This is a genomic window from Paenibacillus sp. UASWS1643 (assembly GCF_008693195.1).
Classification (GTDB): Bacteria; Bacillota; Bacilli; order Paenibacillales; family Paenibacillaceae; genus Paenibacillus; species Paenibacillus amylolyticus_B.
Genome location: NZ_VXKZ01000109.1, coordinates 112917 through 169481, shown reverse-complemented (window position 1 = coordinate 169481; position 56565 = coordinate 112917). Strand labels below are relative to the sequence as shown.

The window sequence follows — 56565 nt, the reverse complement described above, 5'->3', positions numbered from 1 at the left end:
ACACCCAGATAAGGAAGCAGATCGACCAGACCAATCATCAGAGCGATGGTGAAGGCTGAATTGACTTGCAATATAAGCAGTCCAATCATGACGAATAGTGCTGTAATCGAGATCATGATCAATTGTGCTCTTGCGTATCCGAACAGTGCCTTCTTAAGGTCAGTCCATATGTCTGATATTGGCTTGCGAATGGAAGAGGGCACCCAGCCCGATACGGTAATGCTATGCCGGGTCCAGCTTTTGCTAATGAAGAATGTAGACAATAACACAACGATTAATACCGCGCCCATGTTAGGCAGTGATGTCAGCAGACTCAGAATCATGTTGAAAAATCCGGTGACCAGATCTGTCACGGCTGTACCTACCGTTTCGGTCGTTTTACTAATATTGCTGTTGATGGTTTCCTGATAGTTGGGATTTTCCTTGTAAAATTCATTGATCTGCGCAGTCAAATTTTGAATGGTGTCATTCTGGGTCCAACGTACAAACGTGTCCTTAATCTCATCAACATGAAGATCAAAGCTTGTCGTAAGTGAAATAACTTCTTTTACCATGCGGGTAATCGCCGCAGACAGCACCACCGCAATGGCTCCAAAATAAAGGATCAATGAAAGAGTCACAGCCAGCCAGCGCGGGAATCGTGCTCGATGCTGAAGCAGTTTCACTAATGGATTCATGGCATAGGCGATAATCCAGGCAATTGCAAAAGGGTACAAAAGCGGGAACAGCAAGTATATGGCAACGGCAATCAGTACTGCCGCAATGATAACCCATAAGCCTCGGAGCAGGCGTTTCATTATTATTCTATCCAAGCATCAACTCTCCTTATTTCAATTAAGCCGACCTATGTATGATCCATGAAGCAGTATTAGAAATAGATGGCTATCTTAATTAATATAGAGCATTTACAAGGTTTTGAAACGCGGGGATGTTACCAGATCTTGTTCAAAAGCGGACTTTTGCACAAGATCTACGAGGATTCTTTCTTTTGCCTAGAGTATGCCTTAGTATTACAGAATATAGCAATAGAAAGTTCCTCATACGACAGGATTGGTTAAAAAACATTAAATGTCAACCTTGTTTTTGTAAAGGCTTTCAAAAATGCTTTATCGGTCCGATAAAGAAGTTTGATGTGCGAATGAACTCTCATCATGTTCACATAAACGACAAAATCCAGTATGATGTTATAAGTAAATACCGATTGACAGATAGGAAAACCGCAGTTTGAAATATTTGTTAATTCTAAAATGAAAATGTTTACAAAAAGAGAATAGGTGCATTTTGGCACTTATATGACACTCTGGAATGGTTCCTGATTTCGCTTATTAAAGGAGAGATGTATATGACAGCTACCAAAGGTCTGGAAGGCATCGTTGCAACAACCTCTTCGATCAGTTCTATTGTAGACGGTGTGCTCACATACCGTGGTTACGATATCGACGATTTGGCTGAACATGCCAGCTTTGAAGAAGTTGCCTATTTGTTGTGGTTTGGTAAATTGCCAACAACGGATGAACTGAAATCCCTTCGTAAAAGCCTGAGCGATTACGCGCCGATTCCGAGCGAGTTGATTGCACAAATCCAATTGTATCCGAAAAACGTCAGTACCATGGCAGCACTTCGTTCCGCTGTCTCTGCACTTGCACTGTACGACGAGCAAGCGGATGAGATGACAACGGAAGCGAATGAGAACAAAGCGGTTAAGTTGCAAGCACAGTTGCCAACGATTGTGGCAGCCATCGCCCGTATCCGTCAGGGCAAAGAACCTGTGGCTCCAAAAGAAGGCGCTTCCATCGCAGAGAACTTTTTATATATGATGACTGGTGAAGAACCATCCGAGACCGCAGTGAAAGCATTGGATCAAGCCCTTGTCCTGCATGCGGATCACGAGTTAAACGCTTCGACATTTGCAGCCCGTGTAACGGTTGCGACACTGTCGGACATCTATTCCGGTGTAACTTCCGCCATTGGCGCACTGAAGGGACCACTGCATGGCGGTGCTAATGAAGCCGTTATGAAAATGTTGAATGAGATCGGTACGCCTGATCGTCTTGAAGCGGCAATTCAGGAAAAACTGAATAATCGTGAAAAGATCATGGGCTTTGGACATCGGGTGTACAAAAACGGTGATCCACGCGCCAAACATCTACAGAAGATGTCCAAGGAACTTGGCGAGATGAACAATGATACGCGCTTGTATGATATGTCTGTGAAGATCGAGGAACTGGTAACAGGACAAAAAGGACTGAAGCCTAACGTAGACTTCTATTCTGCTTCTGTATATACCCAACTGGAGATCGAACAGGAATTGTTCACTCCGATCTTTGCTATCAGCCGGGTTTCTGGATGGACTGCGCATATTTTGGAACAGCTTGCGGACAATCGCATTATTCGTCCACGTGCGGAGTACACTGGCCCTACAGAACAGAAATACGTTTCTATTGAACTTCGCTAATAGCCGCAAAAACAGTATAATAATATAGACGAGGTGAAGGGTTGGAAAGCAGAGCGTTACTGGCTTGAGCTCTCAGGACCCTTCTCTCAACAAGACTAGTGGTATGATGAATACTGCATATACGAAACCTAGGAGGAATTTTAACTATGAAATTAGAAAAATTTGCTCACCCAACTGAAGGCGAAAAAATCCAAATTGATAACGGTACACTTCAAGTACCTAGTAATCCAATCATTCCATTTATCGAAGGTGACGGTACAGGCCGTGATATCTGGAAAGCTTCCAAACGTGTATTGGATGCAGCTGTTGAAAAAGCTTATGATGGCAACAAAAAAATCGCATGGTATGAAGTGTTTGCTGGACAAAAAGCATTCGATACATACGGTGAGTGGTTGCCGAATGATACACTGGAAGCCATTCGTGAGTATATTGTAGCGATCAAAGGCCCGTTGACTACGCCAATCGGTGGCGGTATTCGTTCCCTGAACGTAGCCCTGCGTCAAGAGCTTGACCTGTACACTTGCTTGCGTCCTGTTCGTTATTTCGACGGTGTACCTTCTCCAGTTAAACGTCCTGAGTTGGTAGACATGGTCATTTTCCGTGAGAATACGGAAGATATCTATGCAGGAATCGAGTATGCTGAAGGTTCTGAAGAAGTGAAAAAAGTGATCCAATTCCTGCAACAGGAGATGGGTGCTAACAAAATCCGTTTCCCTGAGACTTCCGGTATTGGTATCAAACCAGTTTCTTCCGAAGGTTCGAAACGTTTGGTACGTGCAGCAATTCAATACGCAATTGATCATAACCGTAAGAGTGTTACATTGGTACACAAAGGTAATATCATGAAATTTACCGAAGGTGCCTTCAAAAACTGGGGATACGAAGTGGCTGAAGAAGAGTTCGCTGACAAAGTATTCACTTGGGCACAATATGACATCATCAAAGATAACGAAGGTACAGATGCAGCGAATGCAGCACAAAAAGCCGCTGAAGATGCTGGTAAAATCATCGTAAAAGATGCGATTGCCGATATCGCTCTGCAACAAGTATTGACTCGTCCAGGCGAATTTGATGTTATCGCAACATTGAATCTGAACGGTGACTATCTGTCCGATGCACTTGCAGCGCAAGTTGGCGGAATTGGTATCGCTCCTGGAGCGAACATCAACTACGTAACAGGACATGCTATCTTCGAAGCAACTCACGGTACTGCACCTAAATACGCGGATAAAGATGTCGTGAACCCTGGTTCCGTTATTCTGTCCGGAGTAATGTTGCTTGAGCACTTGGGATGGCAAGAAGCAGCTAACCTGATCTACAAAGGTATGGAAACATCCATTAACAATAAAACAGTAACGTATGACTTTGCACGTCTGATGGACGGCGCTACTGAAGTGAAATGTTCTGAATTCGCGGATCAAATCATTAAAAACCTGTAAGGGGAGATGTGAATCTTGACTATTCAGCGCAAAAAAATCACAGTAGTCGGTGCCGGTTTTACCGGTGCTACGACCGCATTAATGCTTGCCCAAAAAGAACTCGGAGATGTTGTGCTGGTTGATATTCCTCAACTGGAGAACCCGACGAAGGGGAAAGCACTCGATATGATGGAAGCAAGTCCTGTTCAAGGATTTGACAGTCATATCGTCGGCACTTCCAACTACGAAGATACTGCAGGTTCTGAGATTGTAATCATTACCGCTGGTATCGCCCGTAAACCGGGTATGAGCCGCGACGATCTGGTCAATACGAATGCGGGTATCGTGAAGTCCGTTTGTGAAAATGTGAAAAAATATTGCCCTGATTCCATCGTCATTATTCTAAGCAACCCGGTGGATGCGATGACTTATGCTGCTTATCAGACCCTTGGTTTTCCTAAAAACCGTGTTATCGGTCAGTCAGGTGTTCTGGATACAGCACGTTATTGTACCTTCATTGCGCAAGAGCTGAACGTATCTGTTGAAGATGTTCGTGGATTCGTTCTTGGCGGCCACGGAGACGATATGGTACCCCTCGTTCGTTATTCGAGCGTGGGAGGCATTCCGATCGATACGCTGATTCCGGCTGACCGGATCGAATCCATCGTGCAGCGCACCCGTGTTGGCGGTGGTGAGATTGTGAATCTGCTCGGTAACGGCAGTGCATATTACGCACCGGCGGCTTCACTTGTTCAGATGACCGAAGCGATTTTGAAGGACAAGAAACGTATCATTCCAGTCATCGCTTATCTTGAAGGTGAATATGGCTATCATGATCTGTTCCTCGGTGTACCAACCATTCTGGGTGGTAACGGCATTGAGAAAATATTCGAACTTGACCTGACAACGGAAGAAAAAGCAGGATTGGATAAATCTGCGGATTCGGTTCGCAATGTCATTTCGGTAGTAAACCTGTAAGTTTGAAAACTTTTTGAACAGAAGCTAAAAGAAAACCTCCGGTAAACCCGGAGGTTTTCTTTTCTTTGGATAAGATCCCCAGTATAATGGGATGTGATGTATAGCACACCGAAAATGTTGAGGAGGATGAAAATTTTGACAATGATTATGTATCTTCTCCATATTATTGGAGCACTGGCGATGGGATTCTATTTGATTCTGCCATTTGTGGTCGGTAAGATCCGTACCTTGAATGCTGCAGCACAGGAGGGAGCCTTTGCATCGCTTCGTTCTTTGAACAAAGTCGCGCAGTATGGACTTGTAATCCAACTTCTTACTGGTGGTTACCTGATGACCAAAGGTGAGTATTCTCATGTCTGGATGGCTGTCGTTGTTGTTCTGCTCTTGGCTATTGCGGCTATTGGAGGAATTATGGGTAAACCGCTCCGACTCGCTGCAGAAGGTGTGAAAAACAAGCGTGATGTGGGTCCTGAGCAAAGCAAGATCCGTATGTTCAGTACACTTCTGGCTGTATTCTTGCTAATCATGGTGTACCTGATGGTGAATAATCAGGTGATCTAAGTGCGTTGTGGACGGTTAATCCACCCTACAAAGATGTATTGTTAGTCGTTGGTTAAGCGTTTGCAGAAGTAATTAGGACAAGCCGGATGATATGTAAGATGGTGTTTCGTTGAAACAAATGAAAAATAGACAGCCTCATTGGCTGTCTATTTTTTGTTATTACCAAGATGATGAAATTAGCAGTCCTCGGTTTATTTGAACTGGAACTATAGAGGGATCACTACCATTCATAAGCATGCATATTCCATCAGACACGGTCTACATTGGTTAGGTTGTACTCGCAGTATACGCATGCACTGCATTTCGACCATTGCGCTTGGATTCGTACAAGGCAGTATCAGCGTCGCGTAACAAGGACTCCAGCGAATCTGACCCTCCATTGTACTGGGCAATACCAAAGCTTGAGGTCAGTGTAATAGGCACTCCCTTAACATCCAAGGGGTCATTCAACAAGGCAACTCTCAGTTGTTCGGCAAGTTTTTCGGCTTCTTGAAGTGAGGTATTCGGAAGAGCGATCACAAACTCTTCTCCTCCATAACGGGCAAATAACATCTCAGGGCTTAAATATCGATTACAAACAGAGACCACATGAATGATGGCCTGATCGCCAACATCATGCCCGTAGGTATCGTTGATGCGTTTAAAGTAATCAATATCAAATAAAATAAATGAAACAGGTTGCGGATTAAGCTGAGCTTCACTCAAAATCTCCCGTCCTCTATGCAAAAATTGAGTGCGATTATAGATTTTGGTCAGACCATCGAAATAAGCCAGTTGTTTCAGCTGTTCTTGCAAGAAGCGTTGTTCTGTTATATCGATTAACATAATTAGACTGCCGACAGTCTGTGCATCCTTGTTATACACGTAAGATGTCCTGACCTGATAACAGACGGTCTCTCCATTTAACTGCCAGTACAGATCGGTTTGCAGTCCTTCTCTTCCGTATTCAACTGGAAACGTCTTTCCAGCAAGATTAAGCCAGATATCATCCAAGGGTTGACCTATCATGGTTGTATTAAGCTCTGGCAACATGTCACGCAGAGATCTGTTGAAATCGACCAGTCGATTGAAACTATCCAGTACAATAACACCTTCACGCATGCTCTCGAAAATACTGTCTTTGGCGATGGGGACGATGGTCAGTAGACGTGAGGATAGAATCGCCCAGATATACATGGCAGATGTGATACACATGAGAACCGGTACGGGATCCATCCCGCCAGGTGTCAAGCCAAGCAAATACAGAAAAGCTGCGACCATAGGAATAATCTGTGAAGTAATCAGTGTAAGTAATTGACGACGGTACATCTTCTTGGTGTGTTTCCATTGTCCGATTAGAATGAGGCAGGCACACAACAGACAAGAGAACGTGAATGCGCCGTGTACAACATACCATTGACCCACTGCGATATCCATCAGAGGTACGGGACTATTTTCTCTCAGCCATACTTTTTTATAAAAAAGATGATGAAAGTCATTGGTTGCAACCATAACTAAAGTAATGGAAGGGATTACAAACAATGCGGCAGTTACCTTTTTGGATAACGTTTTTCCTGTGTACTTTATCATCAACATGAGACCAAGGGATGCGGAGAAAGGCATGCCTATATACTCCACGGTGGTCCAGAACTTCATTTGCTCCAGTGTGTTGCTGGCGAGCTCAATCGCATACCCAAAAGTGTATATGGAGAGTGCTGCTGTGTAGAGAATGAATATTTTGGAACTGGGGATCTCGGATCTTCTGAAATAGGTATATAAACACAAAAAGACATTCAGCACGGCTGAAGTAGCTACGAGTGTTATATATGTATTAATATGCGATTCCATTGTCAGGTCTCCATGTTAGGTTAGAATGATTAAACCAGTAAAAATGAAAGTTAAAGCACATCAGTATACTGTACATTGTACATCAGCCCAAGCAGCATAGGAATACACTTTGTATCATGAAACAGTCTAATTTCGAATAAATTTCGAATTTTTGGAAAACAGGTATTGAAGCAAATCGATTGTTTGATGTCCAAAGATCGTGGTAAATAACGAATAGAGACAGCACACTGAGACTTGAGTTGCTGTTGATCGCAGAAGAATAATCTGGACAGTTACTGCCATCCTACAGAATGAGACTTTTTCAGAGAACGAAAGACAAGGAAGTGTGCAGTTATGTCCATGTCTTCTGTAATCCAAATATGTTCACATTTTGAGAGGAGAATGTTAGATGTCAACTACACCACAAAATCAAAAAACAATGCCGGCACAGCACCAGGATCAACGCCCCGGAATCGAATCAGAGATGCATCCCAGACCGGAATTTGAGAAGCCTGAATACAAGGCAGCAGGTAAACTTACGGGTAAGGTGGCGCTTATTACAGGGGGTGACAGCGGAATTGGACGTGCTGTTGCTGTTACGTATGCCAAGGAAGGCGCGGATGTCGCCATTGTATACCTGAGCGAGCACGAAGATGCCAAAGAAACGAAGCGTCAGGTCGAACAGGAAGGACGCAAGTGCATCTTGATTGCAGGTGACATTGGTGATGATGCCTTTGCGAAGAAATCGGTTCAGCAGACAGTAGATGAACTGGGCAAACTGGACATTGTCGTGAATAACGCAGCAGAACAGCATCCACAGCAGAAACTGGAGGATATTACACCAGAACAACTGGAGCGAACATTCCGTACCAATATCTTCGGCATGTTCTATGTGACGCAGGCAGCCCTGCCACATCTGAAGAAAGGCAGTACGATTATTAATACAACCTCCATCACAGCTTATCGTGGCAGCCCAACACTGCTTGACTATTCATCTACCAAAGGAGCAATCACTTCGTTTACACGTTCGCTATCGATGAATGTGATTGAGAAGGGAATTCGTGTCAATGCTGTTGCACCAGGGCCGATCTGGACACCGCTCATTCCATCCACATTTGATGAGAAAAAAGTAAGTGAGTTTGGTGCAACCCAGCCGATGAAACGTCCGGGGCAACCGGATGAACTGGCTCCCGCATATGTGTATCTGGCTTCGGATGACTCATCGTATGTGAGTGGACAGGTGATACATGTGAACGGCGGCGAAGTGGTGAACGGGTAATTCTTTAAGAACGTTTAGACTCAGGATAGGATTAATTTGATTATATAGAGAGACGGATCGCATTCAGCATGGCTGAGCGGTGCGTCTTTTTCATATCAGGGGAATGTGCAAGTTTAAGATGCGGTTAGCAGCTGTTTACAAAAGTCTGCATCTGCGTTGATACATATATGATATTGTACGAATAGCCTGGCTGACTGGAATCTCCCTAATCTGTGATATGATAGATCGAGCAATTATACTCGGAGGGATAAGTCATATGAAAATGAGCAAACAGAATGCAGCGCATTATATATGGGGTGGACAGTGCGATGGCTGGCACCTTGTTCAAAACGATAAATTGAGCATCATTCATGAGCGAATGCCTGCAGGAACGGCTGAAACACGACATTACCATTCGGTAAGCCGGCAGTTTTTTTTCATCCTCAGCGGTGAAGCATGTATGGAACTTAATGGTGAAATGTTCGTGCTGGAAACCCATGAAGGAATAGAGATTGCCCCCGGAATACCGCATCAAATGATGAATCGCAGCAACGAAGAAGTGGAGTTTCTCGTTATTTCCAATCCAGGCACCCGTGGGGACCGAATTGAACTGGATTCAAGGTAGAGCAAGACATAAGATGTTAATCTGATTATAAAGGAAGAGATAGATGAGACCGTTTCGAATTCGCCTTGCCATCATTATGATGGTGCTGATCGGTGTATCCGTCATTGTGGCTGGATATACGATGGGCAGAGTGTTTAAGACTACGCATATAACCGCATTAGAGCAAACCATGGTGCGCGAGATTAATTTGCTCAAAGCCACTTTTCCATTCCATGATGCAAGTGATCCAACCTCGGAAGCCACACGAAAGTATTATTCAGATCGAGCGCTGGAACTGGATCGACTGACGGATTCCCGTGTAACCTTCATCAATAAAGACGGCATGGTCATTGGAGATTCCGAGAGTGATCCGGCATCCATGGATAATCACTTGAACCGTGAGGAGATTAAGGGTGCCGTCGGAGATGGATACGGGCAATCCATACGTTACAGTGAGACATTGGGACAAGACATGCTGTATGTAGCGCTACCTGTGAATTCGGATCAAAGTGACATGATTGAAATGCCCAGCGGCAAATTTGATGGCTACATCCGCCTTTCGATGAGTCTGCATGCGGTAGATCAGGGCCTCCAGCGTGGTTGGATGATTATGTTTGCTGCACTTGGACTATTGTTCTTAATTGTCGCGTTTGTCAGTTATCGGGTTGCACGCGGACTAACCTCCCCGATCGAGCATATTACAAAAGTAGCTCATCGTATCACCAAGCTGGAATACGATGCCAGAGTTGATGTAACGCGTAGAGATGAGATCGGACAGTTGGGGCTTGCGATCAACGGAATGGCAGACAGCTTGCAGTCCCAGCTGAAGACGATTCGTGACAATGAAGCGTTGCTACAGAGTGTCCTTGCTAACATGACTGGAGGCATTGTCATGATCGATGCAGGGCAGTCCATTGCATTGGTTAATCGGGAAGCGGAGCGTATGCTTGGTATTCAGGCAGGAAAGGTTACGAGTAAGCCTTATACTGAATTGAAGAGACACTACGAATTAACACGTACCATTGAAGAGAGTGTTGCATTGAAAGAACGGATGCATGAAGAAGTGAGTGTGTTCAACCCGGAGGAAAAACTGATTCGTATTGATGGAGTACCGATGTCCGAAGATGATGGTAGTTATCGAGGCATGTTGTTCCTGTTGCAGGACGTGACGGCGATTCGCCGATTGGAGTCAATGCGCAGTGAGTTTGTTGCAAATGTCTCTCATGAGCTTAAGACACCAGTCGCTGCGGTCAAAGGGTTTGCCGAAACGTTGCTCAGTGGGGGGGTACAGGATAAGGAAACAGAGCGATCATTCCTGAAAATCATCTATGATGAAGGAGATCGACTTAACCGATTGATTGGGGATATCCTGGAGTTATCCAAAATTGAATCGAAACGGGCACCGTTGCAATGCTCTCCTGTTCATGTACACTCTTTCTTTGAAATGGTGCTGGGCACCTTGTCCAAGGTGGCGGAGAAAAAACAGATTCGTCTGGAAATGCATGTTCCGGAGGAGTTGTACATTGAAGCAGATGAGGACAAGATGAAGCAAATCTTCATCAATCTGTTATCCAACGGAATCAACTATACCCCCGATGGTGGACGAGTGAAGTTACAGGTGACGATGGATAACGACGATGAAGTGGTCTTTGCGGTGTCGGATACAGGAATTGGCATACCGAAAAAAGATTTGCCGCGAATTTTCGAACGGTTCTATCGTGTTGATAAAGGCAGATCCCGTAATTCAGGGGGCACGGGCCTTGGGCTTTCCATCGTTAAACATCTGGTAGAATTGCATCATGGCAAATTGGCTGTAGAGAGTGAACTGGGCATGGGGACAACGTTCCGTGTGATCCTTCCATTCATTCAGGAAGAAGAGATGTAGGCGTCTGGTATCAAAATGTAAAAAGGTTGTATTGTTTTACACCGCGTTAACAAATTAGTGCTATGATAGAAAAAGTGTTGTGGCAACAGACAACCTATGAAGAGAGAAGGGGTATCATGGCACAGCGTTTACTAGTTATTGAAGATGAACCTACATTATCAAGATTACTCACGTATAACCTGACACAGGAAGGTTACGACGTTACGGCAGAGGATCACGGATCTGCAGGATATGATCGGGCCTTGTCCCAGGAATTTGATCTAATTTTGCTGGATCTGATGCTTCCGGGCATGAATGGTCTGGACATTCTGAACAAGTTAAGAATACAGGGTGTCAGTACACCTGTTATCATTCTGACGGCCAAGAACGGTGAAGCCGAGGTTGTACAGGGACTGAAATCGGGTGCCGATGATTATATTACCAAACCGTTTGGTGTATCTGAGTTATTAGCCCGAGTGGATGCGGTATTAAGACGTTATTCCAATGGCGAAGATTTACCACAGCTTGAGGACAAAGACGGCTCACGAATTATTCTGGGAGAGCTGGAGATTTACCCTTTGAAATATGAAGTGACACTGGGTGGACAATCCATCAGTCTGCGTCCGAAAGAGTTCGAAGTACTTCTATATTTGGCTAAAAAGCCGGGTGTGGTACTGACAAGGGATGATCTGATGAACGCTGTGTGGGGCTTTGATTATATTGGAGGTCAACGAACCGTGGATGTTCACGTCAGCTCATTACGTAAAAAGCTGGAGCTGGACCCGGAATCGGTTCATATTGATTCCATTCGTGGTGTAGGTTATAAATTGGTTGTCAAAAGAAAAACTCCCCATCATTCAAGTTAGCAATGATCGGGGAGTTTTATTTTACGTTCTTTTAACATAAAGGAAGATTTTTCTTTACGTAGAGGGAGTAGCATGGACTTATCTGAGTGATACTTTGTACCTACATAACCCACCTCAAGACGGAGGTATTACGTAAAGGAGATTGCGCATTTATGCCCATGTTGCTCGAAGTGAAACCTGACCAGCCTCATGTTGTTTTACATAATGAAGATATAGCGACACCCGAACAGCAGCATCATGAAGTAACGGTAGGTGCTGAAGAACCTGTAATCCATTTGCATGACTATTATCGGCAGGTACCTGTCGCCGGGGTCCATACGACCTGTGGAGAAGCTGCTACGATGATGAATCAGGATCAGGAGCACCCATGTATCGTATTGTGTGATGAGCAGATGAAACCTACTGGATTGTTAATGCGAGAGACGTTATATCGGATGTTAAACGGCCGTTTTGCCGCAGATCTATTCTACCGTAAGCCGGTCATACAAGTAGTGAATACATCTCCGGTTATAGCAGATATTCATATGGAAGCCTCAACAATTATTGATATCGCACTTGGACGGGATGAACAGCATTTCTACGATTGTCTGCTGGTTACGGAACAAGGCAGACTGCTTGGTGTGCTGACGATGCGTGACGTAATGTCGCTCTCCCGCAGATTGCAACAGGCTTCTTCGGCAGAACGGGTACGTACGGTGTCCGAGAGCAGGCAGGAGATATCCAGAATCAACGAGGCGGTCAACAAGCTGGTTCATGCTGCTAATGAGACCGTTCAAGAGGCCCGTGAGATCATGGCATTGTCCAAGCAGGGCGAAGAGAGTTTGAAACACGTTGATGCTTCCTATAACCGGGTACATCAGCATATGGAGAGTCAAGGTCAACATGCGGATCACATGCTGAATTCGATCAAAACAGGCTCAGGCATGGCACAATCCATTCGCTCCCTGGCAGATCAGAGTGGTCTCCTTGCCCTGAATGCTTCCATCGAAGCAGCTCATGCCGGTGAATATGGACGAGGTTTTCAGATTGTTGCAGGTGAGATTCGAGCGCTCGCAAAACAGACCCGTGAGGTTGCGGGGAACATGTCTTCATTGTTAGAGAATGTTGGTGGATTGACCCTTCAGACTGTTGAACTGGTTAAGGCAAGCGGAGCGGAGATTGACGACAGTTCGGTGCATGTCACCGCAGGGGGAGCAACGTTCCGACAATTGAACAGTGCAGTGAGAGAGTTGTCTCGTATAGCAGAAGAGATCGCCATGGAAGGCGGGAAAGCTGGAGAAGTGGCAGAGCACATTCGTACGAAGCTGGATGAGATGGTTTCGAATGGTGAGTAAACTATAAGGCAGTCAATAAGGCAGGCATCAGCAATCTGATTGATCCATCAAGCAGATCATGAAGGTTAAGGATGTCTTTTTTACATTCCGTTAACATGAAAGTGATACTGTTTTTACAATGAAAGGGTAGGATATTAAAGATGGCCGAGCAGCGATGAAAGATTATCAGTATCGGTCTCAACGTAAAGGGAGTTTTAGTGTCCCTGCAGCGAAGGAGAAGTGAACATCCATGAAGGACCTCATTCACATTGAAAATCTTAATTTATATTATGATACGCATCACGCGCTTAAAAATATATCGATGGATCTGCCGGAAAAAACCGTTACTGCGTTCATTGGGCCGTCAGGTTGTGGTAAATCGACATTGCTTCGCACGTTAAACCGGATGAATGACATGATTCCGGGTGTTCGTGTGGAAGGACAGGTTATGCTGAGTGGCTCCGATATCTACAGTAACGAGATTGAAGTGGAGACACTGCGCAAACGAGTTGGTATGGTGTTCCAACAACCGAATCCTTTTCCAAAATCCATATACGATAACGTGGCTTATGGACCGCGCTTGCACGGGGTAACCCAAAAGGCTGAACTGGATCAGTTGGTGGAACAAAGTCTTGTCCATGCTGCCCTATGGGATGAAGTGAAGGATGTATTGAAAAAGTCGGCACTTAGTTTGTCTGGCGGACAACAACAGCGTCTCTGTATTGCGCGGGCGCTGGCTGTACAGCCTGACGTTCTGCTGATGGATGAAGCAACGTCTGCACTCGACCCGATCTCCACATTGAAGATTGAGGAGCTGGTGAAGGAATTGCATCACAAGTATACGATCGTTATGGTTACCCACAATATGCACCAGGCGGCACGGGTATCTGGACGCACGGTATTTTTCCTGAATGGTGAAGTGGTGGAGGCAGCTGATACGGAGACGTTATTCTCCACACCGCAAGATTCCCGGACCGAGGATTATATATCTGGAAGGTTCGGTTAAGCGAGCTGAATTGGAATGATCCCGGCATACCCGGAGATGATGGATAAGGAGGACATGAAATCTATGATTCGCAGAAAAGAATTTGATCAGGAGCTTGAAGAGCTGCGTACCTTGCTCAAACAAATGGGTGAACATGTAGGAGCAGCATTGGATGGTGCTATTGAGAGTTTACAAACGATGAACGCGGAGAAAGCTCAGGTCATCATCAAGAATGATGCGAATCTGAATGCCCTTGAAGACAAAATTATGGAACTTGGCTCCAAACTGATCATCACACAACAGCCGGTGGCGAAGGATCTCAGACGTATTATCGTGGCATTCAAAATTTCCAGTGATCTGGAGCGTATGGGAGATCTTGCGCTCGATGTGGCGAAGGTGACACTCCGGATGGATGGACAGAAGCTGATTAAACCTCTGGTGGATATCCCGCAAATGGCAGAAATCGTGAAATCCATGATTGATGAATCCATCGAATCTTTCCTGAAAGAAAACACAGATCTGGCCTATAAAATGGCTCAAACGGACGATCAGGTCGATCAACTGTACAGCCACATGATCAGTGATCTCTACACGTTAATGACAGAGCACCCGAATCAGGCTTCACAGGCTATGCTGCTGATGATGGTTGGACGTTACATTGAACGGATTGGCGATCATGCAACCAACATTGGTGAGAGCACGGTGTACCTGGTGACAGGTAAACGTCCGGATCTGAATCAATAGAAGAGTATTGCTTTGGAATTGGGGAATCAGTGCTGATTAAGTAATGCAATCATATGAATGGAAAAGGACTTTCTCTCAGGTAGGCTGTGTACAGCTGTCTGTGGAGAAGGTTCTTTTTTGCGATTAAATGTGAAGTGAGAGGGGCTATTCTTTTTGATGTGACAGGTGGGTATGGTATCATGAGAGTAGATGTAATCTGAAGAGGTTGACCATATAATACGCGAGGTGCTGGAATGGACAAGTTTATTCTCATAGATGGAAATAGCATTATTTACAGGGCGTTTTTTGCAATGCCGCCTCTGACCAACTCGAAAGGTCTGCATACCAATGCGGTATATGGCTTCACTACGATGCTGCTGAGACTGCTTGAAGAGCATAAGCCTACACATGTCATGGTTGCATTTGATGCAGGCAAAATCACATTCCGCCACGAAGGGTATCAGGAATACAAGGGTGGTCGGGAGAAAACACCACCAGAGTTGTCAGAGCAATTCCCTTTGCTCAAAGAACTGCTGAAAGGACTTGGCATCGCTCAGTTTGAGCTGGCTGGATTCGAAGCGGATGATATCATCGGAACGTTAACCAAACGCGCAGATGAAGCGGGCAGACAGGTGCTCGTTGTATCGGGTGACAAAGATATGTTGCAGCTCGCCTCCGAAAATGTACATATCGGGCTGACGCGCAAAGGGGTAACCGATATTGAGTTGTATGATCCTGCTCAGATTAAAGAGCGTTATGGTCTGACGCCGCTGCAAATCATTGATCTCAAGGGCCTGATGGGCGATGCGTCCGATAATATTCCGGGTATTCCCGGGGTCGGAGAGAAAACAGCGTTGAAGCTGCTGCACCAGTTCGGATCGGTAGAAGATGTGCTGAATGGCACAAGTGAACTGAAAGGCAAAATGAAAGAAAAGATCGAGGCCCATGCCGAAGATGCCCGGATGAGCAAACAACTCGCGACGATTCACCGGGAAGTTCCGCTGGAGCAGACGTGGGAGGATATGCAATTTGCGGGATTAAAAGAAGAACATGCTGGCCCTGCATTGGCGAAGCTGGAATTCAAATCCTTGCTCGAACGCCTGTCGTTCAGTGGCAGCATTGGTTCTGAACAGGAAGCGGTCCCTGCTGCCGAGGTGGAGTCTTCCATAGCAACAGAGGACAACATCAGTGAGCTGTTCAGTTCACTGGATTCCATTGATGTCCTCCATGTGGAGACACATGGGGATAACCCGCACCAAGCGAAATTGATTGGACTAGCAGTGGGTTCTGCTGGAACATATACGTTCATATCTCCCGAATTGCTTCATTCTGAAGCTGCGGCTCCAGTGCGGGCATGGCTTGGTAATTCAGACCAGCCGAAGCGCGGATATGATCTTCATCGCGTAGACCTGGCCCTTCATGCACATGGCATTGAATTTGCTGGTGCGTCATTTGATGTACAACTGGCTGCATATTTGCTTGATCCAACGGAATCCAACCAGACGATTAGTGGACTTACGACCAAGTATGGTCTGCCGTCACTTGTGGAGGATGACACGGTTATGGGCAAAGGGGCCAAGTACAAGGTACCCGAAGCAGCTGTGCTGGGCGATTTCCTCTGCCGGAAAGCTGCTGCCGTGGCAGCGATTATTCCGCTTCAGGAACAGGCGCTGGAGGGCGATGAGATGAACTCACTTTTCCACGAGCTGGAGATGCCGTTGTCGCGTATTCTGGCAGATATGGAGAAGCAGGGGATTAAGGCTAACACAGCCGATCTGCAGGCGCTGGGAAGTGAATTTGAAGAGCATATCAGCAGACTCATGGCTGAAATCTACAAGTTGTCAGGGACAGAATTCAATCTGAATTCACCGAAGCAACTGGGTGAGATTTTATTCGATAGATTGGGCTTGCCAGTGGTGAAAAAAACAAAAACGGGTTATTCCACAGATGCGGAAGTATTGGAGAAACTGGCTCCTTATAATGATGTGGTCAAGCATATTTTGCAATATCGTCAGCTTGCCAAGCTGCAATCCACTTATGTGGAAGGATTACTCAAAGAGATATCCGATCGGGATGGCAAGGTGCATACGTATTATCGTCAGACCATTGCTGCAACGGGACGACTTAGCAGTCAATTCCCGAACTTGCAGAACATTCCGATTCGGATGGAAGAAGGTCGCAAAATCCGGAAGGTATTTGTTCCTTCCGAACCCGGATGGTCCATTTTGGCAGCAGACTATTCCCAGATTGAACTTCGTGTACTGGCCCACATTTCGGACGATGAGCGCCTGAAGGAAGCATTTGTCAATGATATGGATATTCATACAAAGACCGCTTCGGATGTATTCGGCGTGAAGCCTGAGGATGTGGATGGGGATATGCGTCGTTCCGCCAAGGCAGTTAACTTTGGTATCGTGTATGGAATAAGTGATTATGGTTTATCACAGAACCTGCATATTACACGTAAAGAGGCTGCGCAGTTTATTGATCAGTATTTTGAAGTATTCCAGGGTGTCCGCCGATATATGGATGACATTGTGAAGGAAGCTCGTCAGGATGGTTATGTCAAAACGTTGTTGGAACGACGTCGTTACCTGCCAGAGATTAATGCCAGTAACTTCAATCTGCGTTCCTTCGCAGAGCGTACGGCGATGAATACACCGATTCAGGGAACAGCGGCAGATATCATCAAGCTGGCCATGGTACAGATGGATGAAGCGCTGCGGGAACGCAAGTTGAAGAGCCGTATGTTGCTTCAGGTGCACGATGAACTTGTATTCGAAGTGCCTGCGGATGAATTGGAACTGATGAAAGAGTTAGTGCCTTCTGTTATGGAAAAAGCATTGGAACTGTCGGTTCCGCTGAAAGCCGAAGTCAGCTTTGGGGATAACTGGTACGAAGCGAAATAAATCAAGTGCCGCGCGGTTTTTCCGGTATTTTACAAAAGGCCTTTCCATGTTTGAGATATAAGAAAAGGGTCCCGCTGAGCGCCATCTTCCGTTATAATGTAGGGGAGGTGAGAACATCATGCCGGAATTACCGGAAGTCGAAACAGTCAGAAGAACATTGAATCAACTTATTGTGGGCAAAACGATTGATCATGTTACCGTTAGCTTGCCGCGGATTATTCAGCGGCCGGACGACATAGATGCATTTGCAATGGAACTCGCGGGACATACCGTCATTGGGGTGGAGCGCCGCGGCAAGTTTTTGCGTATTTTGCTGGACGGGCTGGTGCTTGTCTCCCATCTGCGGATGGAAGGAAGGTACGGTGTGTACGAGCAGCATGAAGATGTGGAGAAACATACACATGTGATCTTCCATTTTAATGATGGTACGGAATTGCGTTATAAGGATGTGCGTCAGTTCGGTACGATGCATCTGTTTAATGCAGGTGAGGAACTGGTGTCCAAACCTTTGCTGAAGCTGGGACTGGAGCCGCTTGATCCAGCCTTTACTGTAACTGCATTCCGCGAGGCGGTTGGCAAGCGTACAACCAAAATCAAGGCTGTACTTTTAAATCAGGCATATGTGGTCGGTATTGGGAATATTTATGTGGACGAGGCTCTATTTCGCGCAGGTATCCATCCCGAGACCATCGCCAAGACACTGACCGAAGCTCAGTTAACGGTGCTTCATGAAGCGATTGTGGCTACGTTGCAAGATGCAGTGAATGCAGGTGGATCTTCCATTAAATCCTATGTGAATGGACAGGGTGAGATGGGGATGTTCCAGCATCAACTGAAAATCTATGGACGCAAATCAGAACCTTGTACAACTTGTGGTACGTTAATTGAAAAAACGGTGGTTGGTGGCCGTGGCACGCATTTTTGTCCGAACTGTCAGCTGCTGTAACATGAACTGAATGAACGAAATGATGAAATCATAGCACCCTTGGATTCCTCCCTCCATATACTGATATGGCAGAAATAAGCGGGCGTATACCCATACTGGCATCTTCAGTTGGCACGAGTACCGCACAAAGGAGGAGTCCGGGGTGCTGCATCATTTTATTTCATTGCTGGCGCTTGCTTTGGCGCTTAGTTTAGATGGTTTTGGAGTCGGGATTACATATGGGTTACGGAGGACTAAGATTCCCCTGTTATCTATCGCTGTTATTTCGATCTGTTCGGGATTGGTTATTGCCTTGTCGATGCAAGTAGGTGTGTTGTTGTCCCATGTGGTGTCACCGGATATCGCTTCGATCGTGGGAGCTGTTATATTGATAGGTATTGGTGCATGGTCACTGTTGCAACTAATTCGAAAGCAAGGCAAAGAACATATGGAAACAGACGCCGGAACGGGTGAGGGAACAGAAGCAACGGTAACTGGGGTGGTAGAAGCACAAGAGAGAATGTCGGATTCAAAGGGCAGGAATCAGGTGCTTGCACTGGATCTGGAACAGTCGGCTTCAAGTGGATCACTGGAACGAATGGTATTTACACTGGAGTTGCGCAAGCTGGGCGTTGTCATTCAGATTCTTCGCAGTCCCTCCAAGGCGGATATGGATAACTCGGGGAGTATATCTGCCCAGGAAGCGATGTGGCTGGGTATTGCTCTGTCTCTGGATGCGTTTGGAGCAGGTTTGGGAGCGGCACTTTTGGGATTCCCTACACTATGGACAGCACTCATTATTGCACTGTTTAGTGGGGCGTTTCTATCACTCGGCATGAAGGTTGGCCTACGATTCTCAGCTCTGCGCTGGATGCGAAGACTGTCTGTATTGCCAGCGCTATTGTTAATGATTATGGGAATAATGAAGTTGTTATGAGGTGAAACGATGAATATAGGCTTAACCGGCGGGATCGCGACAGGCAAAAGCAGTGTTTCCGCCTATCTCGCCAGTAAGGGAGCGTTGCTCATCGATGCAGACGTTATTGCCCGGGAAGTTATGATGCCCGGGCATCCCGTGTTGGCCGCCGCTGTTAAGCGGTTTGGACAAGCCATACTGAACGAAGATGGAACACTGGATCGGAAAAAGCTTGGAAGTATTGTTTTTCAACAACCAGAGGAACGAAAGGCATTGGAGGCCATCACACACCCGGCGATCCGTAGAGAGATGCGTGAACGGGCTGCTGCATACGCGTTGCAATATCCGGATAAACTTGTGGTATCTGATATTCCTTTGTTGTACGAATCGGGTCTTGAAGATGGTTTCGAGGAAGTCATGGTTGTATATGTTCCAAGGTCGGTGCAACGAGATCGCTTGATGAGTCGGGATGGAATGACTGCAGCGCAGGCTGAGGCCCGGATGGATGTACAGATGGATATTGAAAGCAAAAAGCAGCTGGCTGACATTGTCATCGATAACAGCGGTTTATGGACTGAGACGGAGCAGCAAATTGACTCATATCTACAGCGTAAGGGTTTGTTATGAAAATATTGCGTAAGAAACGTGTACTGTTGTTGATGTTTGTGTCTTTTGTACTGGTGTTATTTCTGAATACTAACTGGATGGCATGGTTCTATCCCATACATTATAAGGAAGAGATTCGTGCCCAATCTCAGAGCTATGAGGTTGATCCGTTTCTGATTGCTTCGATAATTAAGGTGGAGACCAATTTCAAGACAAGCAAGGAATCCAAACGTGGTGCCATTGGGCTCATGCAGCTAATGCCGGACACGGCGAACTGGATACTGGAACAAGCCAAAATTCCCGACACTTCGTTGGAGGAATTGAAGCACGAGCCTGAACGTAATATTCAGTTAGGCACATGGTATCTGCGTAATCTGTCCAATCAATTTGAGGGCAATGAAGTGGTCATGATCGCTGCCTATAATGCAGGTCCAGGCAAGGTAAATAGTTGGCTTAGAGATGGTGTATGGGATGGCTCGATCGATACGGTGAAAGATATTCCGTTTGGTGAGACGCGTCACTATGTACAAAGAGTCATTTACTATTATAATCAGTATGTAAAGATCTATAATACGTTCTAAGTATATAAGTAGAAGCACAGAGCAGGCCGGTTAATCACCGGCCGCTCCATGCTCCTCTGTGTAACGTATTACGATGCAGATATTATTGGTATTGACCTGCCAATTGCTGTTCTGCAATTGTTACCAGACGCTTCGTGATGTATCCACCGATCGAACCGTTCTCGTAAGAAGTCATGTTACCTTGGTATCCGTCTTGTGGGATGCTGATTCCGAGTTCTTGAGCAACTTCATATTTCATTTGCTCGAGTGCTGCGGAAGCTTTAGTTACCACCAGGTTGTTGGAGTTACCGTTGCTTTGTGCCATTGCTGTTCACCTCCTCGTGAGTTGGTAAAAGTATTATGTCTCGGCAATGCATTTTTCATTACAAAATCAAGACAGGGAATATGTGGTAAAAAGTAAAACGTGGGAAGTGATCTGATTTGAAGTGTCCTTATTGCGGTTATATGGGTACCAAAGTGCTTGATTCGCGTCCGGCCAACGAAGCAAAATCCATTCGTCGTCGCCGTGAGTGTGAGCAGTGTGCCCGAAGATTTACAACGTTTGAGATGATTGAGGAGACTCCACTGATCGTCATTAAGAAAGATGGCAGTCGTGAAGAGTTCAGCCGGGACAAAATTCTCCGCGGGCTTATTCGTGCCTGTGAGAAACGTCCAGTCTCCGTTGAGACGCTGGAGATGATGGTATCTGAAGTGGAGAAATCTCTGCGTAATACAGCTGAAGCTGAAGTGGAGAGTCGCCAGATTGGCGAGCTATTGATGGAACAGTTGTTTCCAGTCGATGAAGTGGCATATGTTCGTTTCGCGTCGGTATATCGCCAGTTCAAAGATATCAATATGTTCATGAAAGAACTGAAGTCCCTGTTGTCCAAAGACGTTCTGGAGGATTAGTGAAGTGGGAAAGGGAGAAGAGCAGTCTGGAGTTCCAGTCCATGTGTGCCAGTGAAATCGGTTGTTCTTCTCCAATCACTCTGGATCTTAAAAATTTGATTGACAGCGAAAGCTGGATTTTATATGATATAGGAGTCGCCTGTGGAACGTTAGCAGCGCTGGACAAGTTATCTATTTCATATCCCGGGGCCTTAGCTCAGCTGGGAGAGCGCATCGCTGGCAGCTTACTCGCTAAAAACCCGCTTTTCCTCCGTAGAATGTGCGGTGACTGTAGCGTTGACTGTTACGGTGACATCAGCGGATATCCGCTTAGAATTAGCGTAGATATGCGTACATAAAATCGTTCCTTTCCGTAGAATATCGGAAGGGGTTTTTTAGTTTGAGCGAAGATAAACGGAAGGGCCGCGCGGTCAAAAAAGGGAGGACGTCGGAGCGTCTTCAATACTCGTTAGAATACTTGTTTGATTACTACTATCAGGCGAAGAAGTCGGAAGGCCGCGCAGAAAATACGCTGAAAACATACGTTCAGAATTTTACATACTTCTGCGAGTTCCTGGACGAACGGGGCATTATCCGCGACATACGGAATATTGATGTAGAGGTCGGACGGGAGTACGTAATATGGCTCCGTGATGAAAAAGTAAAGTTCAGCGATAATTGTAACGTTCCTGAATCGGTCCGAACGGTCGGCTTACTACCGAAGTCAATTAACACGCGGATTAAGAATATGAAAACGATGTTCAAGTTCCTAAAAGAAGAGGACGTAATCGATGCGGACCCATTCGTGTATCTCAAGAACGTACAGGATATTGGACGCGACATTGACGTACTGACCGCGGAGGAAATGAATCGCCTCATTAAAGCGCCTAATCAACGTAACTATAGCGACTTCCGTGATTTCGTTGTTATGAACCTGTTAATTGACGGAATGCTCCGCGTAGATGAGGCGTTGACATTACGTAAGGAAGACGTTGACCTGAGCGCTTGTTACGCTACCTTACGGAGAGAGATAACGAAGTCTCGTAAGCCGCGTGTTGTGCCGATCACCAAAAGAACCGCTAAGTTGATGCAGGAGTTGATACGCGAGACTACGGAGTTTGACAGCGAGTATATCTTTTTAAACAACTACGGTGAGCGCTTGCTTCCAAATCACTTCCGCCATCAATTGAAGAAATATGCGGACCGAGCCGGGATTGAGAAGCGTGTATATCCGCATTTACTTCGACACTCCGGGGCGACGTTGTTTCTTGAGGAAGGCGGATCACAACGCCACCTGCAGGTAATCCTCGGACATGCTGACGGCCGAATGACGGCTCACTATACGCACCTATCTGACAAGAACGTAAAGAAGAATCACGACGAGTTCTCTCCGTTAAACGCTGTTATTGGTAAGTTAGAAAAGCCGCGCAAAATAAAACGATAAACACTGACGCATGTCTCTTCGGAGATGTGCGTTATTTTTTTTTGCTCCAAATGTCCCAACTTCACAATTTGGTGTCCTTATATATTACGTAGAGAAAAATATTAGTAAGATGTCCCAGATCGGCAAAATAGTGTGCCTATATTAAGTATACGGAAAAGTTTTACTAAAAAGTGTGCGAAACAGAATCGACCGGCAACAAGGTAGTATATCGAAAATCACGGAAGGAGGACGCAGCATGAACGATCAGCAACGCCTTATCAGCGTAGAATCACAAACGGAATACTCCGTCACATCCGGCGCAACCGAAACGCGCATCTTCGTTAAAATGTACGTCGACGCCGCTAAGGCCGGACTCATTGCGAGCATGGGTGCGCAAAATTGGACGACGATATGCGTAATCGCCTCGTTTATGGACGCGGCGGGCAACTGTTACCCAACGCAGGAGCAAATCGCAAGGCATCTCGGAGTTAACCGGACGACAGCGAATCGCCACGTAAGGAACCTCGTCAACTATCGCTGGAACGGGCGACCGGTCATCCGCGCAGTACGGGATAGAACGGAAAAAGGGACGTGGCAGAATACGCGCTATACGGTGCTACCGATAAGTCAGCTCGCGATATTCGATGCGGAGCCGGTGGCGTTGGGGAGCGGTTAGTATCCATGTCTGCTAAATCCAACATGGACGTACCCAACATGGAGAGCGCGCACACTAACTATAACCACCTTTAACAAGAACCACTAAGAACTAGATAAAACATTACCGCTTAGTTGATTTTGCTAACGCAAACTAAACTGCGCGGGACGAATTAGGTAAGAACATATTAACCGCGCGGTAAGAGTGAGAGAAAAAGAAGATATGGGTGGGTGATCCGCCTCCCCATCGTGGTTCGAGAAATAAGGATGGGTGCACGATTCGTTCAGTCATCGCACGAATCCGCGCCGATCAGAAAGGAGCACCGAAATGACAACGAATGAATCCGTAAACGAAGCGGCCACACTCTCATCCGATCTCCCCATGCTAACCACCGAAATCAACGCATATAAACGCGTAGCTGGCGAGGCAATATTCGAAATAGGCCGCCGGCTAAAGCACGTAAAGGACCTTGATTTAGCACACGGTCAGTGGGAGCAGTGGTGCCGCGAAAAGGCAAGGATATCACCACCTATGGCGCGTAAGTATATCGAGGTTTACGAGGAGTGTGAGCGCGATTCGTCATTTCGTTCGACGTCGAACGATTTGGGGAATAGCCTCGATAAGTTATATACTCTTGCGACACTCCCGCCGGAGGAACGAAGCCAGCTACACACGCTCAGCTCTGGCGCAACTAAAACGGTCGACGAAATGACAGTCCGCGAGCTGCGCGAGGTTAAAGCTGCACTCAAAGCGGAGAAAGCCGCTCGCGAACAAGCGGAGTCCCGCGCACGTAAAGCGGAAGAGGACTATGACGTTGTACGCGATGCGCTAGACGCCGCCAGCACGACATATGCCGACGATGGGCTTTATCGCATAGATAACCAAACAGAGGTCAACGGAGCCGCACTCGCCTTCTCCGATAGAGTACGCGACTTTCTAAAAGAATACGCGTACCTAACGAATTATTCCACGGAGTTTTCAACGTCAAGCGACGCGTCAAGAGCGGAATACCGGAGCGCGATCGATGCGCTTGAGGATTTCGTAGTAGGTTTCCGCTGCAATCTCAATACCTTAACGTCGGATGACGCAATCATAATCGATATAACTAATCCAGAGGAGCGTGTTAAATATGTTTAATGTAAAAATGACGAAAAACGGTAGCCTGGCAGTAATCCTCCCGAACACAGACGAAAGCAAACGTGTGATTCTCACGTTGTTGAGCGGTGCGTTAATGTTACCGCAAGTTCCGGAGCCTACGGCGCTACCTGACGCAAAGCCAACACTCTCAGACGCGGAGAAATTCATGGCCGCGAAATCCGCGAAATTACCTAAGGTCTCTAAAAAGAGTTCTGTAGTTGATTACGTTTACGAGAATCTAACCGCGGAGCAGCGCATGTTGGAGGATCTCCGCTACTCAATAAATGCGGCTATCATCGAGTTTGCACAATTAACTAAACGAGTTGTTAATGAGGATACCCTCGGAGGCTACTATACGATATTCTACGCTAAGTTACGTGCTAAAACAGGATACGTGGCCTCCCGTAAAACAATACTCGCGTATTACAATCCTCACCGTGCTACGAAAATCAACACGGTACTTAAAGACGGAATGGGTCCGGAGATGTTGCGCGTGATCAATCAGGAAGTTCGCGCCCTAAGTACTCCACGTAAGCTACCACGGTTAGTTCTTAATCCAGCGAATTAAAAGAAACGGAGGAATCACGCATGTCTAACCCAAACCGCAAGCTCACGAAATTTCCCGTCATTGCCGAAGACGGCACGGAGTATCGCGTTATGATCGTAGAGGAGCGCGGAGATGCGGCGGTACTCATATACGCTACTTGGCGAGGTATTACGTGGCCCTGGTCGATATTCGCCGTGAAAGTAACACGCTATATGTACAGAAGCTACGAAGATATCGTGCGCGCGGTATTCAAAGAGCGCGATAGGAGACGCAAAGTTGCGGAAGAGGAGTCCGCCGCCATCGACGCATTCCAAGCGTGGGACGGGAGGTTGTGAGCCGCCTATGATACGCCCTAACCGATTACTCGTCGCAATCCTCATCGTCTACGCCCTTGCTATTGTCGCAATAATCACGTGGATTTACGTCGATTACGCGTCGCTAGTCACAAATATACCGGAGGTGTTTCCGCATGTTAAACAACGTTAAAATCACGCAAAATTACGCACTTAAAACGGACGACCGCAACTTCATCGTGCTGCAGCGCAAGATCGTCGACCCTACGAAGGCGCCCGGCTACAAAGCGGTTGAAGGCGCTGAACCACCTGCGCTAAAAGAACGGTGGGATGAGATCGCATATTATCCGCTGACGACCGCCGGCCTGACCGCGTTCATTGAACACGTAAGGATGCGTGAGGCAACGGAAAGGGATGTCGCGAACCTGGCGGAACTAGGCGCAGCATTTCGGGAAACGACGGCGGAGATTATCGCGGCTGTTAACGCGGCCTTATCACCTGAGTTTAGCGTTAGATTGGGCGCGTAGAAGTAAGCGGAGGGTATTCGGTAGGGTACGGATGAAAGACGCTAAAATCACGTAAAGGGGACGGTAAAATGAAACGAGAAGAAATCATCGCAAAGTGGGGCGTAATGTCAGCGCGTGAGAGGGACGCGTGGATTGCGGAGCTATTCTTCGGATGGAATCTAATCGCTATCGAACGCGCAAATGATGCGTATGAGTACGGTGTGACCGGCGTGAGACAGTATTCAGCGTACACATCGGATATGAATGCCGCGTGGAAAGTTATCGGCCTATTTCCCTCATCGCGGATAGACCGTTTTAATAACGACTACGGTCACGAATGTTCTCTATTCGATCAATACGGAACCTACATTGTAACGGTTGCCGGAGAATACAGCGCGCCAGAAGCGATCGGACTCGCGGCCATCATCGCAAAACTATCAACGGAGGATTAACGCAAATGAACAACGCACCAACATTCGAAACAATCGACGATATCATCGAATATTATCGCAAACAAAACGGAGAGGGTGACGCGAATGAGTAACGTAGATAAAGGGCTTGCGCCCAAAAGGCCGACTATTCCCGCAGAGGTTGCGGACGCGATTGAAAAGGCGCGCTTTAGTCATTGGGACAATGAACGTATCGCGTATTACGTTCTTAACCCGGACCATACAGCGACGGGCCTCGCACCACTGCGTTCCATTCCATTCGACACGTTGCTGTCCGCATTGATTAACGGGTATGAACGGGAGATGACAGAGGAGGAGCGAACACACGCCGCGATCAAACGTGAATGGATTAATCGAGACAGCCGCCGCCATCGTAACACATATTGCGACGGATTTGCGGATGGAATCGAGTTTGTGCTCGGCGAAGTCAGCATGCTAATCGAAGGAGTGAACGCGTGATGATGGCGCGGGAAATACCGGGAAATACCTAATAGTTCCTGGGTGAAAATTTATAACTATACAGTAAAAGGAACTTTAAACAAAACCCGAAAATAGTCCGAATATTTATAAAGAAACAACTCCGATCCTAGAAATATCTCTCGAATGCTCACTGGCTCGCTTCCTAGCTCGTTCGCGTCTATTTCCAATCAATGGTACGTTAAGTTTACGAAATTCACAGAGAAAACGAAAATGTACGTAAGCCCGAGTAATTCGAAGAAATACGGAGCGTTTCAGTAAAAACTGCAACATAACGCGGATCGACCTCAGCCCACTCGAGAGTTAGGCGGAATACGATCCAAAACGCGCAGAACGGTCGCAGCTTATTTTCCATAATCGCCTAATTTGCGCTTTGAAAGAAATACGCTAGTCCACTTATACTACGGAGGTGTCAACGAGATGACAACGGAAACTAAACGAGATATACACGCGGACCTTGCGTTATGTGAGGCGGCGGTAACAACCGAGGATTATTACGTAGAGGATCGCGAAGATGAAGTCGTGATTGTCGGTAACGACGGTATGGAGATCGCGGAGTTCTACAGGCTGACCGACGCTGAGTTCTATTGCGAGTCACGCGAAGGATGGCCGGAATCTTTGCGGAGGGCGATCGCGGCAGAAGCGCGCCTGAAAGAAGCTGAGGCGGAGGTTGAGCGGTTGCGTGACGAAAACCACACGCTCACACTGACGGTTGCGTATCAGGACGAGTGGAAAGCGGAAGCAGAACGGTTACGCGCTGTACTCGAACGGTTTGACGACCGTAGACATGCGATGATGCCACGCTCTCAAATGGCACGTATCGCGAAGGAGGCGTTGGATGCTAACCGATAATTTTAGCACGAGTGGAAAATTCCGTAAATGCCCGTAATAAGTCGTTTACCCTACGATCGGTCTAGACCGTTTATAGGACTAGATCACGCACACGCCGGTTTAAGCACCTATATGCGATTATGCCAAATAAGGAAAGGATGGTATTGTTATGCCAAGAGCAAAGAAGCCGCCGAAACCAAAGATCACCGCAGACCAACGCAAGGACTGGCGCTACCTCCCGCTCACCGAATGGAAGACGCCGACCGTCCACGCCATGATTTCCGATCTCAACCGTGAGCTATACGGAGTGGAGACGTACATTCCTCTGCGCGGCTGGGCATTCGAGCAAGGTGTAATCAAACGCGCACTGACGCAATACGGTGCGGAAGCCTTACGCGAGACAATAACGCGAGCATTCCGGGAGCATCGAGTGACGCCGCAGTATCCGCAATTGACGGCGGGATTTCTGATCGCGTATCTCTTGCCACGGATAATGCCGGTGGTATTAGCGGAACAGGCGCGGGCTTCGAAACAGGCGGAGTATTGCGGTAATAATGCGGATAACAACGTATTGACTGACGATGAGATTATCGATCTATTTTAATCGTACGAAAATCATCCGTAAATCAGACGAAGATTAGCCGTTAATACGATTCAAATACGCTACATTAGAGGAGGATGTGAGGGTATGCGTGAGATTAAATTTAGAATGTGGGACGCGGAAAACAAACAGATGATTGACGGTGATTCGCTAGCTTTTGAAGAGTATGCACCGATAACATACCATCTGAGCCACGAAGACATCACGCAGTACATTGGACTGAAGGATAAGAATGGAAAAGATATATACGAGGGTGATATCCTCACGGTTGACGAAGGAAAATACACGGGAGTAGTAAAGTTCAATAATCACGATCTATCATATGTAATCGAGGATAAGACAGGTGGGTACGGATTTGTAAACGGACAGGTATACGACAAATGGCCGGAATATCGAACGTACGAAGTCATTGGTAACCGTTGGGAAAATCCAGAATTGGCAGGCCAACGCTTATGACTATCCTCGAAGCAGCGCAAGCCAGCGCGCAAGGCATCATCGTAATATCAAACGCAGGCCGCCGCTGTACTCCGGATCAGCTCGCCGTAACGTGGGTCGGCGCTCACTATGCGTCACTGAATAATGCGGGAATGACGGAGGCCGAACGGAGAGGAGCGTGGGAAATTGTCCAACGCTAAAAACTGCATACTCGCGCAGCACTGTTCGTTAGCAGACGGCGCACAATGTACGAAGATGTGCCCGAGTTATATCGCAACGCACGGTTTAAACGGCGCAGGCGGACGTGTAGGCGCGGCAAACTTACCGTCAGGATATCGCGGTTTAACGCTAGCTAATTCGCCAGCACGCGAAGGCCAGGCGTCAATTTACCGCGCATTGGAAGCGTACGTTAAGACATTTGCGCGACAGTTCGAAGAGTCACCGGATGAGCCTATCAAATCGCTATACTTGCACAGCGACGGACCGGGCACCGGTAAGACTACGACGGCGGCCGCAATCATCGGTGAGTACATCGTGCGCCATTATATCGGATCAATCCAGCGCAACAGGCAAGCGCTTGATCGACCGGCGTATTTTCTCGATGTAAACGCGTGGCAAACGCTCTATACGGAGTTCAACCGACCGAGAGTGCCCGACGATGTTGCGGAGCCCGCAGCACGCCAATATTACGCGCAAATGCAGCACGCTAAAAATACGCCATTTGCGGTGCTAGACGATATCGGTGTGCGCGAAGATACCGAGGGATTTCGTAGCGACTTGCATAGCGTGATTAACTACCGTGTGACTAACGAATTGGTGACGGTGTATACGTCTAACGTTGCGCTAAAAGACCTCGGCACGGTGTTACGCGAGACAACTCCGCGTTTGATCGACCGGATTCGTGACCGCTGTATTGAGCGTGAGTTTGTCGGAATTAGTCATCGCGGATTAAAGCGAGCATAAAAACGTAAATGGCAGTAAACGAGAGTATTCGGAAGTTGTGCAAAACTCGGACTAAACGTTCGACATTAAGTTCGACAAAATGCGACTTGACATTAGTGTTATAAATCACACTTTACGAAATTTATTTCCTAAATGTGTCCAATTAATTACGTAAATTGGTATATATGTCGAACGCGATTCCTTTGTCAAGGGGGAAATTTGTCCTAATATGAGGTTTGACGGTATGTGTCCATACAGTGTACAACAGGAGGTGTAAGGAATTATGGCAGTTACAGGTCAGCAATTGCTTTCTAAGATTATCGATACGGGTAGTACGCAAGCCCTCGCAAAATACAACGTTAAGCGATCGGACTTTTCGACGCCGGCCGAACGCGAGGCATACGATTTTATCGTTAAATTCGGGGCTGAAAACGGCGGAGATGCGCCGTCATACGCAACTTACTCCGCGAATGTACGAACAGTAACGTATATTCCGGAGGTAACGGACTCTTTCGAATACCTGGCCGGCGAACTAAAGGACGCGACCGGCAAGCGGGAATTAGCGGAATATATTAACAGTCCAGAGTTTACGCAGTCTTACGAGACGTTGCCGACGGAAGCGTTCATTAATAGCTTGACCGATAGACTTTCGCGGATTAAAATGGAAACACGAACAGGTGTTCCGAACATGACGGATATTTCCACCGCAGGCGAACGATTTCTAACGGAGTTTCGCGCACGTAAAGCCGGCACATCATTCCGTATCTGGCTCAGCAAGTTCGGGACGATAAACGAGAAGATCGGCGGCTACTTTTCCGGCAACACTTACGCCTGGTATGCGAGATCCGGCCGCGGTAAATCCGTTATGGTTATGGAGGACGCGATTGAGGCCGCGTTCCAAGGCGCAAACGTTCTCATATGGGCGCTAGAGATGTCGGAGTACGAGTGGATGGCGCGTGCATACTCGTCGATAAGTGCGCGGATCAGCGAAACAATCAGACGGATTGACGGCGTAGATTATACGGTAGGGTTCGATAACCGCGCTATGTTAATGGGAACGATGGATGCGGACTACGAGCGTGGACTTGCGGCATTCGTCGATATGCTTGCGGAAGTCGTTCCGGGAAGAATCGTCATACGCGCTGCAGACAGCGAGAACTTTACGCAACGTTCTATCGCGCAGCTTGAAGTTGATATCGCGGAGATTGATGCGGACGTGGTCGTAGTCGATCCGATTTATTTAATGGACTTCGAGCGTAACACTTCGAATGTGGCTGGCGGAGATGTTGCGGCGACTTCCGTTAAGCTCAAACGACTTGCGGGTCAGACGAAAACGGTAATACACGTTGTTACGCAGGCCGAGGAAGACGCGAAAGAAAAGAACGAAGACGGGACGCGTGAGTTAAGTCCACCACCACGCGCAGGAATTAAGAAGTCGAAAGCGATATTGGAGGACGCGGCTAACGTGTTCGGTATCGATACGCTTGCGCAAGAAGGACGCGGAGTTATTGAGCTCGGAAAAGGACGGAACGGCGGCGAGGATACGCGTGTGGAGATCGTCTACCTGCCGAATTACGGTGTGGTGCGCGAGTTAGATACGCAAGGGCAGGCGCAGCAGTTTGCGAGCGTGAGCGGTTTTTGATTACCGCTCATCACTCCGACCTAATACGTAATCTACGGACACTTTAAAGAAATCTGCGATCGCGATAATAACTTCTAGTTTGAATGGCCGGTGTCCTGTCATATAACCATTAAACGTTTGAGGCTTGATATGTAAGCTTTCTGCTAGTTGTTTCTGTTGTAGATCAGATGAGGCAAGTAATTCATTTACACGATTAATAATATTTTCCTGAGACATCCCTTACACTCCTTGACAATACGCATGGCGCGGATTACTATGATGTTAGGCGGAAATACGCGTTACGCGAATTACGGTAATGCGTAATCCTAAACTACACACATTATACCATGATCCATACGTATTATCATTCTTTACAAGGAGGTACGTCAATGACAATTACAATTACTCTCAAAGAGCTTCTTGCGCAAAAAGGGCTGAACCAGAAACAGCTTTCGCAAATGACCGGCATCCGCGCGGCGGCCATCTCCAATCTCTGTCGCGGCTATGTCGATCGCATTTGTATTGAACATTTAGAAAAGATCGCTCTCGCGCTAGACATTCGCGATATTCGCGATATCATTCGATTGGAGGCGGTGGCTTGACGGAGATAAACGTTGACATGTTCCTGGCCGCGCTCGACACGTACGACTGGCGCAATGTACAACCGAACTCACGCGGACGACTTAACGCATCATCTCCGTTCGGTCTCCGCGTAGATAAGACGCCTTCATTCAGCGTAATTATCGATCCGGCTGCGGATGATTTCGGGTGCTGGCGTGACTCAGGCGCAAACGATCCGGAATGGGCGCGCGGCGGCCCCATCAAACTTTACGCGTTCCTTCGTAATATCACGTACGAAGAGGCGCGCGATGAGTTAATGGGCGGAGAGATAACGGAGAATGGTCCGCCTAAACTGCGCGTTAAGTTAGTGCCGCCAGGGCCTCCGCCTAAACCGCAGCCGATCGATGTTAGCGCTTATAAATCCGTAGCCGTTCCGTATCTAACAGGACGCGGCATTGATCCGGAAGTACAGCGTATGTTCTCTTGCGGATATGATACGGATAAGAATGCGGTAGTTATGCCGTGGCACGCGCCGGAAGGAACGATCATTAACGCAAAGTGGCGAGCAACGTGGTCCAAGGCGTTTTGGTACGCTAAGGGAGGCGCGCCTGTCCGTAACATGATATACGGAATCCACCTCGTCTATGCACGTAAGATTGACCGCGTAGTTATCGTAGAGAGCGAGACGGATGCTCTATATCTGTGGAGCTGCGGAATACCGGCGATTGCGGTCGGCGGATCTACGTTTACGGACATACAGGCGGAGATGCTTCGGATGTCTCCGGTGACAGCGCTTGTGATCGGGACGGATAACGACAGCGCAGGAGAGAAGTTACGCGAAGAGGTTGCGGCTAAGATGCGCGTATATTGCGAGTTATATGACGCGAGGTGGCCGAATGGCGCGAAGGATGCGAACGAGGTTGGCGATGAAGAAACGGTGAGGAATACGGTTGCAGACGCTGTTAGAAGAAATATTTTCAAGAAACAGCAACATAGTATCGACACATATCGTCATATCATGTAATATTTGAAAGTACGCACTGGTGCGTAGAAATGCGGGTACGCGGAGGCTAGTCCGACGTACGCCGCTACGAAATACAATCTCAATCAGTCAGGCTTCTCAGATCTCCACTCATACAAATCAAAAGGGTTTTCAATTTTCAAGGCAGCACAGATAAGTCTAGCCTTGTCTAACTTCATTACTCCTCTTTTCCAGCGTTCATTAATTAGTCCATTGATATACTGAGGACTCAATCCTGTACGCCGCGACAGCTCAGCCTGAGACATACCTGCACGATCGAGTAAGTATTGGAGGCGGCAATCTCCGGGGTAGAGTCCCATAAAACAATGCCTCCAACTTGCTACAAATGGTACACAAAACATTTTAACATAATTTTCTTCTAGAAGTGTGTGAAACTGATTTGACCGGCAACATAGTAGTATAAGCCGAAAAGGAGCGATGAAGATTGAACTTAACACAACTGAATAGCCTAGCGGTACTTTACAAAGAGAACCGCACACAGGAAGCCTTCAACGATCTGTACAAAGAGGCAAGACAGCTCTTCCTCAAGATACATATCGCTATGACAGTAAGAGGCCGACGAGGGGATGAGCACGACGCTGAGGAGTCTTTTGATGAGGCTATGATGAGCTTGGCCTCTAGGGATGACGTCGAAAACTTTGGAGAAGCCCTTTCGGCAGCATTGAGAATTAAACGAGTTTTCTTAGAACGCGGCAACGTTCGACGAGAGAAACGGTATCAAATCACGGCAGATCAAACGGAGGAACAAGAAGACGGATCACACACGGCAATGTGCGTTCTGACTGACGGGGTTTCCGCTGAAGAAATAGCTATCGATAATTTAACGCAAAAAAAAGACGCCCAGAAGCGGCAACTTCTGAGCAGTCTCTGTGACCCGGCTAAGGTCGATAACGATACAACGCTAATTGTATCGAATGGTCTCCAACGCAAAAGCGGAGGAGCTCCGGAACACAAGTCCATCAATGCGCTCGCTAAAGCGCTAGGAATGCATCCGGAATTTGTTAAACGTAAGCTTCGCAAGTTATCTCGCGGATACGACGCTAATCGTTTCGGAGATGTTAACGAATACTTGGCGGTTTAACTGTTAAATGAGAACGGTCGGAGTTTCAGGCAAGAAGCCCGACCTTTTCTCAAAAAGAGTATATCACACTTTTTTAACAATTAACCAATACTGATACGATATGTATGTTGTAAATCTTTGGTAACGCGCTTAACTCACAATTAGCATGTTACCACGGTTGATAACGCTTGTCAACGCTATCTAACTATATTATAACCGGAGGTGGCCGCTTTGAAACGCGCTCACAATATAAATATACGTTCATCTAACAACGAAGTTTCACGTTTTCTTAACGATTTGTATCCGCAACATCACCGCCAGTCCGCACGCTATCCTGACGTTTGCTACAACGGAGGCGTGCGTGAATACGAAGACGCCGCCGATTTCGTTGATGTCCGCGCAATTATGAAGGGCCGGGTGATCGCGTAATGACCGTAATGTACGCAATTGATCCGAAGGCCGGTACGCATTTCGTCGGTAAGATATTCGTTAGACCACACGCTTGTGACCGAGCGGTTGAGCACTTCGGCGTTGAACGCAGCAAAGCGCCAATGTACGTCATGGATTTGTTGCGTAAGTCATCGCTTGTATCCGAACATGTCGTCGATGAGGACGGTAATCCTGGACGAATGTTCTCGTACAAACGCACCGTATTCATCGTACATCCAACGGAAGATACCGTATTCACGCTATATCCACAACACAAGGCGCATGAATCCGTCCGCAATCCTATCGAGCGCATTATTCTCCGCGCAATGAAGGCGGCTGAACGTAAGGAGAAGCGCGAGATAAAACGTATTAACGTGCGGATGGCGGAGATTACCGTTGAACGCGCCCAGGCTGAATTGCGCCGCGTTAAATCCGAATCGGCCCGCATCGTTGCCGAAATGACTGCGCGGATAGCCGAAATTGACTCCGAATTGAAGGCGCTGGAACGCGAGATTTTACTGGTACAACGCGAAAAAACAAACGTTATGAAGAGCGTAGTTGCTTACGTTTGAACCGTGTCATTTCCTATTTAAATGAGCCGGCTAACGAACACCTACGTCGGCTGCGCGGTATTAACTAACGCACAATCCGGTTAGTGCCGTGCAGCGGGCGTGGGAAATCGCGACCCGAAAATAAACCGAAAAGGAACGTGATTGAATGTCGATGTTTACTAAGGTTGGAGCAGAGGCCGCAGCAGCAGGTAATGACAATGGAGGCGCGAAGGAAAGTCCGATGACATCGTTTAAGTCCGGAAGCCTCTTCAAAGTCGGAGTCAAGTCGATCAACAACGTCGCGGAGTACTACGGTTATAGCATCTTCAACAAGGTGAATACGTTTGTGCCGAAGAATCCCGCAACTCGCAACGCCAAAGGGTTCATTTCCAGCGGGCAGACCGTATGGGATAAAGCTTCGGAATTACTCTACGCAGAGGCCAACGCTGCTAAAGAGGCCGGCGCAAGTGAGGACGCGGTAAAAGTAATCACGGACGAAGCGTACCTGTATAAAGGCAAGAAGCGTTATCTCCGGGCATTCTACGATCTGACTACCGGTAAGGATATCGTAGTTGACCTGTCGCCTAAACAGGAACAGACGCTTAAATCCGTCATCGAAGACAACGTAGACGACTTGGATGTAATCACGTTCAAACTCGCTAAGAAAGGCGCGGGCACAGCGGCCGTCGTATCGCTTAACGCTATCGTTAAGGTAGAGCGCGACTTGACGGACGAGGAACGCGCCAACTTCGCTAAGATCGGAGACGAACCGTTTGACTTCGCGGATTTCGAAACGTGCTTATACGTAGCCGACGAAGAGGAGCAAACGAAGAACCTCGTAATCGCGGGATTTGATATCGGACGACTCGGTCTCTCGATCGGTGCCAACGCAAGTAGCAGTAACAACGCGCAAACTCCATCCGATGCCGGCGCGCCTCTCGATATCTCTGACGATGATCTCCCGTTCTAATAAGCGCAACTACAACGTTAAGGAGGCGGTAGCATGAACGCAAACAACGTAGCGGGTCCGGAATCACGCAAGCTCACCGTATTGCTCAACGTTCACGACGTAAAGAAGCTTCCGCAAGCCGGCAAGAACCTCGCGAAGTTTATAACGGAGCTATCGCAAGATCACGGACTATTCACGACGGACATCGTAATGAGCGTTGAGCCTACCGTTTACACTTCGTTAGGTCCAGCGGAAATGCCAGCGGACGAGGGCGACATTGAGATCGTCTTCGTACCGGAAAGGGATGAGGACGGGTGACTGTAACAATCTACCTGCTGCGGAACAAATTCACGGGGCGCGTATACGTCGGCTCTAGTAAAAAACCTACAGCGCGTAAATCACAGCACCGGAGTATGATGCGTTTAGGTAAGCACCGAAATCTCCACATTCAGAACGATTTCAACCTGTTCGGTGAGGAATGTTTCGAATTCATCCTAGCAGAGGAATCAATTCCTGAGGATATTCGATTCAAAAAAGAACAGGAATGGATGGACAAAATGGTTGAGGAAACGGCTCCTACTCCTCTCTACAACATGCAGCCTTTTGCAGGTAAGACAAGAGGAAGACCAACTTCGGATGAGACGAGACGTAAACTGTCCATTGCACATAAGGGCAGAAGTAAGAGCGACTACGCAACCGCTGGTATTCGTCGGGCTAACTACGGCAGGGTTTTCTCTCCAGAGACTAGGAAGAAAATATCAGACGCACATCTAAGCCGCCCTTCGTTAGATAGGAAGACTAACACCACCCTTAACGAAAGTTCGGTAATTGAAATCTATCAAGCACTTCAACAAGGGGCCACACTTACCTTCTTGGCTAACAGATATGGAGTAGGAACTTCATCGATTTGGAGGATCAAGCGTGGAGAAACATGGAGCGACGTAACTGACAAACTAAGGGAGGGTTAATATTTGGCACATTTAACTGAAACAACCGGAAAGTACTCGGAGCTGGCGGCGCGTCTTGCGCTGTTAGCTAACGGATGGACCGTACACAAGGCGGAGACGGACGAAGCTTACGATATCCTGGCGCGTGATCCTATAACGGGTGATTACGCGAAGATCCAGGTTAAGACGGTGAGGCAGCGTACGGACCGCGGCGGCGACCTCGTTGTCTACGCGAAGAAAGGTAACGGAACAAACTACGACCTGGCCGACGCTGACTATATCGTTGGAGTCTGGGCGGTCGATGGCGAAGTGCCGCGCGTATTCATGTTCGAGAATCGACTTTGCGGAGAGTATTGGTGCGCAGAGGCACGCGCTAGTGAACGGTGGGTCGAGTTATCCATCGCGATTAATCGGGAGTTACTAGCGGCGGCCTAGTACGCTAGCTCAACGCAAGACCGGGCGGAGGCCAAACGGCAGCCCACGAAAAGGGGAAACTCATTAATGGCGAAACTTAACGTGGTAATTCCGGCAGTAGAAGTAACGGTGGGTGGCGTGACTTATCGCAAGGTTGATCGGAAGGCGCAGGCGGGCGATATCGTTAAGGCGCTAAAGAGAGACACGGATATTGCGCAAGATGCGTTTTACGGTCCGCTGTACAAAAGTAGCGGAGGTACCCTTGGATTTAAAGACAACGTGAACGACTTCCGTTATTCGATACTCCGGAATCGCCCGGAAAACTTAGAAGTCTACGAGAAGGTAACGGATAGCGCGGCGGTTGAATATCGCGAGGTTAAACGGAAAGCGGTGGTCGGCGAACGTATTCGAATAACTAACCGCGTGATAGGAGAAGATCGCTACGTAGATGGGGACGAATTTGCTGTGAATTCCGTAGACAGTGACGGAGATGTACGCGTAAATGCCGCAGGGAGCGATCGGGCGCTTGTATTGCGCCGCGAATACGTCGTACTCAAACCGGTATCAGCGAAACCGGCGGAACCTGAGCGCCTGAAAGTCGGAGATTATGCGCGTTACGTAAGAGACGGGAATAACCGTATGGTTACCGGAGATATCGTAGAGATTACGGAAATTGACCAAAGCGCCGTTCCATATCGTGTTAGACGCTTGTCTGACAATTACGTAGCGTGGGCACCCGCTAATAAAATTGTCCGCGCAACTGACGAGGAAGTAGCGAAGGCAGTAGCCGCTAAAGATCCGCGCAGTCAATTCGCGGTCGGCGATTACGTAAAGGTTGCGGTCGAGTACTGCGAACATAACGTAGGTGACGTACTGAAAATAAGCGCTACCGCAGCTCAGCATGATTTCTACGTAACCAACGTGGCAACTAGTCGCCTCGGATGCATCGACGCAGCCAAACTCGTTAAACTCTCCGCAGAGGAAGTCGCGGAGATCGAACGCAAGCAAGCGGAAGAGTCGAGATGGGCGGCGATCGGCCGTAAGGTGAACGAGTATAAGCGCGGTGATATCGTACTGTGCGTAGGCAAGGCTAAAGCGGGTCTTGGCGAAGTTCAAGCGGATGCTAACGGAGGTAGAGTGAGCGTTAAGTACTACAGTAGCTTCGGAACATGCTCCGAGACATTCGGGATAATCGCGCTAGTATCCCCGGTTGAGCAACGCTTCGATCGACCTGTCGACGATGTTACGGAGGAGGTGGACGCTGCATAACCGCAAGTCTTTACGCAAATTGAGCGAAAGGAGTGAGCGCTATACCACCGAAATTAACGTTAAACTTACGGCCGCCTGCGGATGACGGAGCGGTGGAACGCGTGGCCGACGCCGCCAAACGGAAGAAGGCTGCGCAGGAGACGGATGCAGAAGCGATTGATCGCGTACTACGAATGTCACTAACGGATAAACAGCGCGCAATGGTTGAAGAGCTGCGGCAGGCGTACGGATCGGGCGAAACAGGCAATCGTCCGGCCCTGCGTACTGCGGGCGGCACCATTTCGAAGGATGACGTTATTCGCGCAGCAGACGTATTGTTACGGCAACGGCAAACGGATGCGCGTGCGGATAAAGTTGCGGAGACGCTGCGGTCGAAGCCGGCGAATTTCCATATCGTGACGGAGGACGCGGAGTTGCCGAAGATGATCGCGAGATTACGGGAAGAAGTCCGGCTACAGAAGGATGATGAGTGGTTCCGCAAAGTCTTCGTGCTCTTTAACAATACGTTGATTAAACGGAAGCTCGCTGAACGCGGAATCGATATTCCTGACGCGGAATCACTAACCGTTTGGGATACGGAGACATCCGGACTCGACAAGATGCTCGACCTGACCGGCGGTTACTCCGTTTGGCTTCCGCTACTCAACGAAGGATATTACGTAGCTTACGGACACTTGACCGGCGAGAAGCAATGTACGCGGTCGAAAGCGCTAGGAGCAATCGCGAAGTTTATGGCGCTGCCCTCGCAGATTAAATCGTTCCATAACGCGGAGTTTGACTTAGCGATGATGCTTAACGACGGGCTGACGCCGCAAGGTATCCGTTATGACTCAGTGGCCGCACAAAGAACGCTAAATGATAACGAAGACACTTACGCATTGAAGCCGCTGATAACGAAGTACAAATCGATTATTGGCGTAGAGGCTCCGGATACAACCTTTGAAGATCTGTTTGCGAAGGAGTCCCCGATGCTTCATCCGGTCGAGGTCGTAGGAATATACGCGATATGGGACGTACTCAAAGGCTGGTGGTTGACGCGCTGGCAGATCGATAACATTGTCGCAACGGATAACCTGGCGATGTCCTTCTTCGAGATAACGCAGTATCTATCGGAAGTCAACGTTAATATCGAGCGTACCGGCTTCGTAATTGACCTCGATGATCTGCAGGCGCTCGGAGACGAACTCCGTCCGAAGCTAGCGCAAGCCCAGGCGGATGTTATCGAAGCATATGGCGTAACCGATCCGGAGTTCTTACGAAAGATGGACCGCGCACTATACTCCGCGAAGGTAACGGATTGGATTGATAAGCAGCGTCGCAGGATTGCGCGTAACGAAGAGGCGCAGGCGAAACAACGCGCTATTATTGCGGAGTGTGAAGCGGCAGGCAAAACGTCGCTCAAGAAGTATACGAGTGCGATCGAAAGGCTTGCGCAACTACAAGCGGAGGACCTAGCGCCATCTGACGAGGAGAACGCGCCATTAAACATAACGGAGTTCTCGTTCACCAACGATAACCACTTGCGATATCTGATCTACGATCACCTCGGAATTGAGGACCGTACGAAGCAGATCGTCAAGGACAAGAAGAAAGAACGCGCGGTATCAAAGGACGTTCTCGAACGGTACTACGAAGAGGAGGAAGCGCTCAAGCCGCTGGCAAACGTGTCCGCGTACGAAAAGCTACTGAACACATACGTAGACAAAATACCGAAAGCTCTCGACGTAGACGGACGCTTGCATACGCAGCTCGATATGGTTTCGACCGGACGATACTCCTCGAAGGGATACAGCGGTAAGCCAAACGACATCCGATCAGGTCCGGTAACCGACGAGAACTATCTCGGTACAATGCGGAAGCTCGTTGAATGCGCGGAGAAATCCGTAGCAAAGGGAACCAACTTACAAAATATACCAGCACGTACGAAGGAAGGCGAACGTGTCCGGATGACGTTTAAACCGCCGCCAGGACATACGTTTCTCGGTAGCGACTTATCTTCGATCGAGCCACGCCTTCAAGCGCATATCATGGCTGTTGAACACAGTGACGATATATTCGCGGATATGTACAGAAAAGGACTCGATCCTTACGTAGAGTTCGCGTCAATCATGTTCGAAGTAGACCGCGATCTTTGCTTCGAGAAGGCGTATAAGAACGGATTGACTACGGTTCCTTATCGTAAACTGACGAAAGATATGTTCCTTGCGAAAGGATACGGTCAAGCTGAGGATCAGTTCGTTAAGACGGCGATTAAACGTGGTATCACAACGGAACAAGGTAAACGTGCATACGCGAAGTTCGACGAGATTCTTCCGGGATTCAGTACGATGGTTAACGCGTCATTCGAACATCTACGTAAGTACGGATGGACGGCGACATTGTGGGGGCAAAAACGGAGGTTTCCGGAATACCGGAAGAACTGGCAGCGTCTCTGCGTGTTGATGAAGCGCGTAGGTATCGTAGACAAGAACGATCCTCAACTCGGAGTTAAATCGCGCAAGCTAGGTAAAGAGGGAAGCGCGGAGTTTTGGCAACTCATCCGCCTAACGGGACGTGACGAAAGGGCTGCGTTTAATCACCGTATCCAAGGTAGCGGCGCGAATGTACTCAAGCTATGTATGATTCGCAGCTATTACGAATTGACCGTGGCGCGTGGCTGGGAGTTTACGCTAACTCTCCACGATGAGCAGAAACACGCGGCTCCGACCGATCAGATTACGGAAGAGACAGTCACGTTATATACCGACATCATGACGAACACAGCTACGTTTGCCTGTCCGCTTGACTGTGACACGGTAATCGAAACCCGATGGATGAACGAGGTCCGCCCGAGCGACTGGGATTTCGAAAATGGACGTCCAAAATTGAAGGAGGCTGCGTAAATGGAGAACGTTATTGAGAAGCTGCGCGAATTGATCGGAGACGGTTACGAAGGTGAAGTGTGGGATGAGACGCACGAGGAAGTAGACTCCCTTCTTGACACGCCACAACCTGATGGTTACGCAGTTGAAAACGTAGAATCAACGTTTGAGGATGGCGGACGTTGGTCGAATTATCAGACGGACGTATATCAAGTTACACAGGAGGACGGGAAGGTTGCGTATTTCCAAATCGGGCGAGATGTTCCCGCAACTGAGATGCAGGACGGTATGGACCTCAGCACCATCATTCGCGAAGTTGTACCACAGGAAGTCGTTAGAACCGAATATGTCTACGGAAGGAGCGCGTAAATGAACGAAATCATAACCGTACTCGACATCGAAACAACCGGACTCAATCCGCTCACCAATCACATCTCGGAAATCGCCGCCATCCGTGCGGAAGTTGGGCCGGGCGGTTATATCCGCGAGATTGGGCGGTTCCAGACGTACGTTGCGCTGCCGGACGGTGTTGAGGTTCCGCCTGAGATTACCGAGTTGACCGGAATTAAGACGGAGGATTTGCGCGGTGCTCCCACGCTTGAACGAGCGCTGACTGCGTTTTGGTACTTCGCTAGAGGTACCGCTTGGGTTGCGCAGAACGCTCCGTTCGACCTGAGCTTTATTGCGCGGATATTCAAAAGCGGCGACTTCCGTTGCACTCGCGCCATGTCTCGCCTAATTGATCCGGACGAGAACGCCAGCCTAGCGCCGACATGTGAGCGGTACGGAATCGTGCTAAACGGACATCACCGCGCTATGAACGACGTGGAGGCTACGTTGCAGCTATATGCCGTTCTCCGTGAAAAGGCGGAAGTTAACGGAATCACCTACCGCAATGTCGTCGTAGACAGTCCGGAGCGGCCGTTAACGTACTCGCCGCCTGGCGCGATTGTGCGGACGATTGCGCGGAAACAAACGAAGGAGGTTGCGTAGATGAAGCTTACGGAATGGCGCGAAGTTGACGAGAACGGGTACGAGTATCACGGTAAAGGCGCGATTACGATTAAAGCAGAAGATGACCGCGGCGGCTCCGTCAGCTTGGAAATCCGCGCAGGTGAGCCGGAGGACGCTGTGTTCTACCGCGATCTTAACGGAGCCTACAGCATCTCACACGCAATTCGTCTAGCTTATGAAGCTGGTAAGCGCGGCGAAACGCTAGAATACGAACTTGTCAAAAACGAAGAGGAGGCGGTTTAAATTACGGATAACCAACTGATCGCAAATAGAATCGCGGAGCAATTTACGGTATTCCTGAACGAGTGGCATTCCGCGCCAGAAGTGTACGACGACGCTCTCGACGCGCAGATTCATCGCTGGTATTCCGATATCCTCACGGACAAGTCGCGCAAAGTATGGCCGCCACGAGGCATCCCGTACTTCTCACCAAGCTCCGCCAACTCCGACGCACGCGGTCTTTACGAAAAGATGCGCGGCGCCAAACGTGAGTCATCCGATCGGCCCGCGCATCAAGGACGTTGGGTACGGATAGGAACGGCCATTGGGGACGTAATCCAGCGTGATATTCTGTTCGCGGAGAAACACTTCGAGAAGGCATACGGAAGACCGCCTCGCTTCGTATTCGACCGTAACGAACGAGGCGAGCCGGTATTCGAGGACTTCGCCAAGCGCGGACACGTCGTCACACATAACGGAAAGACATTCGCGCTTTACGGTACCGGTGACGGAGTCATGCGCTACGTCTCCGAAGACGGCGAAGTCCTCCGCGTTGGCCTCGAAATCAAATCGAAGCAAGGCACGTACTCCGCGACATCCGGATACTCAACGCGGAACGGGGCGAAAGAGGATCACGTTAAACAGTGCGTCTGCTACTCGATCATGTATGACGTTGATTATTACGTAATCCTCTACGTTAACGCGAGTAAGAAGGCGTGGGCAATGCCTGACGCAGATATCGAAAAGTATCCGGACATTGCGGCGTTTGGCTTGCACATTACGGATGAGATGCGCGGTGAAATGCTGGACCACTTCGCCGGAATCGTTGACGCTGCGAATAAAGGCGAGCCGCCTGCGTTGGATCTCGATAAATGGTTATTCCTCGACTTCAAGCGGGCGGTATCGTTATCACTTTCGGAAGATGAGGTCGAAGTGTTGCGCCGGAAAGTAGCCGCGATTATGAAATCGAATCTACCGGATTGGAAGAAGCGCGGACCAGCGGAGGCGCTTGCGGATATTGAGCGGATTAGGGCAGAAGAAGCGGAGAGCCAAACGAAGGAGGCTGCGTAGAATGAAGACATTTAAGCGAATTATTAACGCGACAATCTATGTAGGACTCGTTGCGGCCGCTTGTTTCGGTCTTACAATAGCTATCGGATCGATTATGAACGTAGGTAACTCGCCATTGTTTCGGATAGGTCTCGTAGTCATACTCGCGGCGCTCTTTATTCAAGGGTACACGTCAGGAGGTGACGGAGATAGCGAAGCCAAAACCGCAGACTAAACGCTACCTCGGACTCGACCTATCGCTGTCACCCGGCCTCGCGGTAATCGACGTTAAGGAGCGCGTCCCAACGCTCGTATACGCAGGCTCAGTCGCAACTGATACGGAAATCAACGACGCAACGCGCTCAGTCGTCGTCGAATCGTTCATCGCGCACCAAGTATACGCCCACCTACCGTTCGACGTTATACTACGCGAGGACTTTACGGCGGGTCGAAATAAGCGCGCTACTCAAACGATATTTAACGCATGGGCGGCGGCTGATCGCGCACTCCATTCGTTTGGCTACGTGGTGAACGAAGTCAAGCCGGTCCTTGCGCCGACCACCGTTAAGAAGCTCGTAGCAGGCAACGGTAAGGCGGAGAAGAAGGATGTCGCGGAGGGCGTGCGGAAGTATCTGCGCCTTCCCTCCGACTACAAGTTCGCGGCCGGCTACGATGACAGCGACGCATGTGCGGTAATTCTGGCGTACTTGATACGCGAAAGTCTAATTGATACGGAGGCTGATGCGGCATGAGTAAACAGGACAATGTACGCGCTAATAACAACGGTGGGATCGGAATATTCGGACTGCTCGGCGTATTATTCGTAGCGTTGAAACTGACGGGAGTTATCACGTGGTCCTGGTGGTGGGTAACGTTGCCCTTCTGGGGCGGAATTGCGCTCCTTCTCGTGATTATCGCGATCATAACGTTAATCGCCCTCGCGACTGACCGAAAATGAACGAGTTAGCCGCACGCCTCACCACCCACCAACGCCTGGAAATCGCAGCTCTCGAACGGTCCGTCGCGATCTACCGAGGGCTTGCGGAGGAGTACGAACGGAAACTTGCCGAAGCACGTGCGATATACGAAGGGAGCGAGCGCTGATAATGCTAATCGTTTACGCATCACGTACGGGAAATGTCGGCCTATTTGCGCGGCGTCTCCCGTATCCTACGCTAAAGCTTACGACAGAGTTGCGCGTAGACGAACCGTATATCCTCGTAACATATACGGATAAGATCGGTGAAGTACCGGCCAAGACTCGCGCTTTCCTCACACATAACAACGAATACTTACGCGGTGTGGCTGCGTCCGGCAACCGTAATTTCGGACCGGCTTACGCACTCGCCGCGGATCAAATATCGAATCAATACGGAGTGCCGATCGTTTGCAAATTCGAACTGGCGGGCACGCCTACCGACATACAAAAATTCACCGAAGGAGTGAGCGCGCTTGTCACAAACGTATAAATATATCGAACTCAATAACGAAGTTACCGTAATGAAGGACGGATTCTACCAGCTCGAAAAGGATACGGAGGCCGTCGAGGAGTTCATGCGCTTTATCCGCGATAATAAGATGCGGTTTGACTCCGCAATGGATCGCGTTCAATACATGATTGACAACGGATATTACTATCCGGAAGTGTTGACGCAATACACTCCGGCGCAGATCACGGAGATTCACCGCATGGCCGACGATGCTAACCTGCGCTTCGCTTCGTACATGGCCGCGTTCAAATACTATACGGATTATGCGCTCAAGACTCGCGATAAGAAAACGTACCTGGAATCGCCGGAGGAACGTTACGCAATCACCGCGTTATACCTGGCGCAAGGCAATTACGAGATGGCGCGGGAGTTACTGTGGGGCTACTTAAACGGAGTTCAGCCGGCCACGCCTACGTTCCTTAACGCAGGTAAAGCGAGACGCGGCGAAATGGTATCGTGTTTCCTTACGGAAGTAGACGACAGCCTTAACGCGATCGGACACGCGCATACTACTGCGATGCAACTTTCGAAGATTGGCGGCGGCGTTGCGCTTAACCTATCGAAGCTGCGCGGACGTGGCGAGGCGATTAAAGAAGAGGAAGGCGTAGCGAAAGGGATTCTCCCGGTCGCTAAACAGCTCGAAATGGCGTTCTCATACGCGGATCAAATGGGACAACGGAAAGGTAGCGGCGCCGTCTATTACAACATCTTCGGATGGGACGTAATGGAGCTGCTTGATGCGAAGAAGATTAACGCGGATGAACGGTCCCGCCTTAAAACGTTGTCGATCGGACTAATCGTACCGTCCAAGTTTATTGAACTGGCGGAGACAAACGAGCCGTATTACGTATTCGCACCGTACACCGTATTCAAAGCGTATGGATCGCATCTGGACGATATGGATATCAGCGCGATGTATGACGAGCTGGTTGCGAATCCTTCCGTTAAGAAACGTGAGCTAAATGCGCGTGATATGTTGACGAAGATTGCGACGACGCAGCTAGAATCCGGATACCCGTACCTCATGTTCAAAGACAATGCGAACGAAGGTCATGCGCTGAAAGGCATCGGTCAGGTGAAGATGTCAAACCTCTGCACGGAAATTTTCCAGCTAATGGAAACTAATACTATCAACGACTATGGACAGCCTGACGAAATCGGCCTTGATATCTCGTGCAATCTCGCGTCATTAAATATCGTTACCGCAATGGCCTCCGGAAACCTTCGCCGCGCTGTTCATTCCGCGATGGACTCGTTAACCGCCGTCTCCGATATGACTGCAATTGCCAATGCGCCAGGCGTACGTAAGGCTAACGACTTGATGCACAGCGTAGGGCTCGGCGCAATGAACCTTCACGGCTTCCTGATGAAGAACCGCATATCGTATCAATCCGAAATCGGCCGTGACTTTGCCGACGCATTCTTCGCCGCAATTAACTACTACTCGATTGAGCGCTCGATGCAGATCGCTAAGGAGCGCGGCGGTACGTTCTACGGATTCGATCGTTCTGATTACGCGAGTGGTAAGTACTTCACGCAGTATATCGAAAATGACTTCCGTCCGAAATTCGAAAAAGTAGCGGATATGTTCGCGGCTGCAGGCATTGAATTGCCGGGTCCGGACTTGTGGGAACGCTTGGCGGCGGAAGTTGAACAACACGGTTTGTGGCACGCGTATAGACTTGCGATCGCACCAACGCAAAGTATCTCGTATGTGCAAAACGCAACGAGCTCCGTATTGCCGATTTCTGACGTAATGGAGACGCGGACATACGGTAACTCAACGACGTATTATCCGGCTCCGTTCCTGGCGCGCGATAACATGATTTCGTATACTAGCGCGTTCAATATGGATCAGCGTAAGATTCTCGAAATGGTTGCGACAATCCAGCGCCACGTTGACCAGGGGATATCGACGATCCTTTACGTAGACTCAAAAACGCCAACTAACGAGCTCGTCCGGTATTATCTGACCGCTCACAAACTCGGCCTTAAGTCGTTGTATTATACGCGTAATAAACTGCTATCCGTAGCCGAGTGCACATCTTGCGCTGTCTAAATTCGAAAGGGGACTGATATTTTACATGACGAACATTATCCGCGCTGTTAACTGGAACCGACCTGACGACGATTACTCCGAGGATTTCCTCGATCAGAACTTCATGCAGATATGGCGAGAACATGAAATCCCGCTAGATGACGATAAGATGGCGTGGATGGCGCTTAGCGATACGGAACGCGACGTATATAAGAAGGTACTCGGCGGCCTGACGTTCCTGGATACGGAGCAAGGTTCGGAGGGGATGCCGCTAATCATGCAGCACGTTGAATCCGCGCAGAAGAAGGCGGTCCTATCGTTCATGGGAATGATGGAGCATATCCACGCGAAGTCATATAGCGCTATCTTCGCAACACTGACGTCAACGGAAGAATCCGACCGCGTATTCGAATGGACCGTAGCCAATCCGTTCCTCCAACGTAAAGGCGAAATTATCGGCGGTTACTACCGCTCCATCACGTCACCGGAGCGCTTATACATGGCGATGGTTGCGTCAGTGTTCTTGGAATCAGCGCTGTTCTATTCCGGATTCTACTATCCGCTGCTACTCGCAGGACGCGGCAAGATGACGGCTAGCGGTGAAATTATCGATTTGATTATGCGCGATGAGGCGGTGCACGGACAATACATCGGAACGTTGGCGCGCGAGGTATATGCGGAACTGCCTGCGGAAACTCAGGCGGAGCTTGACCGTGAGGTAGCGGCATTATTGCGTAGGCTCTACGATAATGAAGCGGGCTATACCGTTGATTTGTACGCGCCAATCGGATTAGAGGAGGACGTGCTGCGATTCTTACGTTATAACTTTAATCGTGCGTTGATGAACCTCGGACGGCCTACGCATTTCCCTGACGAAGATATCAATCCGATCGTACTCAACGGGATTAATACCGCAACGAAGATACACGATTTCTTTTCGAAAAAGGGTAACGGATATCAGAAGGCGGTCAATATCGTACCGCTTACTGACGCGGATTTCGCGGTATAAATGGACACTAACGGAGGGCCTTCAGGCTGCTCCGTTATTTTTTTTGTTTTATTTTACGTAAAAGTGTGCGAAATACGTTTGACCGGCAACAAGGTAGTATAAGGCGCAAAGCACTCGCGTCTCACTCAAACGAAACGGAGATGATACGATGTCCAACGCAACTCAAACATTCCGCGAAGTTCAACGCAAAGCCAACGCAGGTGAACGCATTAAGATCGTAGCCGCGGTGCTTAGTGGAGGCCGCTACAAAAATGGTGATGAACTCGTAGTAGATTCCGTGGAACCGTCGGGAGTACGCGCAGTCACATCGAAAAGTGAGCGTGCCGGTATCTTCCACCGCGAATACGTAGTACTCGAACCGATCGCGCCGACAACCGCAAATCTCCCGGACCTCTTCGCGCAATTCATCCGTGACAATGCCGGCGCCGTACGTAAATACTTGGCGGAGATCGATCCGGTTGATAGTGCGGAGGAAGCGGAGCCGGCCGTAGAGGTAACGGAGTCCTTAACTCGCGCCAAGGTTATCGAAATGGCTCGCGAAAGGGTGGCGGAGTTAAAACGCATCGGTAACTCGCTCCACGAAGACCTTCCGAAGGGTACTCCGTTTCATTACCGCTACTTCAACGTAGAGTTTCACGTTAATCGCGACAAGCGCACCGTAACAGCGCTCGTACACGTTTCTGGTAACCGCCGCAAGCCCGACGCAGTAGGCATCGCAAAGTGTGCGCCTGACGACGTATTCAACGCAGACATCGGCAAGGCAATCGCGGCAGAACGTGCGCTCGGACTGACGCTGACGGAGGCGTTTGTGAATGCGCCGAAGCCGGAGAAAGCGGTAGCCGGCGTTATTATCCGTAAGGTTAGCGGCGCGCACATCGGTACGACTCGCGTTGTTGAACGTACCTTAATGGACGGTAAGGCATACGTGTTCACTAACGGATATAACTCGGAGGTAAAGAACTGCGCAATCATCGACGACACTGACGCTGACTACACGCAAGAAGGCGCTAAGGACGGTGAAGCCGCGTGACCAAAGACGATCTCATCATCGCACTCACACGCTCACATCTCCCGGGCGGTGCGCAAATCCTCGTATGGCGGCCGGAAGGACAACGTCTAACAACGGATATTCAATTGCGTGAGGTTGGCGAAGGTCAAATCGTAATCGAGGAGGTGGGCGCGTGACTATCGCAGAATTGATCGAAGAATTAGCGGACTTTCCGCCAGACGCGAAAGTCTACGTGTGGGAAGGTTATGACGCTGGAACGATGACGACTAATATTGACGTTAAATACGACGGAGACGTTGTACTCGAAGCCAAATAACGCTAAGGAGGCCACAATCCATGCCGCTACCAAAAGATACGATGTTCTTCGGATTCCGCGATAAGTTAACGCCTGAGCAACGCATATACGTCGATAGCATTTTCGATAACCGTATCACGTTCGTTAACGCGAAGTCCGGCACGGGTAAAACGACGCTCGCCGTAGCTGCCGCGAAGTTGATCGGCAAGCCGCTAGTATACGTGTTCTCTCCGGTCGAAGAAGGCCGCATGGGATTCCGTCCCGGCACACAGCGCGAAAAGGAAGCCGCGTATATCACTCCGCTGACCGATGCGCTGGCAGAGATCGGCGAGACTCCGGAGAAAGCGATATTTAATCCGGAAGACTTTGCGGCTATGAAGCGCGGAGACCACTGGGTGTATCCGATGAGCCATATATTTGCGCGTGGAATAAATATCAAGGATAAGACGGTTGTAATCAGCGAAGCGCAGAACTTTACTCGAGGGGAACTCAAAAAGTTATTAACCCGTTGCCATGATTCGTGCACAGTTGTGGTCGAAGGATCAACGATCCAGTGCGATTTGCCAGACGAGAGTAAGTCCGGTTTCTCTCCATATATTGACCATTTCCGTAACGAGCCTTACGCGAATGTTTGCGAACTTACCGTAAACTTCCGAGGTCAACTTGCCCAAAAGGCGGATGAATTAGCATGGTAAGGGAAATAGAACTCTCTAACGGTAAGAAGGCACTAGTCGACGATGAGGACTACGGCTGGCTTAGCGAGACAAAGTGGTCTGATGATTCACGAGGTTACGCTATCCGGAGAGTGAGGGATGGTAGGAATACAACCGAGAAGATGCATCGACTAATTGTTGGAGCAAATCCTGGGCAAATCGTAGACCATATCAACGGCGTTCCATGGGACAACAGGCGGGATAACCTTCGCGTAGTCACAGACCAACAGAACTCCTTTAACACGCAAATATCATCAACTAACAAAACTGGTTTTAAGGGAGTAGCAGTCTACAAAGCTCGCAAAAACCCAGGATATACCGCTCAGATCACTGTCAACTACAGGAAGATTCATTTAGGGTGCTTTGACGACCCAGTAGAGGCAGCTATCGCTTATAACAACGCGGCTAGGATGTATTTCGGAGAGTTTGCGATTCTGAACGAAATCCCAGAAGACCGCCTCAACGAAGAAGTTACATTAGCGGAGGATACCGGATAACGAAAGGAGGCGCGTCCCATGGCGTATAAATTCGAACGCACGCCGACCGGTTACAGCGTCAGAACAACGTCAGCCGAACGCATTGAACGCGAACAGGATGCGCGTGATTGGGCGGCGATTGCGGTAGTGGTTGCGGGATTAATCGTGGTATGGACGTTACTATAACGAAGGAGTGATCGTATTTGAACGACAAACTAACGCACATTTTCGCAATGCAGAACGCGCTTGATCGACGTATTACCCAGGAGCGCGGAATCGAAAAGACGGTTGACGAATGGGTAATCGGAATCACGCTCGCAATGGAATCGGAAATCGACGAGATCCGGCGCGAAGTTAACTGGAAGTGGTGGAAGAATCCGAAGCCGATCGATGGTGACGCGCTAAAAGGCGAAGTAATCGATATGTGGCATTTCCTCGTCAGCCTCTCGGATAAAGTCGGACTCACGGCGGAGGATGTCTACGCTATCTACCTCGAAAAGAACGCGGAGAATCATGCGCGGCAGGACGGAACAAGCGCGAAGGAAGGTTACGCAATTTGACTAAACGCTACACCTACGCAATCATCACCGCATACTGTACGACGGTTTGGATCGGACTCATAGTCCGGACGATTATACGATAGGAGGTAGCTCATGATCGTAATCAGCGTTTACCTAGCGATAGGAATGATTATCGCGATTGCCTTCGCAAAGTTCGGCGTAATTGATCCGGATATGGAAGGCGCGGGGGAACTAGAAAGATCGCCGCTAATTCAACGCATGTTCCTGGTAATTGTCGCGCTACTTTGGTTACCGCTCGTCCTGTTTGGTGGGATTAAAGCGAAGTTTAAAATCACACGCAAGGGAGATGACGCTAATTGACCGCTAAAATCAACGTTTTGGATAACGGATATGTTCGCTTAGTCGACGCAATGGGAACGGACTTGACTCCGGTTAATGCCGCCCGCGTCTCATACGCAAAGGAATCGCAGGTACTCACGGAACGCGACGTACGCCTTATTAAGTTCCTGGCACGCGAAGGACACACGAGTCCATTCCGCCACGCGATCGCTCAATTCGAGGTTTATGCGCCCCTAATGGTTGCTCGTCAGTGGTTCAAATACATTATAGGCTCCGCGCATCAAGAAGGTGCCGGCGATAGTCTTGACGCCTGGAACGAGAGTAGCCGCCGTTACATTACGGAGGAGCCGGTGTTCTACGTACCTACCTCTGGTCAGTGGCGCGGCGCTCCGGAAAACTCGAAGCAAGGAAGCGGAGAACCTGTCGCCACGCGGATCGGAAGTGAGGCGATGAAGAAGCTTGACGATTCAGTCGCGATGGGTATGGAGTTTTACGAATGGGCTCTTGCGAATGGTATCTGCGCAGAGCAAGCGCGCTTATTCCTTCCCGCTTACGGAATGTACGTCCGCTGGTACTGGACCGCGAGCCTGCAGAGTATCGCGCATTTCCTGGCGCAACGTCTCGAACATGATGCGCAGGCTGAAATTCAAGCGTACGCCAAGGCGGTTCTCACGTTGATTGAGGCGCGGTTCCCCGTATCAATTGGCGAGTTGCTTACGAAAAAGGAGGACGCGGAATGAAACTGATCGCCACGTTATTGCTCGGCACAATTACGCAACAGTTCGCATTCATCGTATTTGACGCAAGCCCTGCGGAAAGTTTTATCGCTTACCTAGTCGGAATTATCCTCGCGAAACAAATATGGGCGGAGGTGCCTGCGGATGACAAACGAAATCAAAACGGATGAACCGCGCCGCCTAGCCGAAGTCCTCCCGTTCGTACCACGTCCAACTCCGGAACAAGAGGCGCAGGCCGCCGTCATTTCGCTGCTCGAACGTTACGCAGAGTTAGCGCGGGCTGGCGAAGTCACCGGAGTAGTTATCGCAGCCAAGACGCCTGACGACGTATTGAACGGCGAAATCATGGCGGAAAGCTCCGGCGTCAATCCACGTGAGGCAACGTTATTGATCGAGGAGCTGCGCATAGCTAACTTTTACGATTACGACGTTTAACAACCAAGGAGGCGAACTAATCTCGCTAAGTATAATCGCGCAAATCATACTCGCAATGTCAATCGGATTGAACGCAGTTAACGGAATCCCTCCGAACGAACCTACGCAACCGGCCGAAAAATCTTCGCAGGTAACAGGCAAATCTGCGAAGGAAGACGTGTGGACAACGTACGAAGCGACCGCTTATATTGCGCTATGTTCCGAAGGATGCAGCGGTTGGACTTATACGGAGCTCGACGTAAGGAACACGATCACACACGAAGGGCGGCGCGTTGTGGCCGTTGATAAGCGCGTGATCCCGCTTCATACTCCGCTAACGATCCGTTTGGCAGACGGTACGGAGATCGCAGCGATTGCGGAGGATACCGGAAGTTTGATTAAAGGCCGCAAGCTTGACGTATTAGTCGCGTCGGAGAAGGAAGCGCGCCAGTTCGGTCGCCAGAAAGTACGCGTTAAAATCGATAACTAAACGATAAGGGAGCGGATTTGTATATGACGAATATTACCGTATTGAAAGACGAAAACCTCAGCGGTGCAGGACGCGTCGTTGAGCGTGAGTATCGCGAGGTTAAGCGGTGGGCAGACGTTGGTGAGTACGTTAAGGTGACCACGGTTGCTGAGGATTATGGTCCGGCTGTCGTAGATTCGATCGGAAAGTGTACGCGCAATGACCAGTTCGATGACGGTTCTATCGACACGACGCTAACACACGACAGTGACGGGTTCCTTAACACGGACCACACTTCGTACGTAACGCTCGAACCATCGGACATCATTCGCATCAACGGCGCCCGCTTCCGCATGGTCGATCGGAAAGCCACGGTGGGCGAGCGCGTTATTATCATTGACGCAAAGACCGCTACAGACGCGTATCGGAACGGTAATATTATGACGGTCAATCGGCTTGGGAACTATAAAGACGGCGTATATACGGACGAAACGTGGGTGTTCGTTTATCGAAGTGAATACCGCGTACTTGAACCGGTAGAAAGCGCAGAATCCGCACAACAACCCGAACCTCTCTCCGCCAAGCCCGCGCCTGAACAAGCGGCCGAGATTATCGCGGCTTTAACGACGCGAGTGGCTTCGCTCGAAAGACGTGTGTCCCTGCTCGAAGTTGCCAACGCTAAGCCTACTCCGCGGAGAGCCGATAAGCCAGCGTCACATCCTTCGTTTACAAAATGCACGATTAAGTCTCCGCAAGAAATCCGTGATGACATCGTTAAGCGTGCGAAGGATGACGTGTCACGCCTTATCGACGAAGACGGATTCGCTCATAGACGTGGAGGTCCGTTTAACACCGTTGTTATCGAAGAGTTCGTAGTTAACCGGGGTAAACGTACGGTCGTTGTTCTCGGATTTGAAGCGTACGGCAATCGAAAGAAACGCGCGTTAGGCTTCGCAAAATGTGCGCCAGGCGACGTATTCAACGTGTGGATCGGTAAAGTGGTAGCGTTAAGACGTGCGCTCGGCTTGGAGATTCCGGAAGAGTACGTTAGCGCGCCGCAACCTACGGAAGTACGCGTTGGGGATATCGTTAAATATGGCGCAAGTAATACAGCGCGTGTCGCTGCCGTAGTCGCTGATTTTCCGTTCACTAATCTAGATACGCGTAAATTTACGTATCTCTCAACGGCTATTTCATGCGACGCATCTATTATCGACGACAGCCGCGAGTCAGACAGCGCAGAGCCACGGAAGGAGGTGGCGTAATATGGGCGCGCTGCCTAACATCGGATTGATCGGAAAGCTTCGTTCAGGGAAGTCGGCCGCGGGAGATTACCTCGCGTCAAAATACGGCTACACCGCGTTCGCATTCGGCGACGAGCTTAAGCGCGACTTCCACCGCCGTTACCGCGAGATTCCACGCGAACCTAAACCACGCGTCGGCTACCAAATGCACGGACAGCTCATGCGCGAATACTACGGAGAAGACGTTTGGATCAACGAATGTCTCGAAGGGATTGAGTTAGCGCGTCATAATGCGGACATCCGCGCAGTTATTACAGACACGCGTCAGTTAAACGAGGCTGAACGGTTGAAATCGGAAGGCTACGTTCTCATCCGCGTCGAAGCACCGGAAGCCCTCCGCATCCAACGCGCCATCACGTCAGGCGACCGATTTAACCTGCGCGACCTTACGCACGGCACGGAGACGGCGCTCGACGATTACGCGGCGGACTTTACGGTCGTTAACGATGCGGGCCTGCCGGAGCTTTATGCGCAGATTGACGAGATAGTACGCCAGTTATCCGGAAGTGATGCCGCATGAGTACGAAAACGACGCTTAACATCGCGGAAGAGTGGCGAAAAGGCTACGAGGCCGGCTACGTAAATGGGCGGATCGACGCGTTAGAAGGACGCGAATACGACGATCGGACTCCGCTGCAGAAGCGGAAGGATACGGAAGAAACGAGAGGAGACGATGACCATCCGAAATTATAACGTTACTCCGCAATTACCGCCGAATGGCCTTACGGTCGCCGAGTTCTTTTGTGGCGGCGGTCTGATGGCCGTTGGACTCAAGGCGGCCGGCTACGATATCACATTCGCAAATGACTTCGATAAACGCGCGGCAGAAGCTTACGCACACAACCTCGGAGATTACGTAGTCTGCGGCGACATTACGAGCGACGAGATTCAGGCGAAGATACCTGACGCGGACATATTCGCAGGAGGACCGCCATGCCAGGACTATAGCGTTGCAGGATCAGGAGCCGGCGAAGAGGGCGAACGAGGTAAACTCGTATGGACGTACCTCGATATTATCGAACGGAAGCAGCCGAAAGCCTTCGTATTCGAAAACGTGAAGGGTTTGATTACGAAGAAGCACCGCCCGACATTTGACGCGCTTATCGAAAAGTTCGCGGAGATCGGATATAACGTGTCCTGGCGCTTAATCAACGCATGGGATTACGGAGTTGCACAGAAAAGAGAGCGCGTGTTTATCGTAGGTGTGCGTAGAGATATCGGAATTACGTTCAAGTTTCCGGAGCCGAGACCGGAGGATTATCGTACGCAGGTATTGCGTGACGTGATCGGAGATTTGCCGGACCCAGGTCTTCCCTTAACTACTCATGTGCAAAGCCGTTACAACAATGGCGGATATGCTTCTTTTATCAAAAAACATCCGGTCAAGAAAATGAACAAACCATGCTCAGCAGTTACAACTCGATTTTCAAATCCTTTGGATGCGTTATTTGAATCGGAGATTACTACGCAATTACAGCCGCGCCGTTTCACCGTCCGCGAATGCCTCCGCATCCAGTCCGTACCTGACTCGTACGTGCTTCCGGAAACAATCTCGCTATCCGCGCAATACCGCATCGTTGGCAACGGAGTCGCATCGCGCGTCTCTTACCTGATCGGAGTCGCGCTTGCGGAGCAACTTAACGCAGCCTTGGCGCGATCCTTGCCGGAGGCTGCGTGATGATGAACGTGAGCCTTGACCGTTTCCAGCCGCCAGATGAACGTGTGGATATCGTCGGTTACTGCGTATATTGCGGCGAGCCGATTGAGCGCAGTCATCCGGTTACATCTTACGCAAGCGGTGCGAAGACACACGACGGATTTTGCGAGGTACAG

Annotated in this window: 75 protein-coding genes (2 of these 75 running past the window's edge); 70 read left to right on the top strand and 5 right to left on the bottom strand. The window is 49.0% G+C overall.

Annotated features, from left to right (window positions below):
• Positions 1-812 carry the 5' portion of a sporulation integral membrane protein YtvI gene (ytvI, locus tag FE296_RS16665; protein WP_124113828.1) on the bottom strand. It extends 307 nt beyond the left edge of the window, so only the first 812 of its 1119 coding nucleotides appear in the window; it begins with the start codon at positions 810-812; its stop codon lies beyond the left edge, outside the window.
• A 530-nt stretch (positions 813-1342) separates the two neighbouring features.
• Between ytvI and citZ the strand changes: the two genes are divergently transcribed.
• The 4 genes from citZ to FE296_RS16645 all read left to right on the top strand — a co-directional run bounded on the left by citZ (position 1343) and on the right by FE296_RS16645 (position 5412).
• Positions 1343-2455, top strand: a complete 1113-nt coding sequence (citZ, locus tag FE296_RS16660; RefSeq protein ID WP_017689488.1) for a citrate synthase — start codon at positions 1343-1345, stop codon at positions 2453-2455.
• A gap of 146 nt (positions 2456-2601) precedes the next feature.
• Positions 2602-3894 carry an NADP-dependent isocitrate dehydrogenase gene (gene icd, locus FE296_RS16655; protein ID WP_076330335.1) on the top strand — a complete coding sequence of 431 codons (1293 nt, stop codon included), beginning with the start codon at positions 2602-2604 and terminating at the stop codon, positions 3892-3894.
• A 15-nt stretch (positions 3895-3909) separates the two neighbouring features.
• Positions 3910-4851 (top strand): malate dehydrogenase, encoded by a 942-nt coding sequence (gene mdh / locus FE296_RS16650; RefSeq protein WP_150365727.1) that lies wholly within the window; start codon positions 3910-3912, stop codon positions 4849-4851.
• Between the two features lie 135 nt (positions 4852-4986).
• A complete protein-coding gene (locus FE296_RS16645) occupies positions 4987-5412 on the top strand; it encodes a hypothetical protein (RefSeq protein WP_124113831.1) in 426 nt (141 codons plus the stop codon).
• A gap of 267 nt (positions 5413-5679) precedes the next feature.
• Here the strand turns inward: FE296_RS16645 and FE296_RS16640 are convergent, their stop codons facing one another.
• Complete coding sequence (locus FE296_RS16640) at positions 5680-7239, bottom strand: histidine kinase N-terminal 7TM domain-containing diguanylate cyclase (protein ID WP_150365726.1); 1560 nt, start codon at positions 7237-7239, stop codon at positions 5680-5682.
• 388 nt (positions 7240-7627) lie between these two features.
• Between FE296_RS16640 and FE296_RS16635 the strand changes: the two genes are divergently transcribed.
• The 12 genes from FE296_RS16635 to FE296_RS16580 all read left to right on the top strand — a co-directional run bounded on the left by FE296_RS16635 (position 7628) and on the right by FE296_RS16580 (position 20768).
• On the top strand, positions 7628-8497 hold the full coding sequence (locus tag FE296_RS16635; protein ID WP_150365725.1) for an SDR family oxidoreductase: 870 nt from the start codon (positions 7628-7630) through the stop codon (positions 8495-8497).
• Between the two features lie 256 nt (positions 8498-8753).
• The gene (locus tag FE296_RS16630; protein WP_150365724.1) at positions 8754-9101 is read left to right on the top strand and encodes a cupin domain-containing protein; all 348 of its coding nucleotides are present in this window, start codon (positions 8754-8756) and stop codon (positions 9099-9101) included.
• A 43-nt stretch (positions 9102-9144) separates the two neighbouring features.
• On the top strand, positions 9145-10965 hold the full coding sequence (gene pnpS, locus FE296_RS16625; protein ID WP_124113835.1) for a two-component system histidine kinase PnpS: 1821 nt from the start codon (positions 9145-9147) through the stop codon (positions 10963-10965).
• 116 nt (positions 10966-11081) lie between these two features.
• The gene (locus FE296_RS16620; protein ID WP_091032528.1) at positions 11082-11810 is read left to right on the top strand and encodes a response regulator transcription factor; all 729 of its coding nucleotides are present in this window, start codon (positions 11082-11084) and stop codon (positions 11808-11810) included.
• A 152-nt stretch (positions 11811-11962) separates the two neighbouring features.
• The gene (locus tag FE296_RS16615; protein WP_150365723.1) at positions 11963-13144 is read left to right on the top strand and encodes a methyl-accepting chemotaxis protein; all 1182 of its coding nucleotides are present in this window, start codon (positions 11963-11965) and stop codon (positions 13142-13144) included.
• Between the two features lie 229 nt (positions 13145-13373).
• A complete protein-coding gene (pstB, locus tag FE296_RS16610) occupies positions 13374-14129 on the top strand; it encodes a phosphate ABC transporter ATP-binding protein PstB (RefSeq protein WP_076209092.1) in 756 nt (251 codons plus the stop codon).
• A gap of 63 nt (positions 14130-14192) precedes the next feature.
• The gene (gene phoU, locus FE296_RS16605; protein ID WP_017689478.1) at positions 14193-14852 is read left to right on the top strand and encodes a phosphate signaling complex protein PhoU; all 660 of its coding nucleotides are present in this window, start codon (positions 14193-14195) and stop codon (positions 14850-14852) included.
• 233 nt (positions 14853-15085) lie between these two features.
• Positions 15086-17740, top strand: coding sequence for a DNA polymerase I (gene polA / locus FE296_RS16600; protein ID WP_150365722.1), 2655 nt, complete (start codon positions 15086-15088; stop codon positions 17738-17740).
• A gap of 118 nt (positions 17741-17858) precedes the next feature.
• On the top strand, positions 17859-18686 hold the full coding sequence (mutM, locus tag FE296_RS16595) for a DNA-formamidopyrimidine glycosylase (protein WP_036669994.1): 828 nt from the start codon (positions 17859-17861) through the stop codon (positions 18684-18686).
• Between the two features lie 142 nt (positions 18687-18828).
• The gene (locus tag FE296_RS16590; protein ID WP_411860585.1) at positions 18829-19602 is read left to right on the top strand and encodes a manganese efflux pump; all 774 of its coding nucleotides are present in this window, start codon (positions 18829-18831) and stop codon (positions 19600-19602) included.
• A 9-nt stretch (positions 19603-19611) separates the two neighbouring features.
• Positions 19612-20208, top strand: a complete 597-nt coding sequence (gene coaE, locus FE296_RS16585; protein ID WP_150365720.1) for a dephospho-CoA kinase — start codon at positions 19612-19614, stop codon at positions 20206-20208.
• Entirely contained in the window at positions 20205-20768 is a 564-nt protein-coding gene (locus FE296_RS16580; RefSeq protein ID WP_124113840.1) for a lytic transglycosylase domain-containing protein, read from the top strand. Before coaE ends, FE296_RS16580 begins: the two co-directional genes overlap by 4 nt.
• Before the next feature lie 82 nt (positions 20769-20850).
• On the opposite strand, the gene FE296_RS16575 is transcribed toward FE296_RS16580, so the two are convergent.
• Entirely contained in the window at positions 20851-21072 is a 222-nt protein-coding gene (locus FE296_RS16575; RefSeq protein ID WP_017689472.1) for an alpha/beta-type small acid-soluble spore protein, read from the bottom strand.
• Between the two features lie 116 nt (positions 21073-21188).
• On the opposite strand from FE296_RS16575, the gene nrdR reads away from it, so the two are divergent.
• From nrdR to FE296_RS16500, 16 genes are all read left to right on the top strand, one after another.
• Positions 21189-21656, top strand: a complete 468-nt coding sequence (gene nrdR / locus FE296_RS16570) for a transcriptional regulator NrdR (RefSeq protein WP_150365719.1) — start codon at positions 21189-21191, stop codon at positions 21654-21656.
• Positions 21656-21994: a hypothetical protein gene (locus FE296_RS16565; protein WP_150365718.1), complete on the top strand. Its 339-nt coding sequence runs from the start codon at positions 21656-21658 to the stop codon at positions 21992-21994. The genes nrdR and FE296_RS16565 overlap by 1 nt, the downstream gene beginning before the upstream one ends.
• A 41-nt stretch (positions 21995-22035) precedes the next feature.
• On the top strand, positions 22036-23079 hold the full coding sequence (locus FE296_RS16560) for a tyrosine-type recombinase/integrase (RefSeq protein ID WP_150365717.1): 1044 nt from the start codon (positions 22036-22038) through the stop codon (positions 23077-23079).
• Between the two features lie 235 nt (positions 23080-23314).
• Complete coding sequence (locus FE296_RS16555) at positions 23315-23734, top strand: helix-turn-helix domain-containing protein (RefSeq protein ID WP_150365716.1); 420 nt, start codon at positions 23315-23317, stop codon at positions 23732-23734.
• A gap of 306 nt (positions 23735-24040) precedes the next feature.
• The gene (locus FE296_RS16550; RefSeq protein ID WP_150365715.1) at positions 24041-24850 is read left to right on the top strand and encodes a DUF3102 domain-containing protein; all 810 of its coding nucleotides are present in this window, start codon (positions 24041-24043) and stop codon (positions 24848-24850) included.
• Positions 24843-25418 (top strand): hypothetical protein, encoded by a 576-nt coding sequence (locus tag FE296_RS16545; protein WP_150365714.1) that lies wholly within the window; start codon positions 24843-24845, stop codon positions 25416-25418. The genes FE296_RS16550 and FE296_RS16545 overlap by 8 nt, the downstream gene beginning before the upstream one ends.
• Before the next feature lie 20 nt (positions 25419-25438).
• Complete coding sequence (locus FE296_RS16540) at positions 25439-25732, top strand: hypothetical protein (RefSeq protein ID WP_150365713.1); 294 nt, start codon at positions 25439-25441, stop codon at positions 25730-25732.
• A 134-nt stretch (positions 25733-25866) separates the two neighbouring features.
• Positions 25867-26217 (top strand): hypothetical protein, encoded by a 351-nt coding sequence (locus FE296_RS16535; RefSeq protein WP_150365712.1) that lies wholly within the window; start codon positions 25867-25869, stop codon positions 26215-26217.
• 68 nt (positions 26218-26285) lie between these two features.
• Positions 26286-26648: a BC1872 family protein gene (locus tag FE296_RS16530; RefSeq protein ID WP_150365711.1), complete on the top strand. Its 363-nt coding sequence runs from the start codon at positions 26286-26288 to the stop codon at positions 26646-26648.
• An 84-nt stretch (positions 26649-26732) separates the two neighbouring features.
• The gene (locus FE296_RS16525; RefSeq protein ID WP_150365710.1) at positions 26733-27104 is read left to right on the top strand and encodes a DUF1642 domain-containing protein; all 372 of its coding nucleotides are present in this window, start codon (positions 26733-26735) and stop codon (positions 27102-27104) included.
• Between the two features lie 438 nt (positions 27105-27542).
• Entirely contained in the window at positions 27543-27974 is a 432-nt protein-coding gene (locus tag FE296_RS16520) for a hypothetical protein (RefSeq protein ID WP_150365709.1), read from the top strand.
• 253 nt (positions 27975-28227) lie between these two features.
• Positions 28228-28557: a hypothetical protein gene (locus tag FE296_RS16515; protein WP_190945299.1), complete on the top strand. Its 330-nt coding sequence runs from the start codon at positions 28228-28230 to the stop codon at positions 28555-28557.
• Between the two features lie 84 nt (positions 28558-28641).
• Entirely contained in the window at positions 28642-29010 is a 369-nt protein-coding gene (locus FE296_RS16510) for a YopX family protein (protein WP_150365707.1), read from the top strand.
• A gap of 424 nt (positions 29011-29434) precedes the next feature.
• Positions 29435-29596, top strand: a complete 162-nt coding sequence (locus FE296_RS33945) for a hypothetical protein (RefSeq protein WP_317889419.1) — start codon at positions 29435-29437, stop codon at positions 29594-29596.
• A gap of 89 nt (positions 29597-29685) precedes the next feature.
• Entirely contained in the window at positions 29686-29952 is a 267-nt protein-coding gene (locus FE296_RS33940; protein ID WP_317889418.1) for a P-loop NTPase family protein, read from the top strand.
• 262 nt (positions 29953-30214) lie between these two features.
• Complete coding sequence (locus tag FE296_RS16500; protein ID WP_150365705.1) at positions 30215-31573, top strand: DnaB-like helicase C-terminal domain-containing protein; 1359 nt, start codon at positions 30215-30217, stop codon at positions 31571-31573.
• On the opposite strand, the gene FE296_RS16495 is transcribed toward FE296_RS16500, so the two are convergent.
• Positions 31574-31789: a helix-turn-helix domain-containing protein gene (locus tag FE296_RS16495; protein WP_150365704.1), complete on the bottom strand. Its 216-nt coding sequence runs from the start codon at positions 31787-31789 to the stop codon at positions 31574-31576. It lies immediately after the preceding gene.
• 152 nt (positions 31790-31941) lie between these two features.
• Here FE296_RS16495 and FE296_RS16490 point away from each other — a divergent pair, with 152 nt between their 5' ends.
• Both FE296_RS16490 and FE296_RS16485 read left to right on the top strand, forming a co-directional pair.
• Entirely contained in the window at positions 31942-32154 is a 213-nt protein-coding gene (locus FE296_RS16490) for a helix-turn-helix domain-containing protein (RefSeq protein WP_150365703.1), read from the top strand.
• Positions 32151-33137, top strand: a complete 987-nt coding sequence (locus FE296_RS16485) for a toprim domain-containing protein (protein WP_150365702.1) — start codon at positions 32151-32153, stop codon at positions 33135-33137. Before FE296_RS16490 ends, FE296_RS16485 begins: the two co-directional genes overlap by 4 nt.
• An 83-nt stretch (positions 33138-33220) precedes the next feature.
• Here the strand turns inward: FE296_RS16485 and FE296_RS34070 are convergent, their stop codons facing one another.
• Entirely contained in the window at positions 33221-33454 is a 234-nt protein-coding gene (locus tag FE296_RS34070; RefSeq protein WP_190945297.1) for a helix-turn-helix domain-containing protein, read from the bottom strand.
• A gap of 125 nt (positions 33455-33579) precedes the next feature.
• Here FE296_RS34070 and FE296_RS16475 point away from each other — a divergent pair, with 125 nt between their 5' ends.
• From FE296_RS16475 to FE296_RS16325, 36 genes are all read left to right on the top strand, one after another.
• Positions 33580-34236: a sigma-70 RNA polymerase sigma factor region 4 domain-containing protein gene (locus FE296_RS16475; RefSeq protein ID WP_150365700.1), complete on the top strand. Its 657-nt coding sequence runs from the start codon at positions 33580-33582 to the stop codon at positions 34234-34236.
• A gap of 210 nt (positions 34237-34446) precedes the next feature.
• The gene (locus FE296_RS16470) at positions 34447-34644 is read left to right on the top strand and encodes a hypothetical protein (protein ID WP_150365699.1); all 198 of its coding nucleotides are present in this window, start codon (positions 34447-34449) and stop codon (positions 34642-34644) included.
• Positions 34644-35216, top strand: a complete 573-nt coding sequence (locus FE296_RS16465) for a hypothetical protein (protein WP_150365698.1) — start codon at positions 34644-34646, stop codon at positions 35214-35216. Before FE296_RS16470 ends, FE296_RS16465 begins: the two co-directional genes overlap by 1 nt.
• Before the next feature lie 145 nt (positions 35217-35361).
• The gene (locus FE296_RS16460; protein WP_190945295.1) at positions 35362-36165 is read left to right on the top strand and encodes a hypothetical protein; all 804 of its coding nucleotides are present in this window, start codon (positions 35362-35364) and stop codon (positions 36163-36165) included.
• 33 nt (positions 36166-36198) lie between these two features.
• Positions 36199-36462, top strand: coding sequence for a hypothetical protein (locus FE296_RS16455; RefSeq protein WP_150365697.1), 264 nt, complete (start codon positions 36199-36201; stop codon positions 36460-36462).
• Positions 36459-37112 (top strand): NUMOD3 domain-containing DNA-binding protein, encoded by a 654-nt coding sequence (locus tag FE296_RS16450; RefSeq protein ID WP_150365696.1) that lies wholly within the window; start codon positions 36459-36461, stop codon positions 37110-37112. Before FE296_RS16455 ends, FE296_RS16450 begins: the two co-directional genes overlap by 4 nt.
• A 3-nt stretch (positions 37113-37115) precedes the next feature.
• On the top strand, positions 37116-37526 hold the full coding sequence (locus tag FE296_RS16445) for a hypothetical protein (RefSeq protein WP_150365695.1): 411 nt from the start codon (positions 37116-37118) through the stop codon (positions 37524-37526).
• Between the two features lie 66 nt (positions 37527-37592).
• Entirely contained in the window at positions 37593-38774 is a 1182-nt protein-coding gene (locus FE296_RS16440; protein WP_150365694.1) for a hypothetical protein, read from the top strand.
• 32 nt (positions 38775-38806) lie between these two features.
• Positions 38807-41656, top strand: coding sequence for a DNA polymerase (locus tag FE296_RS16435; RefSeq protein ID WP_317889417.1), 2850 nt, complete (start codon positions 38807-38809; stop codon positions 41654-41656).
• A complete protein-coding gene (locus FE296_RS16430; RefSeq protein ID WP_150365693.1) occupies positions 41657-42004 on the top strand; it encodes a hypothetical protein in 348 nt (115 codons plus the stop codon). It abuts the gene before it with no gap.
• A complete protein-coding gene (locus FE296_RS16425; RefSeq protein WP_150365692.1) occupies positions 42005-42628 on the top strand; it encodes a 3'-5' exonuclease in 624 nt (207 codons plus the stop codon).
• Positions 42629-42892 (top strand): hypothetical protein, encoded by a 264-nt coding sequence (locus FE296_RS16420; protein ID WP_150365691.1) that lies wholly within the window; start codon positions 42629-42631, stop codon positions 42890-42892. It abuts the gene before it with no gap.
• A gap of 492 nt (positions 42893-43384) precedes the next feature.
• Positions 43385-43939: a hypothetical protein gene (locus FE296_RS33410; protein ID WP_223868910.1), complete on the top strand. Its 555-nt coding sequence runs from the start codon at positions 43385-43387 to the stop codon at positions 43937-43939.
• A gap of 1 nt (position 43940) precedes the next feature.
• A complete protein-coding gene (locus tag FE296_RS16410; RefSeq protein ID WP_150365689.1) occupies positions 43941-44153 on the top strand; it encodes a hypothetical protein in 213 nt (70 codons plus the stop codon).
• Complete coding sequence (locus FE296_RS16405; protein WP_150365688.1) at positions 44119-44670, top strand: crossover junction endodeoxyribonuclease RuvC; 552 nt, start codon at positions 44119-44121, stop codon at positions 44668-44670. Before FE296_RS16410 ends, FE296_RS16405 begins: the two co-directional genes overlap by 35 nt.
• The gene (locus FE296_RS16400) at positions 44667-44876 is read left to right on the top strand and encodes a hypothetical protein (protein ID WP_150365687.1); all 210 of its coding nucleotides are present in this window, start codon (positions 44667-44669) and stop codon (positions 44874-44876) included. The genes FE296_RS16405 and FE296_RS16400 overlap by 4 nt, the downstream gene beginning before the upstream one ends.
• A gap of 148 nt (positions 44877-45024) precedes the next feature.
• The gene (nrdI, locus tag FE296_RS16395) at positions 45025-45387 is read left to right on the top strand and encodes a class Ib ribonucleoside-diphosphate reductase assembly flavoprotein NrdI (RefSeq protein WP_150365686.1); all 363 of its coding nucleotides are present in this window, start codon (positions 45025-45027) and stop codon (positions 45385-45387) included.
• Positions 45371-47467 carry a class 1b ribonucleoside-diphosphate reductase subunit alpha gene (nrdE, locus tag FE296_RS16390; protein WP_223868909.1) on the top strand — a complete coding sequence of 699 codons (2097 nt, stop codon included), beginning with the start codon at positions 45371-45373 and terminating at the stop codon, positions 47465-47467. The genes nrdI and nrdE overlap by 17 nt, the downstream gene beginning before the upstream one ends.
• Positions 47468-47492: 25 nt before the next feature.
• The gene (gene nrdF / locus FE296_RS16385; RefSeq protein WP_150365685.1) at positions 47493-48455 is read left to right on the top strand and encodes a class 1b ribonucleoside-diphosphate reductase subunit beta; all 963 of its coding nucleotides are present in this window, start codon (positions 47493-47495) and stop codon (positions 48453-48455) included.
• Between the two features lie 148 nt (positions 48456-48603).
• Positions 48604-49485: a hypothetical protein gene (locus tag FE296_RS16380; RefSeq protein ID WP_150365684.1), complete on the top strand. Its 882-nt coding sequence runs from the start codon at positions 48604-48606 to the stop codon at positions 49483-49485.
• On the top strand, positions 49482-49640 hold the full coding sequence (locus FE296_RS32820) for a hypothetical protein (protein ID WP_190945293.1): 159 nt from the start codon (positions 49482-49484) through the stop codon (positions 49638-49640). Before FE296_RS16380 ends, FE296_RS32820 begins: the two co-directional genes overlap by 4 nt.
• Positions 49637-49780, top strand: coding sequence for a hypothetical protein (locus FE296_RS32815; RefSeq protein ID WP_190945291.1), 144 nt, complete (start codon positions 49637-49639; stop codon positions 49778-49780). The genes FE296_RS32820 and FE296_RS32815 overlap by 4 nt, the downstream gene beginning before the upstream one ends.
• Positions 49781-49800: 20 nt before the next feature.
• Complete coding sequence (locus FE296_RS16375; RefSeq protein WP_150365683.1) at positions 49801-50454, top strand: PhoH family protein; 654 nt, start codon at positions 49801-49803, stop codon at positions 50452-50454.
• Positions 50448-50969, top strand: a complete 522-nt coding sequence (locus FE296_RS16370; protein WP_150365682.1) for an HNH endonuclease — start codon at positions 50448-50450, stop codon at positions 50967-50969. Before FE296_RS16375 ends, FE296_RS16370 begins: the two co-directional genes overlap by 7 nt.
• Positions 50970-50987: 18 nt before the next feature.
• A complete protein-coding gene (locus FE296_RS32810; RefSeq protein WP_190945289.1) occupies positions 50988-51134 on the top strand; it encodes a hypothetical protein in 147 nt (48 codons plus the stop codon).
• A 17-nt stretch (positions 51135-51151) separates the two neighbouring features.
• On the top strand, positions 51152-51508 hold the full coding sequence (locus FE296_RS16365) for a dUTPase (protein WP_150365681.1): 357 nt from the start codon (positions 51152-51154) through the stop codon (positions 51506-51508).
• Between the two features lie 93 nt (positions 51509-51601).
• Entirely contained in the window at positions 51602-51829 is a 228-nt protein-coding gene (locus FE296_RS16360) for a hypothetical protein (RefSeq protein ID WP_150365680.1), read from the top strand.
• A complete protein-coding gene (gene thyX / locus FE296_RS16355) occupies positions 51826-52548 on the top strand; it encodes an FAD-dependent thymidylate synthase (protein ID WP_150365679.1) in 723 nt (240 codons plus the stop codon). The genes FE296_RS16360 and thyX overlap by 4 nt, the downstream gene beginning before the upstream one ends.
• A complete protein-coding gene (locus tag FE296_RS32805) occupies positions 52545-52715 on the top strand; it encodes a hypothetical protein (protein ID WP_190945287.1) in 171 nt (56 codons plus the stop codon). The genes thyX and FE296_RS32805 overlap by 4 nt, the downstream gene beginning before the upstream one ends.
• The gene (locus tag FE296_RS16350; protein ID WP_150365678.1) at positions 52690-52980 is read left to right on the top strand and encodes a hypothetical protein; all 291 of its coding nucleotides are present in this window, start codon (positions 52690-52692) and stop codon (positions 52978-52980) included. Before FE296_RS32805 ends, FE296_RS16350 begins: the two co-directional genes overlap by 26 nt.
• 55 nt (positions 52981-53035) lie before the next feature.
• Entirely contained in the window at positions 53036-53449 is a 414-nt protein-coding gene (locus FE296_RS16345) for a 3D domain-containing protein (protein WP_150365677.1), read from the top strand.
• Positions 53450-53472: 23 nt separating this feature from the next.
• Positions 53473-54693: a hypothetical protein gene (locus FE296_RS16340; protein WP_150365676.1), complete on the top strand. Its 1221-nt coding sequence runs from the start codon at positions 53473-53475 to the stop codon at positions 54691-54693.
• Between the two features lies 1 nt (position 54694).
• The gene (locus FE296_RS16335) at positions 54695-55252 is read left to right on the top strand and encodes a nucleoside/nucleotide kinase family protein (RefSeq protein ID WP_150365675.1); all 558 of its coding nucleotides are present in this window, start codon (positions 54695-54697) and stop codon (positions 55250-55252) included.
• Positions 55249-55425 carry a hypothetical protein gene (locus FE296_RS32800; protein WP_190945285.1) on the top strand — a complete coding sequence of 59 codons (177 nt, stop codon included), beginning with the start codon at positions 55249-55251 and terminating at the stop codon, positions 55423-55425. The genes FE296_RS16335 and FE296_RS32800 overlap by 4 nt, the downstream gene beginning before the upstream one ends.
• On the top strand, positions 55406-56410 hold the full coding sequence (locus FE296_RS16330; RefSeq protein WP_150365674.1) for a DNA cytosine methyltransferase: 1005 nt from the start codon (positions 55406-55408) through the stop codon (positions 56408-56410). The genes FE296_RS32800 and FE296_RS16330 overlap by 20 nt, the downstream gene beginning before the upstream one ends.
• A protein-coding gene (locus tag FE296_RS16325) for a hypothetical protein (protein ID WP_150365673.1) crosses the window boundary here: on the top strand, positions 56410-56565 show its 5' portion. Its footprint extends 42 nt past the window's final position; the window shows 156 of its 198 coding nt (coding positions 1-156); its start codon is at positions 56410-56412; the stop codon falls past the right edge of the window. Before FE296_RS16330 ends, FE296_RS16325 begins: the two co-directional genes overlap by 1 nt.

Bases quoted from the DNA above. Each gene is read 5' to 3' on its own strand.
- citZ (WP_017689488.1), top strand. From the start codon at position 1,343: ATGACAGCTACCAAAGGTCTGGAAGGCATCGTTGCAACAACCTCTTCG.
- icd (WP_076330335.1), top strand. From the start codon at position 2,602: ATGAAATTAGAAAAATTTGCTCACCCAACTGAAGGCGAAAAAATCCAA.
- FE296_RS16640 (WP_150365726.1), bottom strand. From the start codon at position 7,239: ATGGAATCGCATATTAATACATATATAACACTCGTAGCTACTTCAGCC.
- FE296_RS16635 (WP_150365725.1), top strand. From the start codon at position 7,628: ATGTCAACTACACCACAAAATCAAAAAACAATGCCGGCACAGCACCAG.
- FE296_RS16630 (WP_150365724.1), top strand. From the start codon at position 8,754: ATGAAAATGAGCAAACAGAATGCAGCGCATTATATATGGGGTGGACAG.
- pnpS (WP_124113835.1), top strand. From the start codon at position 9,145: ATGAGACCGTTTCGAATTCGCCTTGCCATCATTATGATGGTGCTGATC.
- FE296_RS16620 (WP_091032528.1), top strand. From the start codon at position 11,082: ATGGCACAGCGTTTACTAGTTATTGAAGATGAACCTACATTATCAAGA.
- FE296_RS16615 (WP_150365723.1), top strand. From the start codon at position 11,963: ATGCCCATGTTGCTCGAAGTGAAACCTGACCAGCCTCATGTTGTTTTA.
- pstB (WP_076209092.1), top strand. From the start codon at position 13,374: ATGAAGGACCTCATTCACATTGAAAATCTTAATTTATATTATGATACG.
- phoU (WP_017689478.1), top strand. From the start codon at position 14,193: ATGATTCGCAGAAAAGAATTTGATCAGGAGCTTGAAGAGCTGCGTACC.
- polA (WP_150365722.1), top strand. From the start codon at position 15,086: ATGGACAAGTTTATTCTCATAGATGGAAATAGCATTATTTACAGGGCG.
- mutM (WP_036669994.1), top strand. From the start codon at position 17,859: ATGCCGGAATTACCGGAAGTCGAAACAGTCAGAAGAACATTGAATCAA.
- coaE (WP_150365720.1), top strand. From the start codon at position 19,612: ATGAATATAGGCTTAACCGGCGGGATCGCGACAGGCAAAAGCAGTGTT.
- FE296_RS16580 (WP_124113840.1), top strand. From the start codon at position 20,205: ATGAAAATATTGCGTAAGAAACGTGTACTGTTGTTGATGTTTGTGTCT.
- FE296_RS16575 (WP_017689472.1), bottom strand. From the start codon at position 21,072: ATGGCACAAAGCAACGGTAACTCCAACAACCTGGTGGTAACTAAAGCT.
- FE296_RS16555 (WP_150365716.1), top strand. From the start codon at position 23,315: ATGAACGATCAGCAACGCCTTATCAGCGTAGAATCACAAACGGAATAC.
- FE296_RS16550 (WP_150365715.1), top strand. From the start codon at position 24,041: ATGACAACGAATGAATCCGTAAACGAAGCGGCCACACTCTCATCCGAT.
- FE296_RS16545 (WP_150365714.1), top strand. From the start codon at position 24,843: ATGTTTAATGTAAAAATGACGAAAAACGGTAGCCTGGCAGTAATCCTC.
- FE296_RS16540 (WP_150365713.1), top strand. From the start codon at position 25,439: ATGTCTAACCCAAACCGCAAGCTCACGAAATTTCCCGTCATTGCCGAA.
- FE296_RS16535 (WP_150365712.1), top strand. From the start codon at position 25,867: ATGTTAAACAACGTTAAAATCACGCAAAATTACGCACTTAAAACGGAC.
- FE296_RS16530 (WP_150365711.1), top strand. From the start codon at position 26,286: ATGAAACGAGAAGAAATCATCGCAAAGTGGGGCGTAATGTCAGCGCGT.
- FE296_RS16525 (WP_150365710.1), top strand. From the start codon at position 26,733: ATGAGTAACGTAGATAAAGGGCTTGCGCCCAAAAGGCCGACTATTCCC.
- FE296_RS16520 (WP_150365709.1), top strand. From the start codon at position 27,543: ATGACAACGGAAACTAAACGAGATATACACGCGGACCTTGCGTTATGT.
- FE296_RS16515 (WP_190945299.1), top strand. From the start codon at position 28,228: ATGATTTCCGATCTCAACCGTGAGCTATACGGAGTGGAGACGTACATT.
- FE296_RS16510 (WP_150365707.1), top strand. From the start codon at position 28,642: ATGCGTGAGATTAAATTTAGAATGTGGGACGCGGAAAACAAACAGATG.
- FE296_RS33945 (WP_317889419.1), top strand. From the start codon at position 29,435: ATGAGCCTATCAAATCGCTATACTTGCACAGCGACGGACCGGGCACCG.
- FE296_RS33940 (WP_317889418.1), top strand. From the start codon at position 29,686: ATGCAGCACGCTAAAAATACGCCATTTGCGGTGCTAGACGATATCGGT.
- FE296_RS16500 (WP_150365705.1), top strand. From the start codon at position 30,215: ATGGCAGTTACAGGTCAGCAATTGCTTTCTAAGATTATCGATACGGGT.
- FE296_RS16495 (WP_150365704.1), bottom strand. From the start codon at position 31,789: ATGTCTCAGGAAAATATTATTAATCGTGTAAATGAATTACTTGCCTCA.
- FE296_RS16490 (WP_150365703.1), top strand. From the start codon at position 31,942: ATGACAATTACAATTACTCTCAAAGAGCTTCTTGCGCAAAAAGGGCTG.
- FE296_RS34070 (WP_190945297.1), bottom strand. From the start codon at position 33,454: ATGGGACTCTACCCCGGAGATTGCCGCCTCCAATACTTACTCGATCGT.
- FE296_RS16465 (WP_150365698.1), top strand. From the start codon at position 34,644: ATGACCGTAATGTACGCAATTGATCCGAAGGCCGGTACGCATTTCGTC.
- FE296_RS16460 (WP_190945295.1), top strand. From the start codon at position 35,362: ATGTCGATGTTTACTAAGGTTGGAGCAGAGGCCGCAGCAGCAGGTAAT.
- FE296_RS16455 (WP_150365697.1), top strand. From the start codon at position 36,199: ATGAACGCAAACAACGTAGCGGGTCCGGAATCACGCAAGCTCACCGTA.
- FE296_RS16440 (WP_150365694.1), top strand. From the start codon at position 37,593: ATGGCGAAACTTAACGTGGTAATTCCGGCAGTAGAAGTAACGGTGGGT.
- FE296_RS16430 (WP_150365693.1), top strand. From the start codon at position 41,657: ATGGAGAACGTTATTGAGAAGCTGCGCGAATTGATCGGAGACGGTTAC.
- FE296_RS16425 (WP_150365692.1), top strand. From the start codon at position 42,005: ATGAACGAAATCATAACCGTACTCGACATCGAAACAACCGGACTCAAT.
- FE296_RS16420 (WP_150365691.1), top strand. From the start codon at position 42,629: ATGAAGCTTACGGAATGGCGCGAAGTTGACGAGAACGGGTACGAGTAT.
- FE296_RS33410 (WP_223868910.1), top strand. From the start codon at position 43,385: ATGCGCTACGTCTCCGAAGACGGCGAAGTCCTCCGCGTTGGCCTCGAA.
- FE296_RS16410 (WP_150365689.1), top strand. From the start codon at position 43,941: ATGAAGACATTTAAGCGAATTATTAACGCGACAATCTATGTAGGACTC.
- FE296_RS16400 (WP_150365687.1), top strand. From the start codon at position 44,667: ATGAGTAAACAGGACAATGTACGCGCTAATAACAACGGTGGGATCGGA.
- nrdI (WP_150365686.1), top strand. From the start codon at position 45,025: ATGCTAATCGTTTACGCATCACGTACGGGAAATGTCGGCCTATTTGCG.
- nrdF (WP_150365685.1), top strand. From the start codon at position 47,493: ATGACGAACATTATCCGCGCTGTTAACTGGAACCGACCTGACGACGAT.
- FE296_RS16380 (WP_150365684.1), top strand. From the start codon at position 48,604: ATGTCCAACGCAACTCAAACATTCCGCGAAGTTCAACGCAAAGCCAAC.
- FE296_RS16375 (WP_150365683.1), top strand. From the start codon at position 49,801: ATGCCGCTACCAAAAGATACGATGTTCTTCGGATTCCGCGATAAGTTA.
- FE296_RS16370 (WP_150365682.1), top strand. From the start codon at position 50,448: ATGGTAAGGGAAATAGAACTCTCTAACGGTAAGAAGGCACTAGTCGAC.
- FE296_RS32810 (WP_190945289.1), top strand. From the start codon at position 50,988: ATGGCGTATAAATTCGAACGCACGCCGACCGGTTACAGCGTCAGAACA.
- FE296_RS16360 (WP_150365680.1), top strand. From the start codon at position 51,602: ATGATCGTAATCAGCGTTTACCTAGCGATAGGAATGATTATCGCGATT.
- FE296_RS32805 (WP_190945287.1), top strand. From the start codon at position 52,545: ATGAAACTGATCGCCACGTTATTGCTCGGCACAATTACGCAACAGTTC.
- FE296_RS16350 (WP_150365678.1), top strand. From the start codon at position 52,690: ATGACAAACGAAATCAAAACGGATGAACCGCGCCGCCTAGCCGAAGTC.
- FE296_RS16345 (WP_150365677.1), top strand. From the start codon at position 53,036: ATGTCAATCGGATTGAACGCAGTTAACGGAATCCCTCCGAACGAACCT.
- FE296_RS16340 (WP_150365676.1), top strand. From the start codon at position 53,473: ATGACGAATATTACCGTATTGAAAGACGAAAACCTCAGCGGTGCAGGA.
- FE296_RS16335 (WP_150365675.1), top strand. From the start codon at position 54,695: ATGGGCGCGCTGCCTAACATCGGATTGATCGGAAAGCTTCGTTCAGGG.
- FE296_RS32800 (WP_190945285.1), top strand. From the start codon at position 55,249: ATGAGTACGAAAACGACGCTTAACATCGCGGAAGAGTGGCGAAAAGGC.
- FE296_RS16330 (WP_150365674.1), top strand. From the start codon at position 55,406: ATGACCATCCGAAATTATAACGTTACTCCGCAATTACCGCCGAATGGC.